Annotated in this window: 50 protein-coding genes and 2 pseudogenes (1 of these 52 cut by a window edge); 33 read left to right on the forward strand and 19 right to left on the reverse strand. The window is 38.1% G+C overall.

Annotated features, from left to right (window positions below; genetic code table 11):
• Positions 1–231, forward strand: partial view of an anaerobic C4-dicarboxylate transporter family protein gene (locus tag PVK62_RS03335; RefSeq protein ID WP_274443269.1) — the end only. The gene continues 1,083 nt to the left of window position 1, outside the view; 231 of the gene's 1,314 nt are visible here — the last part of the coding sequence; the start codon falls outside the window, past its left edge; its stop codon occupies positions 229–231.
• 241 nt (positions 232–472) lie between these two features.
• Here the strand turns inward: PVK62_RS03335 and PVK62_RS03340 are convergent, their stop codons facing one another.
• Together PVK62_RS03340 and PVK62_RS03345 are read right to left on the reverse strand one after the other, a co-directional pair.
• Positions 473–2,479 (reverse strand): methyl-accepting chemotaxis protein, encoded by a 2,007-nt coding sequence (locus tag PVK62_RS03340; protein ID WP_274449337.1) that lies wholly within the window; start codon positions 2,477–2,479, stop codon positions 473–475.
• A 657-nt stretch (positions 2,480–3,136) separates the two neighbouring features.
• Positions 3,137–4,783 (reverse strand): methyl-accepting chemotaxis protein, encoded by a 1,647-nt coding sequence (locus PVK62_RS03345; RefSeq protein WP_274449340.1) that lies wholly within the window; start codon positions 4,781–4,783, stop codon positions 3,137–3,139.
• A gap of 288 nt (positions 4,784–5,071) precedes the next feature.
• Between PVK62_RS03345 and PVK62_RS03350 the strand changes: the two genes are divergently transcribed.
• From PVK62_RS03350 to PVK62_RS03360, 3 genes are all read left to right on the forward strand, one after another.
• Positions 5,072–6,172, forward strand: coding sequence for a transporter substrate-binding domain-containing protein (locus PVK62_RS03350; protein ID WP_274444646.1), 1,101 nt, complete (start codon positions 5,072–5,074; stop codon positions 6,170–6,172).
• Positions 6,173–6,375: 203 nt separating this feature from the next.
• Complete coding sequence (locus tag PVK62_RS03355; RefSeq protein WP_274444643.1) at positions 6,376–7,311, forward strand: LysR family transcriptional regulator; 936 nt, start codon at positions 6,376–6,378, stop codon at positions 7,309–7,311.
• 286 nt (positions 7,312–7,597) lie between these two features.
• Positions 7,598–8,803, forward strand: coding sequence for a NupC/NupG family nucleoside CNT transporter (locus PVK62_RS03360; protein ID WP_274444642.1), 1,206 nt, complete (start codon positions 7,598–7,600; stop codon positions 8,801–8,803).
• A gap of 71 nt (positions 8,804–8,874) precedes the next feature.
• Here PVK62_RS03360 and PVK62_RS03365 read toward each other — a convergent pair whose 3' ends face one another.
• From PVK62_RS03365 to PVK62_RS03385, 5 genes are all read right to left on the reverse strand, one after another.
• Positions 8,875–9,780 (reverse strand): glucosaminidase domain-containing protein, encoded by a 906-nt coding sequence (locus PVK62_RS03365; RefSeq protein ID WP_274444641.1) that lies wholly within the window; start codon positions 9,778–9,780, stop codon positions 8,875–8,877.
• Between the two features lie 92 nt (positions 9,781–9,872).
• Positions 9,873–10,370: a peptidylprolyl isomerase gene (locus PVK62_RS03370; RefSeq protein WP_274444640.1), complete on the reverse strand. Its 498-nt coding sequence runs from the start codon at positions 10,368–10,370 to the stop codon at positions 9,873–9,875.
• A 50-nt stretch (positions 10,371–10,420) separates the two neighbouring features.
• Positions 10,421–11,272: a class A beta-lactamase gene (bla, locus tag PVK62_RS03375; RefSeq protein WP_274444639.1), complete on the reverse strand. Its 852-nt coding sequence runs from the start codon at positions 11,270–11,272 to the stop codon at positions 10,421–10,423.
• Positions 11,273–11,307: 35 nt separating this feature from the next.
• A complete protein-coding gene (locus PVK62_RS03380; RefSeq protein WP_274444638.1) occupies positions 11,308–12,225 on the reverse strand; it encodes a 1-aminocyclopropane-1-carboxylate deaminase/D-cysteine desulfhydrase in 918 nt (305 codons plus the stop codon).
• Positions 12,226–12,311: 86 nt separating this feature from the next.
• The gene (locus PVK62_RS03385; protein ID WP_274444636.1) at positions 12,312–12,656 is read right to left on the reverse strand and encodes a YajD family HNH nuclease; all 345 of its coding nucleotides are present in this window, start codon (positions 12,654–12,656) and stop codon (positions 12,312–12,314) included.
• 71 nt (positions 12,657–12,727) lie between these two features.
• On the opposite strand from PVK62_RS03385, the gene PVK62_RS03390 reads away from it, so the two are divergent.
• The 7 genes and pseudogenes from PVK62_RS03390 to PVK62_RS03420 all read left to right on the forward strand — a co-directional run bounded on the left by PVK62_RS03390 (position 12,728) and on the right by PVK62_RS03420 (position 17,531).
• Entirely contained in the window at positions 12,728–13,195 is a 468-nt protein-coding gene (locus PVK62_RS03390; RefSeq protein WP_274444634.1) for a methyltransferase family protein, read from the forward strand.
• Between the two features lie 138 nt (positions 13,196–13,333).
• A pseudogene (locus tag PVK62_RS03395) lies at positions 13,334–13,534 on the forward strand (outer membrane lipoprotein-sorting protein); the annotation flags it as partial.
• Positions 13,535–13,720: 186 nt separating this feature from the next.
• Positions 13,721–14,614: a DnaJ C-terminal domain-containing protein gene (locus PVK62_RS03400; RefSeq protein ID WP_274444633.1), complete on the forward strand. Its 894-nt coding sequence runs from the start codon at positions 13,721–13,723 to the stop codon at positions 14,612–14,614.
• Positions 14,615–14,679: 65 nt separating this feature from the next.
• The gene (locus tag PVK62_RS03405; protein ID WP_274444632.1) at positions 14,680–14,940 is read left to right on the forward strand and encodes a hypothetical protein; all 261 of its coding nucleotides are present in this window, start codon (positions 14,680–14,682) and stop codon (positions 14,938–14,940) included.
• 220 nt (positions 14,941–15,160) lie between these two features.
• Complete coding sequence (murQ, locus tag PVK62_RS03410) at positions 15,161–16,060, forward strand: N-acetylmuramic acid 6-phosphate etherase (protein ID WP_274444630.1); 900 nt, start codon at positions 15,161–15,163, stop codon at positions 16,058–16,060.
• 106 nt (positions 16,061–16,166) lie between these two features.
• Positions 16,167–16,706, forward strand: a complete 540-nt coding sequence (locus PVK62_RS03415; RefSeq protein WP_274444629.1) for a YaeQ family protein — start codon at positions 16,167–16,169, stop codon at positions 16,704–16,706.
• 111 nt (positions 16,707–16,817) lie between these two features.
• Positions 16,818–17,531, forward strand: a complete 714-nt coding sequence (locus PVK62_RS03420; protein ID WP_443111756.1) for a sulfite exporter TauE/SafE family protein — start codon at positions 16,818–16,820, stop codon at positions 17,529–17,531.
• Between the two features lie 119 nt (positions 17,532–17,650).
• On the opposite strand, the gene PVK62_RS03425 is transcribed toward PVK62_RS03420, so the two are convergent.
• A complete protein-coding gene (locus tag PVK62_RS03425; protein WP_274444627.1) occupies positions 17,651–19,603 on the reverse strand; it encodes a BCCT family transporter in 1,953 nt (650 codons plus the stop codon).
• A gap of 438 nt (positions 19,604–20,041) precedes the next feature.
• On the opposite strand from PVK62_RS03425, the gene PVK62_RS03430 reads away from it, so the two are divergent.
• Positions 20,042–22,084: a prolyl oligopeptidase family serine peptidase gene (locus tag PVK62_RS03430; protein ID WP_274444625.1), complete on the forward strand. Its 2,043-nt coding sequence runs from the start codon at positions 20,042–20,044 to the stop codon at positions 22,082–22,084.
• 354 nt (positions 22,085–22,438) lie between these two features.
• Positions 22,439–24,442 (forward strand): sensor domain-containing phosphodiesterase, encoded by a 2,004-nt coding sequence (locus PVK62_RS03435; protein ID WP_274449338.1) that lies wholly within the window; start codon positions 22,439–22,441, stop codon positions 24,440–24,442.
• Positions 24,443–24,583: 141 nt separating this feature from the next.
• On the opposite strand, the gene PVK62_RS03440 is transcribed toward PVK62_RS03435, so the two are convergent.
• Complete coding sequence (locus PVK62_RS03440; RefSeq protein ID WP_274444622.1) at positions 24,584–26,071, reverse strand: oligopeptide:H+ symporter; 1,488 nt, start codon at positions 26,069–26,071, stop codon at positions 24,584–24,586.
• A gap of 331 nt (positions 26,072–26,402) precedes the next feature.
• Between PVK62_RS03440 and PVK62_RS03445 the strand changes: the two genes are divergently transcribed.
• Both PVK62_RS03445 and PVK62_RS03450 read left to right on the forward strand, forming a co-directional pair.
• Positions 26,403–26,600, forward strand: coding sequence for a hypothetical protein (locus PVK62_RS03445; protein WP_274444652.1), 198 nt, complete (start codon positions 26,403–26,405; stop codon positions 26,598–26,600).
• Positions 26,601–26,859: 259 nt separating this feature from the next.
• Positions 26,860–29,130, forward strand: a complete 2,271-nt coding sequence (locus PVK62_RS03450) for a DUF2971 domain-containing protein (RefSeq protein WP_274444620.1) — start codon at positions 26,860–26,862, stop codon at positions 29,128–29,130.
• Positions 29,131–29,333: 203 nt separating this feature from the next.
• On the opposite strand, the gene PVK62_RS03455 is transcribed toward PVK62_RS03450, so the two are convergent.
• Entirely contained in the window at positions 29,334–30,311 is a 978-nt protein-coding gene (locus PVK62_RS03455) for a phosphotransferase (protein ID WP_274444619.1), read from the reverse strand.
• Between the two features lie 34 nt (positions 30,312–30,345).
• Positions 30,346–30,804, reverse strand: a complete 459-nt coding sequence (locus PVK62_RS03460) for an RNA methyltransferase (RefSeq protein ID WP_060990765.1) — start codon at positions 30,802–30,804, stop codon at positions 30,346–30,348.
• 94 nt (positions 30,805–30,898) lie between these two features.
• Between PVK62_RS03460 and PVK62_RS03465 the strand changes: the two genes are divergently transcribed.
• Together PVK62_RS03465 and PVK62_RS03470 are read left to right on the forward strand one after the other, a co-directional pair.
• Positions 30,899–31,372, forward strand: a complete 474-nt coding sequence (locus PVK62_RS03465) for a LabA-like NYN domain-containing protein (RefSeq protein WP_274444617.1) — start codon at positions 30,899–30,901, stop codon at positions 31,370–31,372.
• 162 nt (positions 31,373–31,534) lie between these two features.
• Positions 31,535–32,917, forward strand: a complete 1,383-nt coding sequence (locus PVK62_RS03470; RefSeq protein WP_274444649.1) for an alpha-amylase family protein — start codon at positions 31,535–31,537, stop codon at positions 32,915–32,917.
• Positions 32,918–33,038: 121 nt separating this feature from the next.
• On the opposite strand, the gene PVK62_RS03475 is transcribed toward PVK62_RS03470, so the two are convergent.
• Complete coding sequence (locus tag PVK62_RS03475; protein WP_274444615.1) at positions 33,039–34,040, reverse strand: OmpA family protein; 1,002 nt, start codon at positions 34,038–34,040, stop codon at positions 33,039–33,041.
• Between the two features lie 146 nt (positions 34,041–34,186).
• Positions 34,187–36,178: a methyl-accepting chemotaxis protein gene (locus tag PVK62_RS03480; RefSeq protein WP_274444614.1), complete on the reverse strand. Its 1,992-nt coding sequence runs from the start codon at positions 36,176–36,178 to the stop codon at positions 34,187–34,189.
• Positions 36,179–36,470: 292 nt separating this feature from the next.
• Here PVK62_RS03480 and hinT point away from each other — a divergent pair, with 292 nt between their 5' ends.
• From hinT to PVK62_RS03505, 5 genes are all read left to right on the forward strand, one after another.
• On the forward strand, positions 36,471–36,821 hold the full coding sequence (hinT, locus tag PVK62_RS03485; protein ID WP_274444613.1) for a purine nucleoside phosphoramidase: 351 nt from the start codon (positions 36,471–36,473) through the stop codon (positions 36,819–36,821).
• 71 nt (positions 36,822–36,892) lie between these two features.
• On the forward strand, positions 36,893–38,290 hold the full coding sequence (locus tag PVK62_RS03490) for a COG3014 family protein (protein WP_274444612.1): 1,398 nt from the start codon (positions 36,893–36,895) through the stop codon (positions 38,288–38,290).
• Positions 38,290–38,679 carry a YcfL family protein gene (locus tag PVK62_RS03495; RefSeq protein WP_274444611.1) on the forward strand — a complete coding sequence of 130 codons (390 nt, stop codon included), beginning with the start codon at positions 38,290–38,292 and terminating at the stop codon, positions 38,677–38,679. Before PVK62_RS03490 ends, PVK62_RS03495 begins: the two co-directional genes overlap by 1 nt.
• 45 nt (positions 38,680–38,724) lie before the next feature.
• Positions 38,725–39,315, forward strand: coding sequence for a penicillin-binding protein activator LpoB (gene lpoB / locus PVK62_RS03500; RefSeq protein ID WP_274444610.1), 591 nt, complete (start codon positions 38,725–38,727; stop codon positions 39,313–39,315).
• 153 nt (positions 39,316–39,468) lie between these two features.
• Complete coding sequence (locus PVK62_RS03505) at positions 39,469–39,807, forward strand: YggL family protein (protein WP_045101861.1); 339 nt, start codon at positions 39,469–39,471, stop codon at positions 39,805–39,807.
• 84 nt (positions 39,808–39,891) lie between these two features.
• Here the strand turns inward: PVK62_RS03505 and PVK62_RS03510 are convergent, their stop codons facing one another.
• Positions 39,892–40,635 carry a class I SAM-dependent DNA methyltransferase gene (locus tag PVK62_RS03510; RefSeq protein ID WP_274444608.1) on the reverse strand — a complete coding sequence of 248 codons (744 nt, stop codon included), beginning with the start codon at positions 40,633–40,635 and terminating at the stop codon, positions 39,892–39,894.
• Positions 40,636–40,916: 281 nt separating this feature from the next.
• Here PVK62_RS03510 and PVK62_RS03515 point away from each other — a divergent pair, with 281 nt between their 5' ends.
• From PVK62_RS03515 to PVK62_RS03535, 5 genes are all read left to right on the forward strand, one after another.
• Positions 40,917–41,747, forward strand: a complete 831-nt coding sequence (locus PVK62_RS03515) for a phosphotransferase (protein WP_274444606.1) — start codon at positions 40,917–40,919, stop codon at positions 41,745–41,747.
• Positions 41,748–41,881: 134 nt separating this feature from the next.
• The gene (gene ycfP / locus PVK62_RS03520) at positions 41,882–42,433 is read left to right on the forward strand and encodes an alpha/beta hydrolase YcfP (RefSeq protein WP_274444605.1); all 552 of its coding nucleotides are present in this window, start codon (positions 41,882–41,884) and stop codon (positions 42,431–42,433) included.
• A gap of 461 nt (positions 42,434–42,894) precedes the next feature.
• A complete protein-coding gene (locus PVK62_RS03525; RefSeq protein ID WP_274444604.1) occupies positions 42,895–44,184 on the forward strand; it encodes an NAD(P)/FAD-dependent oxidoreductase in 1,290 nt (429 codons plus the stop codon).
• Positions 44,185–44,357: 173 nt separating this feature from the next.
• Complete coding sequence (locus tag PVK62_RS03530) at positions 44,358–45,662, forward strand: DEAD/DEAH box helicase (RefSeq protein WP_274444603.1); 1,305 nt, start codon at positions 44,358–44,360, stop codon at positions 45,660–45,662.
• Positions 45,663–45,671: 9 nt separating this feature from the next.
• The gene (locus tag PVK62_RS03535) at positions 45,672–46,121 is read left to right on the forward strand and encodes an exoribonuclease R (protein WP_274444602.1); all 450 of its coding nucleotides are present in this window, start codon (positions 45,672–45,674) and stop codon (positions 46,119–46,121) included.
• Between the two features lie 145 nt (positions 46,122–46,266).
• Here the strand turns inward: PVK62_RS03535 and PVK62_RS03540 are convergent, their stop codons facing one another.
• From PVK62_RS03540 to PVK62_RS03550, 3 genes are all read right to left on the reverse strand, one after another.
• On the reverse strand, positions 46,267–47,733 hold the full coding sequence (locus tag PVK62_RS03540) for a carbon starvation CstA family protein (protein WP_274444601.1): 1,467 nt from the start codon (positions 47,731–47,733) through the stop codon (positions 46,267–46,269).
• Between the two features lie 179 nt (positions 47,734–47,912).
• Positions 47,913–48,629: a two-component system response regulator BtsR gene (gene btsR, locus PVK62_RS03545; RefSeq protein ID WP_274444600.1), complete on the reverse strand. Its 717-nt coding sequence runs from the start codon at positions 48,627–48,629 to the stop codon at positions 47,913–47,915.
• Positions 48,622–50,304, reverse strand: coding sequence for a sensor histidine kinase (locus tag PVK62_RS03550; RefSeq protein WP_274444599.1), 1,683 nt, complete (start codon positions 50,302–50,304; stop codon positions 48,622–48,624). The genes btsR and PVK62_RS03550 overlap by 8 nt, the downstream gene beginning before the upstream one ends.
• Before the next feature lie 241 nt (positions 50,305–50,545).
• Between PVK62_RS03550 and PVK62_RS03555 the strand changes: the two genes are divergently transcribed.
• Positions 50,546–51,136: an acetate uptake transporter gene (locus PVK62_RS03555; protein ID WP_274444598.1), complete on the forward strand. Its 591-nt coding sequence runs from the start codon at positions 50,546–50,548 to the stop codon at positions 51,134–51,136.
• A 78-nt stretch (positions 51,137–51,214) separates the two neighbouring features.
• On the opposite strand, the gene PVK62_RS03560 is transcribed toward PVK62_RS03555, so the two are convergent.
• Positions 51,215–51,376: a heat-shock protein HtpX gene (locus tag PVK62_RS03560; RefSeq protein ID WP_274444596.1), complete on the reverse strand. Its 162-nt coding sequence runs from the start codon at positions 51,374–51,376 to the stop codon at positions 51,215–51,217.
• A gap of 308 nt (positions 51,377–51,684) precedes the next feature.
• On the opposite strand from PVK62_RS03560, the gene htpX reads away from it, so the two are divergent.
• Both htpX and PVK62_RS03570 read left to right on the forward strand, forming a co-directional pair.
• Positions 51,685–52,560: a protease HtpX gene (htpX, locus tag PVK62_RS03565; protein ID WP_274444595.1), complete on the forward strand. Its 876-nt coding sequence runs from the start codon at positions 51,685–51,687 to the stop codon at positions 52,558–52,560.
• A 141-nt stretch (positions 52,561–52,701) separates the two neighbouring features.
• Positions 52,702–53,175 (forward strand): DUF1456 family protein, encoded by a 474-nt coding sequence (locus PVK62_RS03570; RefSeq protein ID WP_274444593.1) that lies wholly within the window; start codon positions 52,702–52,704, stop codon positions 53,173–53,175.
• A gap of 159 nt (positions 53,176–53,334) precedes the next feature.
• Here the strand turns inward: PVK62_RS03570 and PVK62_RS03575 are convergent, their stop codons facing one another.
• Positions 53,335–53,859, reverse strand: a complete 525-nt coding sequence (locus PVK62_RS03575; protein WP_274444591.1) for a hypothetical protein — start codon at positions 53,857–53,859, stop codon at positions 53,335–53,337.
• Positions 53,860–54,228: 369 nt separating this feature from the next.
• Here PVK62_RS03575 and PVK62_RS03580 point away from each other — a divergent pair, with 369 nt between their 5' ends.
• The 3 genes and pseudogenes from PVK62_RS03580 (at position 54,229) to PVK62_RS03590 (ending at position 57,608) form a co-directional block, all read left to right on the forward strand.
• Positions 54,229–55,629 (forward strand): amidohydrolase, encoded by a 1,401-nt coding sequence (locus PVK62_RS03580; protein ID WP_274444590.1) that lies wholly within the window; start codon positions 54,229–54,231, stop codon positions 55,627–55,629.
• Between the two features lie 105 nt (positions 55,630–55,734).
• Positions 55,735–55,986: pseudogene (locus tag PVK62_RS03585) on the forward strand (IS1 family transposase); the annotation flags it as partial.
• A 299-nt stretch (positions 55,987–56,285) separates the two neighbouring features.
• Entirely contained in the window at positions 56,286–57,608 is a 1,323-nt protein-coding gene (locus PVK62_RS03590; RefSeq protein ID WP_274449339.1) for a methyl-accepting chemotaxis protein, read from the forward strand.
• Positions 57,609–57,671 lie beyond the last annotated feature (63 nt).

The raw sequence follows: 57,671 nt of genomic DNA on the forward strand, positions 1-57,671 counted from the left end.
GGTATTACGTTAGGTCTTCCACCTGAAGTGATTATCGCGACGTTTGTTGCTGTAAATGGTTATTTCTTCATTCCTAACTACGGCCCAATCATTGCGTCAATTGACTTTGACCGTACCGGTACGACTAAGATTGGTAAATATATCTTTAACCATAGCTTTATGATCCCTGGGTTATTAAGCATGGTATTTAGTATTATTTTCGGTTTCATCTTCGCAAGTATGGTTTTATAACTAGTACGTAAATGAGCATCGAATAAAAGAAAAGCGATCAGTATATACTGGTCGCTTTTTTTTATATTAGGAATTTTATCTCAAAATGAATCATTACTTGGAGGTGTGAAAGTACGAGTGGTTATGTAAAAGAGTATTAATCAGAATGTGTATTTATCGGTTGCCGAGTCAAATACTGAAAGAGAGTAATGCCGAACATTAATTATATATGAACGGCATTAGAGTAAGTATAGAATTAATATTAGTTCAGTTTAAATAATGAAATCTCTGATTTTTGTTGCTCAGCTAATATCGCTAATTCTTGGCTTACCTGCTGTGTCTGGTGAATTGAGGATACGTTCTCATTAACTAAATCAAAAGTCCGAGTTGTATTTTTTGCTATGTCCTCTGTGACAGAATATTGCTCTTGAGATGCGGTAGCAACTAACGTATTAATATCTGAAATTGCTTGAACTGAGTTGGCGATATCATTAAACGATATCTTTACATCTTCAGATAAAATAACTGATTTTTGAATGAGTGCTACATTCTCTATCATATTGTTATTCGCTTTCTCAGACTGAGTTTGAAGTTTAGAAATAATATCTTGTATGTGATTAGTTGATTGTTGTGTTTTTGCCGCTAAGTTACGAACTTCATCGGCGACAACAGCAAAACCACGACCATGCTCACCAGCGCGAGCCGCCTCAATTGCAGCATTTAACGCAAGAAGATTGGTTTGGTCGGAGATAGAGCTAATTACACTTGTAACTTCACCAATATCGATGGCATTTGTTTTGAGATCTTCAATCATTGTAGCTGTCTGTTGGACTGAGATATTAATACTTTCAGTTAATAGAATTGATTCTTCTAAATGTTTTTTTCCAATCTCGACATTGTTTATTGCTGACTGAGCTTGCCCTTCAGCTTGTGTCGCATTTAATGTAACTTCTTTAGATGTACTTGATAGTTCACTAATAGCCGTTGAAATTTCTTCGATTTGAGCTAATTCATGCTGTGAGTTTTCAGCAGTCACACCCATCACGACATTTGATTCTTCAGCACTTGTTGCCAATTGTGTACTACCTACATCCATTTTCTGTAATATAGAATGAAATTCATCCAGCATTTCATTTAAATATTTAGTGCTTACACCAAGTTCATCTTCAGATAAAACGTCTGCTCTAATGGTTAAATCTTTCTTTTTAGAAACTAATTCTACAATTTTTGACAATTGTAAAGCTTGAGTTATTAATAGTTTTGAAATAAATACAGACGAAATAATAGTAATAGTTAAAATAGATAAGATAATAAAGGCAGTTGAATAAATAGAATTATTAACATTATTATTTAAATTGGTGATTACGGTATTTATATCAATAACTAATTCATCTTCATATTGTTTAAATGCATTAATTCTATTGGTTGATGCTTGATACCAATCTGTAGCCGAGACAGTATAGTTTCCTTCTGTGTAGCGATTGTTTACCATTTCTTTAATGTTAGACACCTTTTGAGATACAGAGCTAGAAAGAAGAGTATTCAATCTTTTTACCTGTTGGTTACTCGCATACTCTTCAAATGTTGAAAGGTGTGTGTTTTGAGTTGCATCAAGAGTGACGAATGTTCTATATAATGATAAAGCAACAGGCCCTGAGCTCGATAAAATATTATTTAAACTCGCACGTTCTTTTCCTGCAGCCTCTTTAATCTCTAAAAATAACGAATAATTTCTTAAATAAGGAGTTAATGTTTTTTCAGTTGAGTTTTTGACTATCGCATTACTTAACGATAAAAATAATGTATTGATATCTGTGTAATATTTAGCAGCGTTAGTCGCCGAGATACTAAATGAATCAACATTATTTCGATTCATATTAAGTTTTTCTAATTGTGAGAAAATACTTAACATATCATTGTAAATATCAGGGTGTAATTGTTTTGATGTTATCGATTTATCTTTCAGTGACGGTAAGTATTTTTTCAATACAGCATCTGTTTTATTTCGTTGAGCTAACATTTCTTCTTTAAAATTAGCGCCTTTTGAACTAACAAAACCAGCGGTTGATCCGCGTTCTTTCTGAAGCTCATGAACAATGAGACTACCTTCAATTGATATTTCAGTCATTGAACTAATGTTTTGCAGTTCTGAGCGAAGAGAGATTGTAGTATTGAGTGCATTAAGAGAAAAAAATAACATTCCTACGATAGGGAGTGTGATAATAAATAGAATTTTTTGTTTAAATGTTAAATTTCTAATTGGGTTCATAATGTTGTCTATGCAAGTTTACTTATTAAATTTAATCCAAAGTCAAGCTATTTATTGTATCTTGACCGTGAAGTTCATTATTTTTTGTAGATTATTAAATTTGAGATGATTTTATAGTATTGTGATTAGATAATATCTACTACTTTTGGGTATAAACTTATATGAAAAAGTAATAAGAATAATTTACTTTAATAATATTAGTGATTGAATTGTTGGATTTAATGCGCGCTGTGTTAATGGCGCCTAATTGCGAATTAAGATCGCTTATGTTTAATTTTGGTTGAATGTGAATAAATAAATCAAATTGTGGGGCGATGTAGTGTCGTCATGAAATAAGAAGTTCAAAAATCCGCAAAATGAAAGGGTAGTGCCTCGTTTACCTTATTTCAGGTTCAGCAATAGCGAACACGTAACTACAGGCTACATGCTAATGTTCTTTAGGTTTAATAAGCTTTGTGGTTTTAGTGTTAGATGTGAGGCTTCTCGTTACTGCTGCATATATAGTGCTCGCGGTAATGGCGGTATCAATGTTAAGTGATTTTGGTTCAGTGGCGTGGGTAGGACAAACAAATTAATTTTTGTGAGTGAAAGAAGAAGCCCTTAGAAATTAGATCCTAAGGGTTTTTTATAGTTTATCGTAGACGAATGGTAACTAAGTTAAATTTTAAAAAATGCGAGTTCTTCTTTTTGTGATACAGCAAGCTGAGACAGTTCTTTCGCTGCCTGCTGAGTTTGATTTATCGCCGTTACATTCTGATTAACAAGATCAAATGTATTGGTTGTATTTAATGCAATTCGTTCTGTTAGTGTAAATTGTTCTTGAGAAGTGCTTGCCACTAACGTGTTCATCTTCGATATAGATTGAACAGAATTCTCAATGTAGCTGAAAGATGATTTCACATTTTCAGATAAAGCAACAGACTCTTGAATAAGCTCTACATTACTTATCATGTTGTCGTTTGCTTTTTCAGATTGAGCTTGCAGTTGAGCAATAATTTCTTGAATACTTTGTGTCGATTCTTGTGTTTTAGAGGCTAGATTTCGAACTTCATCAGCAACCACAGCAAAACCACGACCATATTCACCAGCGCGAGCAGCTTCAATTGCCGCATTTAATGCTAATAAATTGGTTTGATCTGAGATCGTACTAATAACTGCGGTTACTTCACCAATGTCCATCGCATTGGTTTTTAGTTCGGCAATCATACTTGCCGTTAGCTGTACTGACTCATTGATTTTTTGAGTTAAATGAATTGATTCATCTAGCGTTTGGTTACCTTGAGATACACTATCTATGGCTCTATTAACTTCCTCTTCGGCATGAACCGCGTTCGATGTAACTTCTTTTGATGTTGTAGATAACTCACTTATTGCGTGTGAAATTTCTTCAACTTGTGCTAATTCATGTTGAGCATTATTCGCCGTGTTTTGCATAACTTCAGTTAGTTGCTTTGATGACGTTGCAACGTGGGTTGAAATATCACTGCTGTTTCGTATAGCGGCACCGACTTTTTCATTAAGAATGATTAATGAATGATAAATACCAACAGCATCTGATGCGTTTTTAAAACGTTGAGAAAGATTACCTTCAGAGATTTTCTTAATCATCTCTGATAATTCCCAAGGCTCACCGCCTAAAGATGAGCGGAAACTACGTTCAATCATTAAGCCAATAAATAAAGACATTGCTAGAGCAAATGTACTTAGTAATAGCATTAATTGCTGGAAACCTCCGGCGACATTTCTAGCCTCAGGCGTTAGAATTTGATTACGCGCTTCTTGATAATCGATAAATTCATTAATGGATTTTAACCATTGAATGAAAGCAGGACGAGCGTCATCTAAAATAGTATTAGTCATAACAGAGCCTGATTTTTTATCGTTAATAATACGATCAACCAAAGGCAGTGTTTGTTTTTGAATTTTTTCAATCTGAGCTAAGATATTTTGCTCTTGTGCGGAAAAGACAATCCCTTGAGAATGCATTTGGTTCATTTTTATTTCAGATTGATGATAGAACTCTTTTAATCGATTAATTTCTTGTTCTAATTTAGAAATCTCTTGAGGAGTTCTTGCGATAGCAATGTCTCTAATCGCAATAGCTCGGTCATGTACACTCCCTCTATAATCGATCGCGTAACGTTGCTTTACTGAGTTCACGTCTGTCATTTCAGTTAGAGTATGGTCGATAACATTTACTTTTTGTATGCCTAGTACCGTTAATAGCAGCATTAGAAATAGGGTTATACCAAAGCCAATAATGAGTCTAGTTCTGATGGTTAATTTTGATAAACTATTCAAAATTTGTTCTCCTTTTAATGATGAATCTATAGAGGGAAACTATTATTGCTCGTTTTCATAGTGAATAATAGCGTTGAACTTACCTTGAAGGTAAATTTAACAGGGACAGTGTACCTTATGATTATTTTTAATCTATCACATCTGAATAATATTAATTTTTAATATTAATTGTTATTTTTCTATACACTATTTATTGTCTTAATTATTCGAAATATACATTATTTACTGCTACCTTTTAAGTAAGATAATCAATTCAGTAGGATGTTTTTGACGTATAAATGGGAGAGTGCTATGTATGATGAGCAAAGGATTTTCCGTCATTATATTATGTCAATGGCTATCTTTATGGCAGCAATGTTTGTAGGGATAGAGAAAAGTAGAGCGAATACCGAACTTAAAGTCGGAACCTATCACTGTCCCCCCTTTATTTTCCATGCCAAAGGTCAAGAGTTTGATGGTCTTAGTATGGTGTTATGGGAACGAATTGCAGACATAATGGGCGTGACGTATACATTACAAAATTACGAATTAGACGATTTATTACTCGCGTCAGAAAAAGGCGATATTGACGTGGGTGTTTCTTGTATTTCGATTACGCCAGATCGTGAAGAGCATGTCGATTTCTCTCATTCATTTTATGAAACACACCTTGCTATAGCAGTAAAAAACCGCAGTTACCTAGATACGTTTATTAGCATAATTACCAATAAAACCTTATGGAAAGCACTTAGTATTTTTTTCTTTGTAGCGATCAGTGTCGGCGCTTTTTATTATGTTCTTGAACGTAAAAATAATGACAAACTTTACTCTATGCCAACCAAGCGGGGTCGGTTAGCCGAAGCTTTGATCCTTGGTGTGCTATTTATCACTAAAGGGCCTTTCAACTACTTTGAATTTAAAACCTTATCTGCACGAATAATGACGGTATTAATTGCTATGTTTTCGACCGTTTTTATTGCCAGCATTACGGCTATTTTAACCAGCTCACTCACATTAGAGCTGCTAAGATTTGATGTGAAAAATGTGAATGACTTATCCAAGCTAAGAGCAGGAGCGAAGCAAGCTACGACAGCATCATTATTATTGGCAGACCACGGCATTGCTCATGAAAATTATCAAACAATGGATGAGTTATTATTGGCATTAGAAAAGGAGCAAGTCGATGCTATTGTCGCGGATGACGCCGTATTACGGTACATGATAAAACAAGGTAAAAATAAGCAATTATTTAACGAACTCGTTGTGCTTCCTTATCAGTTAGAAAAACAAAATTATGGCTTAGTGTTAATTGAAAATAGTGAGTACGAAGAAGAGATCAATCGGGCTTTATTACAAATTCGTGAAACAACAGAGTGGCATCAGATCTTGTTAGAATATTTTACAGAAAAGTGATTAAGGTTAATGGTTCTTATATTTCAAATATAGTCACTGAGCGCTGATAAAGCCATGCGTGTGCTTGCCCAGCGTTTTGTCATTTATGATGATTGGCCTTATCTCATTTTTAATGCCGTATTTTTGCTATCATTTATTTTAACTACTCAAGTAAGTGTTATTATCCGCCGCCCATATTCCCTTTGAAACAAAGGACAAGAGAGATGCATGATCGTGCCAGCCAAATGGTGATATTTTACGCCCTAGCCAAAGCGGGTAGTTTTACTGCTGCCGCAAAACAAATGGGTGTGTCTACCTCTCATGTAAGTAAGCAACTGGGAGTATTAGAGGCGAACTTGAATGTGAAATTAGTTCAAAGAACGACACGTTCGCTCATTCTTACGGATGCAGGGCAACAGTTTTATCTATACTGCGAAAAAATGCACAGTGCAATGACCGAAGCCAGTGCCATCATGGATAATGAACGTGATGAGGTTGCGGGTATTTTGCGGTTAGGGCTATCTCAGTCTTTTGGCACCATGCATATTATCCCTGCGATTGATAAGTTACGTCAGCAATATCCTGAACTACAAGTGGAAGTTCGTTTGTTTGATCACAGGGCAGATATGCTTAAAGAGGGATTGGATTTATGGGTGACAAACTTTGAAGACTTGCCTGAGGGGTATGTTGCTCAACGTTTAGCGGATTCGCACTTTGTATTGGCAGCATCGCCTGATTATTTAATAGATAAAGCCGTGCCTCATCATCCTCAAGATCTCACTGAGCACAATTGCTTAACGTATCAGAGCCGTCATCGTGATTACAGCAATTGGGATTTCAGTAAAGGTAATGAAGAGCTGTGTGTCAAAGTGTCTGGAAACTATCGTGTTGACTTAGCAGAAGCGGTAAGGGACGCGGCTATTTCAGGGTGGGGAGTTGCCTATTTAGCCAGTTATTTATTAACCAATGAGTTTAATGATGGCAAATTGATTCAGCTCTTACCTGACTGGAAAGCGAGTCAAAAAATGCCAATTTATGCGGTTTACCCAAGTCGTAAACACTTGCCAAGAAAGATAAGTGCTGCCATTGATTTCTTACGTCAGCATATTGGTCAACAGCCATATTGGGATAAAGCGTTAATGAAATGGGTTAAGTTATAATCAAAGCATTATATGGTCGATATTGTCATTGATTAAATTAAATACAACGCAATGATGTCTTTTTAATCAATGAGTTAAATTTATTATCAGCCTTGAAATAAATATATTTTCCGTATGGAAACAATACTCTTTCCATACACTGCTCTTATTTTATAAATCAATAAGTTAAGCGTTTCTATAAAGTGTGATCTAAATCTCATTAACAGGGTGTTAGCAACCCCGACTTGCACGCAAACCTTTGCGTATTAGAATGCCTGCTCTATTTTCGATAGCACAGGTTTCTATCATGACATCGCTATTTGGTATTTTTGCCATTTTATTATTTGCTTATTTATGTTCGACAGATCGCCGTAATATTCCTTTAAGAACGGTCTCTTTGGCGTTTGGCTTACAAATCTTATTTGCTCTGTTGGTACTTTACGTACCTGCTGGTAAAGAGGTTTTAAATTCAGTAACTGCTGGCGTTTCCGGCGTGATTGATTATGGCCAACAAGGAATTGCGTTTCTGTTTGGTGGATTAGCGACAGGAAAAGTAGGCTTTGTATTTGCGATTAATGTGCTTGGTATTATTATTTTCTTCTCAGCACTTATTTCTGCGCTTTATCATCTTGGTATCATGCCTAGAGTGATTAATTTTATTGGTGGTGGCTTACAGCGTTTATTAGGTACAGGACGCGCAGAATCACTTGCTGCGACGGCCAACATCTTTGTGAGCATGGTAGAAGCCCCTCTTGTTGTAAAACCTTATTTAAAGCACATGAGTGATTCTCAGTTCTTTGCTGTAATGACCTGTGGTTTAGCCTCAGTGGCTGGCGGTACTATGGTAGGCTACGCCTCTCTTGGGGTGGATCTTAACTTCCTTATATCAGCAGCATTTATGTCAGCACCAGCGGGCTTATTAATGGCAAAAATGATGGTTCCACCGGGTGATGAAGCCAATAATGATGATGAAATTACCTCGGTAGAAATCGATCACGCGACAAACGTATTTGAAGCATTAGCGGATGGTGCAATGTCTGGTTTACGTATTGCAGTAGCAGTAGGTACGACGTTACTGGCGTTCGTGAGTGTCATTGCATTATTAAACGGTTTATTAGGCCACGTCGGTGATGTCTTTGGTTTAAAATTAAGCTTTGAATTGATCCTTGGTTATCTATTTGCACCAGTGGCTTTCTTGCTTGGTGTGCCATGGAATGAAGCGATCCTTGCGGGGTCATTGATTGGAAATAAGATCGTAGTAAATGAGTTTGTTGCCTTCATTCAATTAATGGAAGTGAAAGACCAACTAAGCCCACACTCTGTTGCGATTGTTACCTTTGCTTTGTGTGGTTTTGCCAATATCTCAACCATGGCGATCTTGATTGGTGGTTTAGGGAGTTTGGTTCCTGAGCGTCGTCCATTCATTGCCAAAATGGGTTTCAGAGCGATTACTGCTGGTGTATTAGCAAACTTGATGAGTGCAGCGATTGCCGGTGTGATTTTGTCACTTTAAGTTAATTGCTCAATTTCAAATAAAGAAAAGGTTGCGATCAAAAAGTCGCAACCTTTATTTTTTTCTAGATCCTAGTCCTCAAATCTCACTCGAATCGGCGTTGAGCTATCAAATGTAACCTGATCAAAACTATCTAATTTATGATGCTTAATTAGAGATTGTAAATTCTCAACATAAGCGTCGCCACGAGTAGAATAGTGAGATAAAGACTCGACTAATTTATAGCCTGATAATTTTCCCTCTGCACTTAGCTTTTGGCGTAAAGTCCAAAGATCTTTATAAGCAGAGGTAGTATTTAAGTTGTACATGTAACGCGCAGTTCCTGCGAACAGGTTATCAAATGCAGCTACTTTTACATGTCCACCAGGGGTACTTAAATACTTTCCGCCCTTAGAAGACAAGTGCTCTCCATATAACCCATTTCCTTTAACTGCAAAATAACTGGTTCCCCAACCACTTTCATCAATTCCTTGGGCCAGAACCATACCAACAGGAATAATATCTAGGCGTAAAAGTAGCTCATCAATGCTGTTTGATTTAATGCCATAAGATAGCATTAACTCATTTAGCCATACCGTTTCTTCTTTTGTCCATTTACTTTTAGGCTGCTTTGATAGCGCGATTACGTCATTTCTAACCGCACTTATGCGTTTATTCACCTCAATAATGGTAGGCAGTAATAAACGAATAAATCCTGAAATCTTCTCTTGGACAGGCAGTGAATGTAGATCGCTTGGTAGGTTTTCAACAAAGAACGTCGGGATTTGATCTATTTTACTAACATTAGCCAATTGATACTGATGCTGTTTAAACTCTTTGATAAGCGATTGAGCTGAGTTAAGTGTAGTGATTTTAATCTCAGGGTAGGGGGTGATGAGCTTCTCTGGTGAAATAGGAAGATCAGCAGCAAACGTGCTAGAGGATGCAATGAAAAGCAAAGAAGCAGAGATATGTTTTAACTTTTTAGATAAAGACATAAATAGAGTTCCATTGTTAATATTAATAGGATCGAAAACGGTGCTAAACCAGCACCGTTATTCGTGTTTATATTGAGATAACAAAGCCCCTGTTATTCTTCAATAATCGTCACTTTCTCGATCACAATACTCTCTTTTGGAACATCGTCAAATTCACCGATAGATTTAGTTTTAATTTTTGCAATTTTCTTAACCACATCCATACCAATCGTCACTTCACCAAATACCGCATAACCCCAACCAGCATTCGTGGTGGCAGTGTGATCAAGAAAAGTGTTGTTAGCTATGTTAATAAAGAACTCACTGGTGGCAGAGTGAGGGGCATCAGTGCGCGCCATAGCGATAGTACCGTTTAAGTTTTTCAAACCACGGTTCGCTTCATTAACAATAGGGGCACGCATCTCTTTTTCTTGCATATCAGCCGTGAAACCACCGCCTTGGATCATAAACCCTTTGATAACACGGTGAAAAATAGTGCCTTCGTAAAAACCATCTTGGCAATATTTTAAGAAGTTTTTTGAGCTTACCGGCGCTTTTTCTTTGTGTAGCTCAATGTGTATATCGCCGAAATTGGTAGTAAAAATAATCATACAGTTAACGTCTATTTAAAAAGTAATTGGGAAAGATTATACGTAGTTTCTTAGTTTATGTTGAATTCTTTGAATATCGCATTGCCTACTTCCACAATCACTTGATTACGTGAAGCCATGTCTAAATTCGTTTGAGTTAGATAAATCGACATAATAATAGGCGCACGCTTTTCATTCCATAGAACAGCAGTGATACCACGAGATCCAAACCCACCCGCACCAGAGCGATCCGCAATTGACCAGTTTCTTGGAAGAATCGAACGTAATAATGGATCTGAAACTTTATTATTTACCATCCAATTTTTTAATGTTTTCTCGTCTTTTGGAGTCAGGGTTTGACCAAATAACAGCTCATTAAGTGTGTTTGTCATCGCATTTGGAGTCGTTGTATCCCTTACATCTCCCTCTTGTGCTTCATTCAATTCCGGCTCAATACGATCTAATCGAGTAATTTTGTCGCCAATTAAGCGTAAGAAAAGCGTGAGAGAAGTTGGAGATCCTGTTTGGGCTAATACAATATTGGCCGCAGTATTGTCACTCATCAGCATAGTCGCTTCGCATGCGCTCTCTGTACTAATGGTTTCACCGATGAACTTTTCAGTGATGGGAGACCATGGAATGAGAGATTCTTGAGTCACTCGTGTTAGTGCTTCTTTATCTAAAAGGCCGTTGCTTGAGTTATACAGCATTTGAGCACAAAGCAGAGTTTTAAAGGTACTCATCATTGGAAAGCGTTGGTCGCCTTTATAACTCCACGTAGTATTTGTTGCGGTATCTAGAACTGAAATACCGATAGTACTAGAGCTTGATAGTTCAATGGCTTCAACCGTTTCTAATGTAGAAGAAGCAAATACAGAGTGAGAGAGTAACGTTAAGCAAAAAAGCAGTGTGTTATGTTTCATTATGACTCCTAAAGGATATATTTTATAAAGATAGCTTAATCAAATTTTCGTTGGTAACGAGGCAGCATACTTTCATTGCCTAATAAACCACCTTGATGGATATAAACTAATGTTTGATTGAGGTTATTTGGAATCCAATCATTCAAGCAGCGCCACATTAAGGGGTCGTATAGTAGCTCAAATTCAACGTCAGTTTGTAAGAGGAGTGTTTTCCACATTTCGTAATCATGACGGTATAACTTTCCAAAATGGTGTTTTTTCGTTGGTGTTAAAATCTCAGGATGTTCGGTTTCACCAAGCTCTAAAAATTGCTCGCTAAGGTAGGCATCTCCACCAACACAGGCACAAGTAATTACCTTTATATCGTGGGCTTCTAAATGTTTATGAAGAAACAGTGCCGTTGTTCCTGTACCAGAAGGTAAAGCCACGGTTAGAGAGGCTAATCTCTGTTCTTTCTTCCATTGAATAAGCTCTGCTGCCAATTGCTTTACGCCGCTTTCAGCCAAACCACAACGGCCGCCTTCAGGCACAAATAATTCATGCTCGCTTGGCTGCCTAACTTGTTGAATGTAATCTAAGATCCCTAGCGTGCTGCCGTTATCTAGTTGGGCGTTATCTGTCTCATTTAACGCGATAATATTTGCGCCAAGATCCAATGCTGCACGGTAATTTCCCTTTGGATTTTCTTGTAAAAAAGAGGGAACATGGTCAACGTAAAAATCTAACTGCCAGCCTTTTAATTGTGCCAGTGCTGCTAATGAATAAAGAGAGTTTGCCTGTGGTGAACCATAACCAATGATCGTAGTAATATTAGGAAAATCACCATCTAATAAGCCCATAAATTTGCGAGCTTTATTACCAGAAAATTGAGGATGAAGTTTATCATCGCGCTTCAAATAGAAATCGACACCATTAAATTGATGCTGAGTTACGGGGCTATTTTGGATTTTCATGATGAGGCTTGGTATCAGTAAGGGAAAGGGGGAGTAATGACCTTTCTGATATTTGAAAGGTCATCTGACAAATAAATGAGTATAAATTACTTCTTCATCATCGCTTTTAAATCAGCAAACGGGTTGTGTGTCGCTGTTTGGTGATCGTCTTGCCCCGCTTTAATTGCAGAGCCATACTGGTCATGCTCTGTGTATTTTGAATGCTCATGATCGTGACAGAAAAGGCACAAAAGTTCCCAGTTACTGCCGTCATTTGGATTATTCGTATGATCGTGATCTTTATGGTGAACCGTTAACTCACGTAAGTTTGAATAGACAAATTCACGCGCACAATTACCACAAACCCAAGGGTACAGTTTTAATGCTTTTTCACGGTAACCCACTTCTTGACGGGCATAAGTGGCACTAGAGCCATAAAAATCAGATGACATATAAATCTCGACTGCTAAAGTTAATACAATAATTATATGGAAAGAATATACCACGTTTTTAAGGAGAATAAATGCTATCAAAATTAGAACTGAGAATTCCTCCGCCGTTAGTCATGCTGCTATTTACGGCGGCAGTATTTGGTTTTGATAAAATACTGCCGTTTGATCTGTTTTATTTACCTTGGCTAACTTATGTGCTTGTTATTAGTTTAATCGCACTTGGTGGGGGCGTGTCGTTATGGGGTGTAAAAGAGTTTAGAGACGCTAAAACTACAGTAAATCCATTAAAACCAGAAAACAGCTCATCGCTTGTGAATACGGGTATTTATCAATACACACGTAACCCTATGTACCTCGGTCTCTTGCTTATTTTACTCAGTTCAGTGGTTTATACCCAACACCCACTTGGTTTGGTGAGTGCGCTTAGCTTTGTTGCGTATATCAACCGTTTTCAAATCGAACCAGAAGAAAAAATCTTGGTTACACTTTTTGGTGACGAGTTTATTGACTACATAAATCAAGTTAAACGCTGGTTTTAATTTGTCATAAATGCAATGAAGCGAACCTGACATTTCTATGGCAGAGATTTGAATAATTTCGTCTTAGAGGTCACGAAAAATCAAGCTGAAATATCTTATTATGTGTTTATAAATTAAGCATCATGGCTGGGGTGTGATATGAAACATAAAATAAAATTATTGATTAAAATAGTCCTGTTTTTTGCGTTTTTCGGCGTAGTAGGTCATGTATTTGCAGCAGATGAGTTAAGTGCAAATGCAATAGTCGAAAAATCAGATGCTCAAATGCGTGGGAATTCACGTTATACAGAATCAACCATGAACATTATACGTCCTGATTGGACACGCAGCATGAGCATGTCTTAGAGGGGTTATGGTATTTGACGATGGACAACTGAAAGAAGATAAACAACAATAACTGCCCATTTTGTGAGATAGATCTTGACCTTAATCTGATAGGACATAAACTCCGTTGATTAGATTTATTTAAGAAGGCATAAGCGATTCCGTTTTATGTCTGTTTCTATTCATTGACGAGGTTAAGTCATGTCTAAACGTGATTATTATGAAGTCCTTGGTGTCTCCAAAAGCAGCACAGAAAAAGAGATCAAAAAAGCATACAAACGTCTTGCGATGAAATATCACCCAGATAAGAATCCGGATGATGCGCAAGCGGCAGACAAATTTAAAGAGATAAAAGAAGCCTACGAAATTCTAACTGATGCCGATAAACGCGGTCAGTATGATGATTATGGTCATTCAGCATTCCAAAATGGTGGCGGTGGTTTTGGCGGTGGTCATAGCCAAGGCTTCAGCGGTTTCGAAGATATTTTTGGTGGCGCATTTGGCGGCCGTTCGCGTGGTGGTTTTGGCGGCGGCGGCGGATTTGAAGATATGTTTTCTCAGCATCGTCAACCGCGTGCGCAAAAAGGGCAAGACCGTCAATTTAACCTAACGGTTGAATTTGCAGAGGCGATTAACGGCTGTGAGCAAGTTATTGAATTACCAGTCAATGGCGTAAACAAAAAAATCAACGTTAAAGTACCAGCAGGTATTGAAGATGGTGAGAAAATTCGTTTTGTTGGCAAAGGCGAAGCAGGCGCATACGGCGGCCCAGCGGGTGACTTATTAATTCAGATTAATACGCGTCCGCACACACACTTAAAACGTGAAGGTAATGATTTAATTTGCCCAGTAACGACCAACTTTGCGACAGCTGCATTGGGTGGTGAAGTTGAGATCCAAACCCTAGAAAGTCGCTTTAAATTAAAAGTACCAGCAGGAACTCAAAGCGGCCGTAAATTCCGCATGAAAGAAAAAGGCGTGAAGAGCCGTAAAGGAGCGACGGGTGATCTAATGGTGGTTATTACTGTGGCGACACCGACGAATCTGACTGAAGAGCAGAAAGAACTGTTAATAAAGTTCAGGGAACTGTCGTAACCTGATTAATATTAAACAGACATGATACTTATCTAGAATAGGTATCACTAAGGGGGCATGAACTAATGAAGAAAATATTCACACGGTTCGTGCCTTTTTTATTGCCTATTAGCTTATCGAGCCAGGCTCAAATTCCCGGTTTAGCCCCAGAAAAAAGTTGGGATTTAAACGGCTATGTTAAGTACATGGCAACCAGCACCATCTTTAATTCTAGCGAGACTATTTTTGATAACATCGTTCATCAACGTTTTAATTTTGAATTCCGATTTAATGATCAATTACGCGTGAATTTGGGTATGCGTAATCGCCTACTCATTGGCCGATGATTGGCAATTAATTGCTGTTGTACAATATTTTGATGGATAGAGCGATAGCGTGTTTGGAGAAAATCCAAGTACCTTGCTATATGCTCAAATCCAATGGAGCTTTTAACGATGGTGATGCATCTATTTTGGACATTTAGAATAATCTTGGCTGTGATTTTTTTATTCTTTATGATAGCAACCATTGGAATTGAGAATTTATCTTTTGGAAGAAAACCTAATTATGAAAATTGATCTAACTACCTTAGTAACAGAAAGTCGCAATCAAGCCAGTGAAAATATTGATGTGTTGTCAACGGTTGAAATGCTGACAGTGATTAACCAAGAAGATCAAAAAGTCGCTTTAGCTGTTGAAGCTATCCTTCCTCAAATCGCAGAAGTGGTCGATGCTATTGCAATCGCATTTCAATCGGGTGGACGCTTAATCTATACCGGTGCAGGCACATCTGGTCGTTTAGGTATTTTAGATGCAAGTGAATGTCCTCCTACTTATGGTTCTAACCCTGATTTAGTGGTTGGTCTAATTGCTGGTGGTCATAGAGCGATTCTAAAAGCAGTAGAAAACGCAGAAGATAATCGTGAATTAGGCGCTTTAGATTTACAAGGTCTCGGCCTGAATGAGAAAGACGTATTAGTAGGTATCGCAGCGAGTGGTCGTACACCTTACGTTCTTGGTGCAATGGAATACGCGAAATCAGTTGGGGCGACAGTTGCAACATTAAGCTGTAATCCAAATAGCCCAATGACTGACTTGGCAGACATTAACATGACGCCAGTAGTGGGCCCTGAAGTTGTGACTGGTTCATCTCGTATGAAAGCTGGAACGGCTCAAAAATTGGTTTTAAATATGTTAACGACAGGGGCGATGATCCGTACCGGTAAAGTATTTGGCAACTTAATGGTTGACGTAGAAGCAACCAACGCAAAATTAGTACAACGCCAAAAGAATATTGTAATAGAAGCGACAGGCTGCCCAGAAACAGAAGCAGCTGAGGCGTTATCTCAATGTAATAATCACTGTAAAACAGCCATTTTAATGGTTTTGTCTGGGTTAGATGCAAAAAGCGCGAAAGCAAAGTTAGCAAAACATAATGGCTTTATTCGCAATGCACTTTTAGACTAATAATCGCTAAGGCCTCACAGGTAGCACAGTGAGGTCTTTTTTATGCCTAGCTAACCAACAAGAATAGCGTACAATGCTCCCAATTCTCAAATAGTTAGGAAAGCCAGTGGCTATCAAACCAACCATCTACAAATTTCGTGTCGCATTAACAGACATGAATCGTGATCATTATGATTCAGTAAGCTTAACCATCGCTCAGCATCCATCAGAAAGTGAAGAGCGTATGATGGCTCGTGTATTGGCATTTTGTTTGAATGCAGAAGAGCGTCTAACGTTTACGAAAGGATTATCTGCGATTGATGAGCCTGATATTTGGGTACGTGAATACGACGATACGATCTCTCTTTGGATTGATGCTGGTGAACCTGATCCTGAGCGTATGAAAAAAGCATCGCGTCAGTCAAAAGTGACTAAAGTGTACAGCTTCAATTCAAAATCTGAAGTGTGGTGGAAACAGAACGAAAGTAAATACAAACAATATCCTGTTGATGTGGTTCGTTTTGATTCTGAGCAAATCCACTCATTTTCTGCATTATTAGAAAGAACGATGGAAATGTCAGTGATGATCACGGGTGATTCTGCGTTTATCTCAGCAGCGAAAGGCGATTGTGAAGTGACGTGGGAAACTCTGCAATCGGTTGAATAATAATGAAAGGGCAAAGAGTGTAATACTGCTATTTCCTTTCTAGAATCTAGTTCATAATGCCTTCTGTTTTATATTAATAATCAGAAGGCATTTTTTATGGAACTACCATTGATGGATCTTAGTTTACTCTTTGCAATGATCTTGATTTTTATGGGTTCATTTGTGCAAAGCGCCATTGGTTTTGGCTTAGCCATTGTTACTGCGCCACTATTATTTTTAATCTCTCCAAACTATGTACCTGCACCCATCGTGATTGTTGGCTTATTTTTATCCATCATTAATGCCTATAAATACAAAGCAAATGTCTCTTTTCGTGGCTTAGGCTATGCTTTTTTGGGCCGAATTCCAGGCTCTATATGTGGTGGTTTATTACTTTATTATGTAGATGCAAAACTGCTGTCACTTTGGATTGGTGTTGTCGTACTACTTGCCGTTGTTATTAGTTTATTGCCGTTTCGTATTGAGCCGAATAATTCAAGAATGACGATTGCGGGTTTTTTCTCTGGCCTATTTGGTACTAGTTCAGGCATTGGTGGCCCTCCAATGGCGCTGCTATTACAACATCAAGAGGCGAATTTAATTCGTGCTAACTTATCCGCTTTCTTTGTGGTGAGCAGCGTTATTTCATTGGCGGTTCAAGTACCTGCTGGGTACATGAGCTTGAGTCATTTATATCTAACTTTACCGTTATTGCCAGCGTCATACATTGGCTACTTAGTCGCGATGAAAGTCGTGGATAAAATAGATAAAGAGACGATCAGAAAAGTGTCTTTGGTGATGTGTTCAATATCGGGTGTGGCAGCGATTGTGTTAGGAATGAGATAGCGGTTTTATACATTAATGAAAAGAGAAAAGAGAAAAGAGAAAAGAGAAAAGAGAAAAGAGATAAAGAGAAAAGGGTTAATGCCTGCATATACAATGCAGACATTAACCACAAAGGTAGATTAGCTTGGCGAGTTCAATCTTGTTTTAATCGCCAGTTTTGCATCTTCATTTGCTTGTTGTGCTTCGTCTTCGACTTTTTGACGCATAAGGTCATCAAAGACAACACGCGCTTCTTGAGCAAGCTCAGACGCCGCTAGCTTCGCATCTTTAGCGTTCATTGAATCATCCGTTAGTTGACGTAATTTCTCAATGATCTCATCTGGAGCATCGCCTAAATCAACGCTTGATTCACCACGTGCTAATGCTTCTTTACGTAACTGCTTTTTCAGCATCCAGATTGCGTCGTTTGCTTCACGCTCAAGATCGGCTGCTTCAATTGCGTTATCACGTAGTTGCTCAAAGCGAGCCAATGCTTGGCCTTCTTTACTCCAAGGATCAACATCTGGTAAGTCAGAAATGTTGATAACAGGATCTACGTAATCATCTTGGTGTGATAAGTCTAGCATTGCCGCTTTAACACCAGAGATCATTAGCATTACAGCGATAACTAATAATGGTAAACCACCAACAATTGCTGCTGTTTGTAATGTAGCCAAACCACCCATAAACAGTAATGCTGATGGCATAAATGATAGAGTGAAAGCCCAGAACAGACGGTTCCAACGCATTGGATCTTCAGTCACGTTAGTTTGTACTACTGACGCTAAAATATAAGAGATAGAGTCAAACGTTGTCGCGGTGAAAATCACACATAACAAGGTAAACAAAGCAATAACGAAAGTACTAAACGGCAGTGTTTCTAAAGTAGCGAAGATGGCACGAGTCGCCCCCTCGGAATTTAGAATACCTACCACATCTAACTCCCCAGATAACTGCAGAGATAAACCGTAGTTACCTAGAATGATGAAGTACATTGAACAGCCCAGAGAGCCGAAGAAAATCGCACCAGAAACCATTTGCTTAATCGTTCTACCGCGTGAAATACGAGCTACGAATAGACCCATACTTGGTGCAAATACTAGCCACCACGCCCAGTAGAAAATAGTCCAATCTTGTGGGAAGTGAGTATCTGCAAAAGGACCCATACCACCAAAAGGTTCAGCCCAAGTCGCCATCACAAAGAAGTTAGACAGCATACGACCGATTGAATCTAGACCTGTTTCTAACATGAAGATGGTTGGACCACAAACCAATACAAACAGCAATAAACCTAATGCACCCCAGAAATTAATGTTACTTAAAATCTTAATGCCTTTGTCCATGCCCATGTACGATGAGTAAGCAAAGATAGCGGTACAAACCATAAGTACTGCAATTTGGCTGCCAGTTGATGCTGGAATACCAAATAGGTAGCTAATACCTTCATTAATCAGTGGTGCTGCTAAGCCTAAGGTTGTAGCCGCGCCGCCTAATAAACCGAAGATAAACAGTACATCAATGACTTTACCTAACTTACCAAAGCTGTTTGCTTCACCAATAACAGGCATAAGAGCAGCAGAGACTTTTAGTACAGGTTGTTTACGCACATAGAAGAAGTAAGCGATTGGAATTGCAGGGATCATATAGATACACCAAGCAATTGGACCCCAGTGGAACAGGCCATAAGTCGCAGCCCAACGAATTGCTTCTTCACTGCCAGCTTCTAGTTGAAACGGTGGGTTTTGGAAGTAGTATGCCCATTCAATAGTACCCCAGTACAAAATACTTGCACCGATGCCACCACAAAATAGCATTGCCGCCCAAGACGCTAATGCAAATTCAGGTTTTTCATCTGGGTCACCCAGTTTGATCTGACCGATATCAGAAAAAACGATATAGATCATGAAGAAAAATGCGGCCAAACCTAGAGCTAAATAAGCAAAGCCTAGTTTGTCGGTCATAAATGTTTTAGCAACGGCAATCCACGCAGCCCCTTCTTCTGGAAATACCAGTAAAGGAATTACAACAGCACAAAGCAAAAATATTGCGCCGAAAAAAGTGGGTTTATCGATAAGCTCGAAGTGTTTTTTCATTTTTATTATCCGCAATAAATACAGAGTCAATTATTAAGTACGCACACTAACAACTCCCCCATACTGAGGGGACCAGACGGGTTTAACTTAAAATTAATTGAGTCTAAATAGTATATGCGGACGGCTTTTTTGAGTAATGTAGCGCTCAACAATTGTCCAAATCAAGATAGATATGGATTTTTGTTAAAATAGTGCTAATTCTTCAATATGTCGACAAACTTTTTTCTTCATTTGACAAAAAGTGTGACGCATGTCTCATAATATATCATTGCCCAAAACACGCTGACGAATAAACGCGCTAATGGGTTAAATATCTCTATAAATAGAACCGTAATGCTTGAAGTATCAATAACTAGGCTTAGACAATCAAAAAGTTGCATTCCTATTTTTAATGAGCGTATTCTACAAACAGACAATTAATTATAAATAGGATGCATCATGATCTATCCTTTCACAAAACAAGACTCAACACTTGACCACTATTTTTCTCATGCAATCGCTGATCCGTATCGTTGGTTAGAAGATGATAGAAGCGAAGAAACAGAAGCATGGGTAAATAAACAAAATGAAGTCACCTTTGATTATCTTACTCATGTCGATTTTCGTGATGATATTCGCGCTTTAATCGCAAAAGGTCAGGATTACCAAAAAACATCACAGCCATTCAAGCGTGGTGATTACACTTACTTCTACCAAAATGATGGCTTACAAAATCAAAGTGTCTTATATCGCTCAAAAGAAGGCGGAGAGATAGACGTCTTTCTTGACCCAAACACTTTTAGTGAAGAGGGAACCACCTCTTTAGGTTCGGTTAGTTTTTCAAAAGACACCTCATTAGTTGCCTATTCAATATCAGAAGCGGGCAGTGATTGGCGCAAAATATTCGTATTAAATACAGAAACTAAAGAGCAGATTGAAGCACCAATTGTCGATGCTAAATTTACCGACATCTCATGGTTAGGTTCAAAAGGCTTTTATTACTCAAGTTATGATAAGCCCGAGGGCAGCGAATTATCCGCCAGAACCGAGCAGCATAAGCTCTACTTTCATGAGATAGGCAAACCACAAACTGACGATGTTGTGGTGTTTGGTGCCACAGAAGAAGAGAAGCACCGCTATGTGAGTGGCTATACCACAGAAGACGATGCATATTTGGTTATATCAGCCGCGACCTCGACCTCTGGAAATAAACTTTATCTTGAGCGTTTAAGTTGCGAGAACCCCACTCGAATCACCGTAGTAGATCATACTGATTCAGATACTTACGTAATTGAAAATAATGACTCGCTCTTATTAATGTACACCAACCTAAATGCACCAAACGGTAAGATTGTTTCTTATAATGCAGTCACATCTGATTGGTTAGATGTTATTCCAGAGCAGCCCCAACCGTTAGATATTAGCGTTGGTGGAGGAACCTTATTTGCAACGTATATGGTTGATGTTCTTAGCCAAGTAAAGCAATACGATTTTTCAGGTAATTTATTACGAGAAATTGCGCTACCGGGCGAAGGGCAAGTGACAGGATTTTCAGGCAAAAGAGAGCAAACGGATCTGTTTTTCACTTTTACTAATTATGTTACGCCACCAACGATTTATCAATTTGATGTCAAAACAGGCTATACCGAATTATATTTAGCTTCAGCATCGCCTTTTGATTCTGAGAAGTTTGAGTCAAAGCAAGTGTTCTATACCTCAAAAGATGGCACTCAAGTTCCAATGCTTATCTCTTATCGAAAAGGCATTGAGCTTGATGGCACCAATCCAACCATTCTTTATGGCTACGGTGGCTTTAACGTCAGTCTAACACCAAGCTTTAGTGGCGTAATGGCCAGTTGGTTAGAGCTAGGTGGAGTGTATGCTATCCCCAATATTCGTGGTGGCGGAGAGTATGGAAAAGCGTGGCATAACGCAGGGACTCAACAGCAAAAGCAAAATGTCTTTGATGATTTTATTTCCGCTGCGGAATATTTAATCGATATGGGTTATACCGACTCGTCACATTTGGCAATTCGTGGTGGCTCAAATGGGGGGTTATTGGTTGGCGCGTGTATGACTCAACGTCCTGAACTATTTAAAGTCGCGCTGCCAGCGGTTGGTGTATTAGATATGCTTCGCTACCATACGTTTACCTCTGGTGAGGGCTGGGCGTACGACTTTGGCACATCAGCACAAAGTGAAGAGATGTTTGAGTATTTACGAAACTACTCGCCAGTGCATAACGTGAAAGAGGGCATAGAATATCCTGCGACATTAGTAACCACCGCTGATCATGATGATCGTGTTGTTCCTGCGCACTCTTATAAGTTCATTGCCGAGCTACAAGCCAAGCAATCAGGAGATAACCCTGTATTAATTCGCATTGATGTAAACGCAGGTCATGGCGCAGGTATGCCAATTTCAAAATCAATGGATTTAATGGCGGATGTGTATGCGTTTACGCTGAATAATATGCAGGTGAATCCGTTTAAGTCATTTTAGTTGTAAGCTAAGAATACAATACATAGAGTGATGATAAAAAGCAGAATGGGCATTACGCGTCATTCTGTTTTTGTATATTAACGTAGCACTGAGGGTTTAGAAGCAGATAATTACTTAAATTCGTAATTATATAATACGCTTACTTACAAAGATCGCTTATCATAGGTACATGACTACATTTTGGATGGAACTGTGAAGCAATCAAATATCTGGACATTCCCAACGACAATAATTTTCTCATTTAATATATTTTTTGCAATTTTAATAAGCTATTTTTGTTCATCATTTTTTTCAATTGAATTTGAAAATTATCAGGTCATCTCATTTGTTGTTGCAACCATGGTTGTTTGTTTTATGAGATATGACTGGAAGGCTGCGCCTGCTATATTCGCGGCATTGAGCAGTTATTACCTTTACAGTGGGCGAGATCTCTCAACGTCACTAATTTTAGCAGTAACGATCCCTTTAGTTCCCTATTTAATTATTGCTATTTTTAACCAGTTTAGAAAGGGTAATCGTTCTATTTCATCTTTACTGTCCATTTACTTTTTCTTGTTTGGATTATTATTTCCACTGTTAAATTCGGCTGCATTTGTAGCTATCAGCTATGTAACGGAAAAACAACATATCTCAGTGGAATTCTTAGCATACTCTATGTTGGGAAGTGCGGTTACATTATTGACCTTAGTACCATTTTTAATACTTTGTGTCGAACTTGTTCGTAATCACTCTAGTAAAAATCACATCAAATTTGATAGAGAAATTCGCTCGTCAAAACCTAGTGATATTAGCTTTAAACTATGGCTAGCGTTAAGCTTGATACCTTTGTTGTGTGGTTTTGTTTTTGCTAATGATATTGAGCTTACCTTTATCTGCCTGATTGTATTTATGATTATAGGAACAGGGATCGGGAAGCACGGCCTGTTATTACCACTTGTAATTAGTACGTTAACGTCATTGGCGATTAATTTTGTCAATATAGATAGAGTTAATAGTCAGCAACTGCTTGATAGTAACTTCTATGGTTTTCAACTTATCATGCTGATTATAATTATGCTGAGTTATCGTCTTGCTTACTATGTGCTACGTAATCATGAAATAATGCAGGAGAAAATCAGCTCAGAGCGCCTTGATCCCTACACAGGTTTATTTAACATTACGCAACTGAAAGACGACATTAAAAATAAAGATAAAGTCGTACTCATATATCTTAATTTAACACCAACACTGTCAAAAATTAGTGACATTGGGCACGAGGGTCAGACGTTATTAATTCAGCAGTTACAGAAACAGTTGAATAATTTTGGCTACATAGAACGCTGCTATAGGCCTCCTTTTTCTTTAGGTATTCTAGGTTTTTGCCAGCAGAGCGATGCGACTCAAGATAAATTCAAGAAAATGACTGACTATTTAGATAGTTTTCAGTTTTATAGAGGCAACACCTCTATTGGCCTCGTTGATCCTACGCTTCATTTCATTAACGTTACCAATGAGATGAGCATTGAACATGTTATTTCACATCTATGTGATCAGCCTTGTTTGATTGATACCCCGTTAAATTGGGTAGAAGCCCCTTTGCTTGAAGAACAAGTTAGTAATTTGAGTTATATTCAAAATATATTTAAAAATAACTTGTTTGAACTTAATTGTCAGCCTTACTGTAACCTTACTGACAAGAACTCAAAACAGCATAGCTTTGAAGTTCTTGTACGAGTTAAGCTAAACGATGGGGATGTTCTGCATCCATCAGAGTTTTTTCCTCTTATCGGGCAGTTTGGTTTGGAAACTCGTCTTGATCAATGGGTTGTTTATAACACCTTCAAACTACTTAATGAAAAAGTGGGTGACTGGGAGATAATTTCTAAGTGTGCGATTAATTTGACAGCGAAATCTTTGGGTAATCCATCATTGGCAAAGAACCTATTAGCAATGGCGAGTAAGTTCCACATTCCCTTAAATAAGATCTGCTTTGAAATCACAGAGTCGTCAGCACTACAAAATGAGCAGCAAGCGATAGATACGATCAGTACACTACGAAAAGCAGGCGCTAAAATCGCCTTGGATGATTTTGGTACAGGTTATGCGAGCTTCTCTTATTTACGTAGGCTTCCTTTAGATATTCTGAAAATTGACGGTGAATTTATACGAGATTTACCAAGCAATGAAATCGATAGATTGATTGTGAGTTCAATCAGCTCAGTGGCGAAGGAGCTCGCACTTGAGACCGTTGCAGAATTTGTTGAAACCTCAGTGCATATGGATATTTTAGAGGAACTTGATATCACTTATGCTCAGGGATATGGGATAGCGAAGCCAAGACCCTTAGTTGACTTCTTGTCTCAAATTAATGGCCAATAAGGTGATAATAGACACCTGTTTTAAGGCGTATTTGAGAATCTTGACTAAGGACTAACAAACCTAATTATAGGGATAATAAAAAGCAGAATGAGGATTAAAATTCATTCTGCTTTTTTTGTCAGTTAACTTAGCTAAAAATGCTTATGCTTGTTCAACCAATTCAGCGTTTTTTGGTTGTGAGCTTGTCATCATCTTATTTAATTTAGGTGCGGTGATCGCCATTACGATAGCAACCGCTAGAGTAACAAAACCGATATTTTGGAACAGTTCAGTATAGACAGGCAGAGTATCTAGAGGATCGGTAAGATGCTCAGGAGTTGCACTGAATGTTGCAATGTAACCACCAATGATGAATGAAGCAGCTTGAGTTAAGAACCATGCCCCCATCGTAAAGCCCATTAAACGTTGCGGAACCAAACTCGCCACCATCGCAAGGCCAAGACCACTGATCATCAACTCGCCTAAACTTTGGAATAGGTACACCAATACCATCCACCAAACAGAAACCATACCAGCTTGGTCTGCAAACCAATTACCAGCCGCAGCTACTGATAAGAAACCAAAAGCACACATAAACATGCCAACAGTAAATTTACCTGGCATAGATAAGTCTTTGTTTTGGTTTCCATAGTAAGTGTATAGGTAAGCCAATATAGGGCTACAGAAAATCACCCAGAACGGATTTAATGCTTGTAGACTAACAGGGTTAATATCAATACCAAACAACTCAGAGTGGACGTTATTAATGGCAAAAAAGTTAAGTGATGTTGGCATCTGAGCATATAACACATAGAAAATAATCGCTTGCAGCATAAGAATGAAAGCCACAATCATTTTGTTGCGTTGTTCACCTGTCTCTTTAAAGGTTTCTTTTAAGAAGAAGCCAACCACACCAACACCGATTAGAGCGAGTGCTAAGTTCGCCATCATGATGTTTTGCAATAGCCATGCACACACAAGGGTCGATGCAATCGTACCAATTAAAACGATAAGCGCTTTGGTTTTGTTGAGAGGCAGATCATCAGGTTCAGAGCCAATTCCTTGCACTGTACTGCGCAATGAAAAGTAGCTAAATAAACTAGCGATAAGACCCAAACCACAGATGATAAATGCGTATTCATAGCCATAATTATTAGCGATAACAGGGCTTAGAGAAAGCGAAACTAAAGAGCCAATGTTGATTGACATATAATAAAGGGTAAATGCGCCATCTAAGCGTGAATCGCCTTTCTCATAACACTTAGCCAGTAGACTTGATGGGTTTGCTTTGAATAAGCCATTACCAACCGCGATAGCCCCCAGAGCCAAATAGATAAAGTTAGGATTTAAAATTGAAAATCCCATTAAAAAATAGCCGAGAGCAAGAACGACAGCACCAAAAACCATGGTGCGCTTTGTACCTAGAACATAATCACCGACGTAGCCACCGACAGAGACAAGACCATAAACTAAAGCAGCAAATGCACCAAAGGTAACAAAAGAGTCTTGCATGCTAAAACCAAGCTTATCTACGAAGTAGACGGCGAGGATCCCTTGAAGTCCGTAGTAACCAAATCGCTCCCATAGTTCAATGAAAAATATCATCTTAAATGGCTTTGGTTGGTTTAATATATTCATTTTATTTCCCATATTAGTTATATCACCTAGCTTTTTGTAATTGTGGCGGCATTAAAAACCAATTTGAAAAATTAAAACGTGATATCTGTTTGTTTTGACATTTCTCTCTGTGACTCATGTCACATTAGATTAAATACTCTAATTATTAACCATTAGGGAAGCTGAATTGAGCAAGAAAGTTAAGTGGTAATTAGGTTGGTAAGTTACTGAAAGGTTAATGCCTAGTGTTGGTTGTGTGATTTTGTTCTGTTTTGATGTGATGAAGTGAATTAGATTTGCTAATCAATAATGGATGTTTTCTAACGCGCATAAAGATAGAGTTCTTGATGTATAAGGCCTTGGTATGTTCGTAGCGCGTATCTCTATCGTTATTAATGGCATGACAACAGGTAGTACTGAATCTATTCAAGCACTGGAATCCATCACCATTATTGCAACAATGCCATTCACCATTATTCTGTTGCTTGGCAGTGGAAGTCTACTTAAAGCTCTATTGACGGAAGTTGATAAACCAAAGGCAGTAACCAAGCGAGTTAGCTAATTAGGTTAGCTTGTGGCTAGATTAAGAGCTAAAGTAAAAGTTAGATTTGCAATAAAACTCTCTGGTACTTTGTGCTGGGGAGTTTTTTTATGTAAAACTAGGAGATAATTTTCGTGAATGAATCACTAGGAATAGTGAAGGAAGTCATTTTGTTTCATGATACGTATATGCATATCGTTAATCTATTATAAACCCAGTGACTTCACTTTAGATTACCTTCATAATCTTGATCGTAGTTAACGTTAACTAAATGGATTATATGACTAATATTGACGAAAAGACGATCATCGAATGGATCAAAAAACAAGAATTTTCAAAACTAACATTTTTAGACGAATGTTGGCGATCTCATCAAAATGAATGGTATCTAGGGTTTTATTACTTTATCCAGTATTTAAAGCAAGAAAATTTAGATGATGTGTTTTCTGAAATATCCTCACGACACGAGAATGACTCTTCTGCTTATTGCTACCTTGGAGATACAGCGCATAAGATATATAGTTTCATCAATGAAAGTCACATAGCATCTAGTTTCTATAGGCATGCTATAAAACTTGATCCAAACAATGCCTATGCTCATTCGGGGCTATTCATTACAGATAACGATAAGGATTCGTGTATCAATTCATTGACGCTTGATTATGGTAACGAGCAATTTGAACTTTTAGCTAACACGATCCATAACCTAAGTCACCACCGCAATCTTTTTTCACACTTCTCCCATGAAGACTGGCTATTGATCAAATCTGTTATTCAGGATGAGAGAGTGACGTGCGAGAAAGATATGCTTATTTTTGTTCTTTTCTATCTTGAAGAAGTTGAAGATTGTTTAGCCTTGATGGAAATGATGAGTACTGTAAGTGTTGAAATTATTGAGGAATATTTCAATCGAGGCTTAATCAATAAGGAGTTTGCGTTGGCAAAGCTTTATTATTGGGAGATTGATAAATTTTTAGGCAATGACAAAAAAGGCATATATCAAGGATATGTTACGGAATCATTGAAAGGTAAACCAAACCCTACGAGGGGAGTGTTAATACAAAAAGCATTTCAAGCTGCCGAATATGAAGATGTGCTTACTTATCATGAAGAGGCACCTAAAGACGATATTCATTACCGAACTGATGTTAATGGGCGCCTGTATTACTTATTAGCACTGTCGTTTTTAAAGAAGTCCCCGAACAAGCAAGCCTTAGAGCTTATTAATGAAAGGGCAGATGGCTTGCGAGATGAATCTAAAACCTTATATCAAGCCGTTAGATGCAAACATAAGATTGATAGATTAGAGCAACTATTTTTAGAAAAAAAGCACGTAGACAGCAGTATTGATGGGTGGGCAATATACCAACAAGTGAAGGAAGCATTTGATTCTGATCTAATCAAGCATTCTATCTTTGAGCATTTAAGAAATGACCTAGAGTCAGTAAAGACTAAATGGAATAATGCATACTACGAAGCACAGCTAGTCAATATGAAAGTCAAATTGTCAAATAGTGATATGAATGGCGATGATTTTCTCCGTTTGTACAACTTAGGTATAGAGTGCAATGAATTTGATTTCGTAATTGAAAGTGTCACTGAGTTTCACACCAACAACCAACCGACAATGGCATCATACAATTGTCTAGGCGTCTGCCATGAGCGGAAAAATGAACTGAATCGTGCTTTTGAATACTACAAGCTTGCCTTAGAGTTAATGTATGTATCGAAAGACTACGATTACATTATTATTGGTAATTATGTTAGTTGTATAGAAAGACTTCCCGAAATAGAAATCACAAAAGAGGAGTATGAAGAGCTACGCTTAAGGTTCAATATCGATCTAGTTAATCAGTTCAAGTGGCATACGTTTACAGCTAAAACAGGTCGATTGTTTAAATACTCACCTTTTAATATTAATAGTATTGATGCACTTACAAATCAGTACTTCTATCTGGCGTCAAAAAAACAGTTAAATGACCCAATTGAACTACCAAAATTGAGCAAATTTAATTCAAATAGCCTTATAGATTCAAACTATCGTATCTGTTCTCTTTCTAATAATAATAATTCTATGTTGATGTGGTCTCACTATGCACAAGAACATAAAGGTATAATGGTCGAGTATCAGTTTTATGGAGAGTTTCCTTGTGGGGTCGGTATAGAGCAAGTCAGCTACTCTGATGATTTTAAAAGAAAAATAGAAGAAGACTCATATATTTTTAATCAACATCTTCTAACTAAAAATGAAGATTGGTCTTACGAAAGCGAAGTTAGAATATTCGCTAGTGGTAAGGATAAGGTGTGCTTTGATAGTTTTGACTATCCAAATACTGATCGTAGCAAAATCAATGCTCAAATTTGCAGTATCACATTAGGGTGCGATTTCCCTGATGATAAGAGAAAACTGGTCGAAAATATAGTGACCTTAATCAACGGAAACAAAAAAAATCACGAACCTCCAGTGATTTTAAGACAGGCCTACATTTCAGAAGATAACATATTTGCATTGAAGTATAAGGAGATACATTCGCCAACAATGGGGGTTTGATACACAAAAAACAAACCAAGCATCCCACTAATCAGAAATAGCATAATCAGCGCGAGTTTAACGCTTGCGCTTCAAAATAGGCATCTACAATGCCTGTAGTTATTCATTATTTACTAATATTCGGTTGTGTAAAAATGATTTATGTCCAAAAATAAGTTAGCCACTAAACCCACACAAAAAAATCGCTCCGATGCGACCTTTCCCTACAAAACCCTCAACGCTCTTTCTTTAAGCCCCTCAGTATACCCATTAATCTTCCAATGCTCTGGGCTCCAGCCTTTTACAAAGCGTTGAAAATCAGCCCAAGCAACGCTGAAAAATGGTCGCCACTCTTGCTCAATATCGTTACTTGCCTTGGTGTGACCTAAACGCAATAGGGCGGTGTTAAGCTGAGTAAAGTAATGATCCAGCAACTCAGTTTCAAGCTCTGCGCATTGCTCTGGCATAATCACACTGCTAATAAATAAAATCACATCTTTCATGCCGCAACCTTTTCCTATGTATTGGAAATCAACCGCAGCGACGTGTTTACCATCTTCAGAAAAACAGAAGTTTGCTAACTTAGCATCACCATGTACCAAGGTTTGATAGCGGCTATTTTTAAGGGTTTCATCAATCTTAACGGCCGCGTGTTTTAATGGTAAATCCGTTAAGGCTTCAAGCTCATCAGGGCGGGTATCTAAATGCCAATAGGTGCCAGTTTGCCATAAGCCAATAGGCTCAACATTAAGGTGGGCGGCATGAAAGTTTGCCAGCCACGTTAAGCAGGCTTTGGTTTCATTTATCGAGGTGCTGGTTTGTAATGGTCCCGTTTTTACGATTGGAAAACCACAGGTCGCTAAATCTTCCAATACCAAGATTAGCTCGTTATTACGCTGCTCTACGTATAAACAGCGCGGCACAGGGCAATGAGCAGAAACTGCATTGGCGTAATCTTGATACCAATTGAGCTCTACTTGGTATGAGTCGAGTTTACGTTGGTGTGATAAATCCGTATTCCAACCTCTAGGGTGAACTTTAGGCTTGGGTAGGGTGATTTGTTTAATGATAATAGAAGAGGTCGGGGCATGGGTTAAATGCAAACGCACCAATTCCCCATAGCCGCCCCACAAGGTTTGTAGGGTATCGGTTTGGGTAATTGATGCGTTTTCGAAACCCGAAATACGTGATAAATCAAACATGTCGAGTTCCTTTATTCATCTAGCTTAACGTAGATTATTTATGGTTGGAGAAGTTTTCGCCTTTTGCCATGCGATCATACATGATCACGTTAACAGCAGCAGCTAAGTTCATGCAGCCATTGGTAGGCACATAAATCGTCTCACGACAGAAATCGGTGATCTCTTTTTTCAATGTACCGTCTTCTGGGCCAAAAATGTAAAACGCACGTGGTGGGTGCTTGTAATCTGGCAGCGGTTTTGCGCCTTCAATAAGATCGACAGCAACAGGCACGCAATCTAAAGGAATGATGTCTTTTAGATCTTCAACGCCGATCAATGGCACGTTAAGATGCTGGCTTTTTGTATCCGTACAAAACTGTTTAGCGATATCGTAACGTCTGCCCGTGTAGAATACCGAGTTTACGCCATAGCAGCCTGCCGCTCGCATTACTGAGCCTACGTTTTCAGGTGTTTTTGGGTTTACCAATCCAATACAAGAGTAGCCTTTAGTCATTTTACCGTCTTTCCAATACAAAATTTGCGCGAAGTATACCTAAATTAAAGGGATTCATATAGACTCATTGGATAATTTCCTAGGAAGGCGAAATATGAAAACCGTTGCGATTCTTGTTGATGTACAAAATATTTATTACACCACGCGTGATGTTTACCAGCGTCATTTTGATTACAACGCATTATGGGCAAAAGTGACTGATGGCCGTAAAGTGGTTGGGGCTAATGCGTATGCGATTGCGCGCAGTGATGATAAGCAGAAGCAATTTCATAATATCCTTCGTGGTATTGGTTTTGATGTGAAGCTTAAGCCTTTTATTCAGCGTCGTGATGGGTCAGCAAAAGGCGATTGGGATGTAGGTATTGCTCTTGATGCAATAGAGATGGCGGAGCAGGCGGATATTGTGGTGATATTGTCTGGCGATGGGGATTTTGACTTACTCGTTAAGCGAATTCAGTCACGTTTTAATAAAGAAGTTGAAGTGTATGGCGTGCAAAATTTGACCGCTAATTCCCTTATAGAAGCCGCTGACCGTTTTATTCCAATAGAAGATAACTTGTTATTATAGAGTGAGTTATCATTAGTATCCTTTACGGTATCGTTATAGAGTACTGCTTATCTTTCTCTTCTACGCCTAAGATCTCCTACCGGATTTTATCGATTAAGGGAGGAGGGAAGGGAAATGGGAACTTTTTATAATTGAATGATGTTATGTAATGGATGAAATATGATGAACCAACAAACACAATGCCATTCAGCTGAAGTGCCAGCGATGAGTAATGTCATTCTGCATGCTTTCGATTGGCGCTATGAACACATCACAGAGCAAGCTGAATTGATTGCTCGTTTGGGTTATCGCTCTGTACTCGTCTCTCCTGCAATGAAATCATTAAGCTTGCCATCTGGCACCCAGTGGTGGCAGCGATACCAACCACAAGATTATCGCCTTATTGATAATCCTCTTGGCAATACGCTTGATTTTACACGCATGGTTGAACGCTTAACTGAGTTTAATATTTGGGTTTATGTGGATGTGGTGTTCAATCACATGGCCAATGAATCAGACATTCGAGCTGATTTAGAATACCCAAATCAATGGGACAGAGAGGATTACGCTCGTTACCCTGAGAAGTATGAAGCGTTAAAACTGTTTGGTGATTTATCTCAGCCGCTGTTTTCTGAAAATGACTTTGTAGAAGCTTTTGGTATTGAGAATTGGAACGATAAGTGGGAAGTGCAGAACGGCCGGATCTCTGGTGGGCCTCATGATCCGGGGTTACCAACGTTAGCGGATAATGATCATGTTATTGAGCAGCAACGTTCATACCTAAAGGCGTTAAAACAGACTGGTGTGAAAGGCTTTCGTATTGATGCCGCCAAGCACATGAGTTTAGAGCACCTTAGCAAAGTGTGGGATGATGAGATCACTCATGATATTCATATTTTTGGAGAGATCATTACCGATGGTGGTGCCACTAAAGAAGAGTACGAAACCTTTTTAAACCCATATCTACAAGAAACCAAGTTAGGCGCTTATGATTTCCCATTGTTTAATACGTTGTATCAAGCATTAGAAAAAAATGGCTCTCTAACCAGTTTAATTGACCCATACATTTATGGGATGGCAATGTCTCCACTACGAGCGATTACCTTTGCGACCACTCATGATATACCAAATAACCAAGTGTTTAAGTCTTTGGTGATGAGTGAGGCAAATGAGTGGCTTGCTTATGCGTATTTGTTCGGGCGTGATGGCGGCATTCCTCTGATCTATTCTGAGTTCGATGTCAGTGGCATCAAAAACAGCGCAGGTGAAGCACGATGGAAAGAGGAGTGGTGCTCTGATCGCATGGCAACACTGATGGCTTTTCATCATGATATGTATCGAGAATCACAGAGGCATGTAGTAGCCAGTGATGATCACTTGGTCTTTGAGAGAGGAGTGAGTGGTATCGTAGCGATAAATAAATCGGGTCATAACATTGAAGTGAATATGCGAGTAAGATCGGATGTCGTGTGGCTAGAAAGAACGTCACACACTTATTATGCTCCTCAACAGGGCAACCTTCGATTCTTTATTCCTGCAAACTCTTATCTGTTGTTTTCACGCTAATTATTACCAGAATTGAAGTTATAAGAGACAGGCATAAAAAGGTGGATAATGTATCCACCTTTTTGTTATCTGCAATAATAAAATGTGAACGAAAATTGGAGCAGATATAGGGTATTGAGTATTAATATTCAAAAGTAGGGATATTAATATCTACTCGACGGTTTTCACTTCTTCCTTGAGCTGTTTTGTTGGTTGCGATTGGGTTTGATTCTCCTTCACCGCTTGCGTTTATTTGCTCTTCTTTTACCCCTTGCTCTTGTAAATATTTAGAGACAGAATTTGCTCGGTCTTCTGATATTTTTTGGTTGTAAGCTTCTGAGCCAGATGAATCGGTATGGCCAACAATGTTTACACTTGCCTGTGGGTGTGCAACTAAAATAGCTGCGATTGAATTAAGTTCAGCATGGCTTTCTGGTGCGAGTTCAGAACCATTATTTTTAAATAAGTTTTGATGTGATTTAGATTGTTCTTGCTTGATAGCAACTGGCTCCATTGGTTTTTCTTCCATAGGCTCAGCCATTTGCTTTTCTGGCACGACTTCAACTTCTTCCTCTTCTTCTATTGAGGTCGCTTTTGAGGCGTTTCCAAAGGTATAGGTAAGACCAATGGAGATAAAGTGGGATGATAAATCATAGATGTAGCTATCATCGATGTCGTCAAAGTATTGGTATTCGAGACGTAAGGCTAAACTCTCGTTAAGTGACATTTCGCTCCCTAAACCAGCAGTAAACACAGTGTCATTTGCTTGGCTGTAATCCATGTAAGCAGCACCGGCTTTGAGGAATACATCGATAGTGTCTGTTGCTGAGAAAGTATAACGAGGCGCTAATGATAGAGCGGTAAGACGACTATCAACGTATTTTGTTGTGCCGTTATAAGAATGACTAGATTCAAACTCGCCAATAGAATCAAATCCAAGTTCTAGGCCCCATCGTTCTGTAAAGTGGTAACCTCCGTATGCACCAAAGCCAAATGCATCATCGTCACATGGGCCAGAAGAAGCACACGCATCATCAATGAGGCCAAGACCTAATTTACCACCGACGTATGCTTCGGCGAGTAAGGGGGAAGAGAACCCTATAGAGGTGAGAGTTATCGCTGCAAGTAAAGATGATTTTTTCATATTTCTTTCCTTCTAGTTCAAAACACACATTTAGCATCGTATGTTTAAATAGTAGAACAGGAAAAGCATCTTTGTCGGTTTTAGTTTGTTTTTTATATGATCCCATTTTTTAGTTGAGGGAAAAGCGTTCCCTCAACGTATGTTAATTACACTTTAAATCGATGCACGATATCGCTTTGTTGGTGTGCTAATTCATTCAGTGTTGAGCTGACATTGGCAATATCATTCATTGCAGTTTGGTTATGTTCAGCAATGTGGCTAATGTCTTCAAGACTGCGTGCAATTTCAGTCGTGGTTGCACTTTGTTCGTTAGCGGCTTGAGAAATGTGATTACTCATGTGGCTTATCTCATCAATCAAGCTTTGGGTCATCACCATTGCATTGTTTGCTTCGTTGGTTTGAATTACGCTTTGCTGCATATCTACCACACAGCTTTCAATCACGGTAGTTGTGGTTTTAGAGCTTGATTGAAGATTGGCAATCATGACTTCAATTTCAGAGGTCGATTTGGCTGTACGTTGGGCAAGAATACGAACTTCATCGGCGACTACGGCAAAGCCGCGACCTTGTTCTCCTGCGCGTGCTGCTTCAATCGCGGCGTTTAGTGCAAGTAGGTTAGTTTGCTCTGCAATGTTATTAATCACATCCAGAATAGAACCAATTTCACCGCTGACTTTTTGTAAATTACCCACGGCTTGTACCGATTCATCAAGGCGGCTTGATAGCTGCTCAATAGTTTGTAAGTTACTTTGCATTATGTGTTGACCATGCTCTGAAGCGGCTTCTACTTCTTGTACTTTAAGTAGGGAGCTTTCTGAGCTTGAGGCAACTTCAACTACCGAGTGCTCCATCTGAGTCATCGCTGCGGCGACACTCGTGGTTTGTTCGCGTTGATTTAGCAGTTGTTGTTTTGCTCTTTCAGCCGTTGAGCTGTTGTTTTGAGCAACCTCGGTTAATTCATCAGATGCACCACTGAGTTGCAGTAATACTTTTTGTAGATTATCAGCCAGTGTATTGATGTGACGAGAAACACGGCTAAATTCTGTATTGTTTTTGGTTTCAATTCGTTGAGTCATGTCACCTGAAGTTAACGACTCTAAAATCGTAAGCATCTTTTTTAATGGTGTTCTTACTGATGAGGCTAAGTGGAAGCCAATAAAGGTAGCTAACAGTGAGACGACAACACCAAGTATCAGTGCTTTATAAACACTCTGTTGATAAATGTCCTCAGCAACTTGCAGTGATTGTTGTAGGCCTTGATTTGCTAATTCATTAAATGAGGTTAATACAATCAGCGCACTATCGATTTGGTTAGCCAGATTTGAAATATTACGATAAAGGGTATCTGTTGCGTCTAAATAGGCAAAGTGCGTATTAAGAATGCCTTCTTTTTTACCAACCTCAAGACTGAATTGGTTCACAGGATCATCAAAGGTTTCTTTTAATTGAGGCAGTTGATTTATCAAGCCACGATAAGCGTAATTTAGATGAGTAACGGCTTTTTTATTTTGGTTCACCGCTTTTTTTACAAATTCAATGTCGTTACTTGCTAATGCATCAGAAGTGATCGACTCTGCATCTTCTAGTTTAACAAAGTAGCTCTTTGCCATCATTTTAACGGCAATGCTCTCTTGATCGTTAACATACTCTTTCATGCGAACACTTAATTCAGTGTACAGACGCTGGAAGGTACGGATTGATTTTTGTTTTTCATCTTCAGCAAGTAATAACGCTTGGTAGTTATCCATCGCGACTTTTGCTTCAGTGAAATAAGCCTGTTGAATACTGGATAACTCTGTTCTCTGCTGTTTTCCGGTATTTTTTTGTTCGGCAACATTAACTAAACGCTGAAAAGTGGTATTAAAAGTCTCTTCAGCAGCAATAAATTGTTGTTTTGATTGCTGCATTTGAGCAGGGTCGCGTGTAGTTAAAAAGTCTTTAAATGATTTGTCAGCTGCTAAGAGGGACACACTGGTTTCATTTGATATGCTAACTAATGGTAAAGAATCGGAAGATACAGATTTCATTTGGTTGTGGATATTACTCGTGCCGTTTAGCATGAGGACAACCGTCGTTATAAACAGAATAACAATAAGTGAAAATCCTGCATACATTCGACGTATAACGGAATTGTTCATGTTTCATCTCTCTTTTTTTGTTAACGCAAGACTAAAGTTGTGTTTGTAGGGAAGTCTTAATAATGTGATCATATAGCATTAATAGTATGGAGAATGAACGTTATATGCTGTGACTAATCTATAACATTAATAATATTGATAGAGATATCACTCTCATTTATTAAATATGATTTTTGTCGTCACGTGAGTAATTTGTCGTTAACTTCATCGTCAAGTTATTGTTTTCGAGAAATTTGTGACGCATACTAGAGCTAATAATAAATAAAAAACTGTGTTCTATTGGAGAAGCTTCATGGCTGAAGAAACGATTTTTAGTAAAATTATTCGCAAAGAGATCCCTGCGGATGTGATTTATCAAGATGATTTAGTTACGGCGTTTCGTGATATTAACCCACGAGCACCAAGCCACGTTTTAATCATTCCAAACAAATTGATCCCAACCACGAATGATATAGAGGCTGAGGATGAGTTAGTGATGGGGCGCTTATTTACGGTTGCTAAGAAAATAGCAAAAGAAGAAGGCATTGCTGATGAAGGTTATCGCTTGATCGTTAACTGTAATCCGCATGGTGGCCAAGAGGTTTACCATATTCATATGCACCTTGTGGGCGGTCGTCCATTAGGTCCAATGCTGTTAAGTTAATAGTTCTTTATAATAAGGCTCCTATGTTTTTGGGGCCTTAATTTTTTCAACTAAAGAGTTAGTCTATTTAAATGACATCATTATTTAAAAAATCCACCATTCTCTCTTTTGCCCTAATGCTTTCAGGGTGTGCCAACCTGTCTGTTGGAAATCTATTTAGCCATTACACGGCTCAAACTGACGAAACCTATCAATTAGTTAAAAATGGTGAGGCTAAGATTGCCTACAGCGAAGAAGCCCCTGAAGTAGGAGGCCCCATTTTAGATAATTTAGAACGTGGTCGTATTGCTTTATTGAGTGAGCAATATGCATCTAGCCAGTCTGATTTTGAAATTGCAGAGCAAGAAGTAAGAGTTCAAAGTGACCAAGCTGTCATCTCTGTATCAGATTCTGCGAACCAAGTTGGTTCATTAGTGACTAACGATAACTTGATCGATTATAAACCTGCAGATTATGAGTTGGGTTATTTGCACCTTTACCTTTCATTGAATTATTTAAAAAATAATGATTTAGAAGGGGCGTTGATTGAAGTTAGAAAAGCAAACTATATTCAAGAACAAGCGAAGCGAGATAGAGAAAAGGATCTACGTTCAGCAGAAAAAGACGCTAAGAAGCAGGGTGTAGATGCTAATGTTGGTGCAATTTTAGCTAATTATCCTGATGTAGGTAATAAGCTGGCTGCAGTTCAAAATGGCTATCTTTTCTACTATTCTGGCTTGTTGTTTGAGACTAATCGAAATTATAGTGATGCTTATATTGATTATAAGCGAGCACTTGCGGTTGCTCCGAATAATAAAACAGTGATTGAATCTGTACAACGTCTTGCTCGTCGACTTGGAATGCGTAATGACATTAAAATGTTAGAGAAGCAGTATGGTGCGTATCAAGCTCCTAATCGCTCTGATAGTCGTGTGATTATCATTGATGAGCAAGGAATCGTCCCTCAGCTATCTGACTGGCGATTACGTTTACCAATGTGGGACAGTCAGGGTAATTTTGTTCAGTATAATTTATCGTTACCTTACTATAAGCAAGTGAAACGTGAAGTCTTCTCTCCACTTAAAGTGAACACGCAAAGTGTCGCGACTGATCGTTTGTCTGACGTTACATTGATGGCGCGTAATGATCTTAATGAGCGGATGCCTGCCATGGTTATTCGCCAAGCGCTGCGAGTAGTAGCAAAAGATGAATTGCGAAAAACATCACGAAATACCAAAGAAGAAGAATTAGCGAATGCTGTACTAACTATTTTTAATACACTGACAGAGCAGCCTGATACGCGTAGTTGGCAAACATTACCATCACTAATTAGCGTAACCAGCTTGAATGTTGTTGCGGGTGAAAATAAAATTCAATACCTAGGGAATGAACTAGACTTTACAGTAAAGGAAGGACATACCGTTATAGTTTGGGTTTCAAGGCAAGGAAACTCGGTCACATGGTGGCATAAACAATTAGGAGAAATATAATGAAAAAATGGCTTATCGTATTCTTGTTACCATTGGCATTAGCAGCGTGCAGTTCAAGTCAAACCGCTGGTATTAGCGTAGACAGCAGTACTCAGAAAGTGTTATTTGGTGATAATGTACTTGGACATCGTTTATCGGTTGAACAGATAAGTACTCAAGACAACAATGGCCTGGTTCGAGGTGTTGTGTCAGTTACAAGTAAATTCTCAGGGGATCAACAACTTCAATACCGTTTTTATTGGTATGATGCTCAAGGGCTAGAAGTGAATGGTTCTGATTCACCTTGGCGTACTTTTATTGTTCGTGGTTTAGATACAATGAGCATTCAAGGTGTGGCACTAAAACCTGAAGCAACGCAATTCCGTGTTCAAATTCGTACATTAGAATAACCTTCTATAATTTAAAATAGAAACCACTTACTAGGGGAAAATAAAATGAAAAAAAGTGTTGTTGCATTATTAGGCTTGGCTGTATTACTCGGTGGTTGTTCTAATAAAGTAAGTTACGGTGATGCTCAAGCGGTTGAAACAACAACAGTAGATTTTGGCTCAACGGATCTACAAAAGATTGCGGCTGAAATGACAGAAAGCATGCTGTCTTCTGGCGCCGTTGCTCAAATTACTCAAGGTAATCGTCCAATCGTTTTTGTTGAGAGCATCAAGAATAAAACAAGCGAGCACATTGATACGGAATCAGTAACCGATTCAATCAGTACTAAACTGCTTAATTCTGGTAAGTTCCGTTTTGTAGATATGGATCGTGTAGAAGCGGTACGTTCGCAACTTAACTTCCAAAACAATGATGAGCTAGTAAACCAAAATACAGCAATTCAATTTGGTAAAATGGTCGGCGCTCAATACATGCTTTATGGCAACCTTTCTAGCATCGTAAAAAATGCAGGTAGCGACAAAGACGTTTACTACAAAATGACAATGCGTTTAATGGATTTAGAAACAGGCCTAATCGAATGGGCTGATGAAACAGAGATCCGTAAGCAGCAAGAGAAAAGCTTATTAGGTTGGTAATTCCTCAACTCTAATTTGATGAGATGAAAGCCAGAGCGGGAAACTGCTCTGGCTTTTTTTATATGAAAACGTATTAATTTCTTTCAATCAAAGCTTGGGAAAAGTGGTGGAAAGGAGTATAAAGGTGTTAGATAAATCAAAGAGAGAAATGCTATGAAACTGAATAAGTTAGAAAGTAAAAATCGTCGTATTCGTAAAAAGTTATACTTAGGTGAGTTTGCGATACTTGGTTTTGAAGTAAGCTGTACTACTGAATTTAAAGACTTTGACCAATATGATGTATTCGTAGATGACTTCATTGATTACATCAACAGCATTGAGCTATGTTTTGGTGGTGGTGGCCTAGAGCTATTTGAAGGCTTTATCTGTTCAACTGAGCGTTACCGTTCAGCAACAGCAGAAGAGCAGCTTCTAGTGGCTAACTGGTTAGACAGCCGTCCTGAAGTGAAAAAAGTAGAGATCAGCGAACTAGTTGATGCTAACTACCTATAATTTTGATTGTCGATAAATCAGAATGAAAAAATCCGCCTTTGTTGGCGGATTTTTTGTTTTTGACCTTTAAACTCTAGGTATGGATTATTTCTTCACACAAACTACGATAGCATTGCCTGAACCATCATTTAATGGCGTGATTTTTTCATAATCATGTTCAAACATATGAACCTCAAAGTAAGGTTCTAACAGTGTTTTCAGTTGCTCAAAATCAACCGCAACCATTGGGTGCTTGTCATCCCAAGCTTCGGTTACACCATCTGTTGTCTTTTCTATCTTTAGCAATAAGTGTTGTTGCTCACCTTCTCCGCAATAGTTCCAACCTGATTGGAAGCTAAATTGGCTGCCTTCATGCTCTGCTGGATGTTTTACAAATGAGCGATTGTCGATCTTGTTTCTTGCTACAGAGTTAAAGCAAAAAACACCTTCAGGTTTTAAGGCCGCATGAGCACTGGCAATGCATTCTGATAGTTTTTCAATATTCGCATTGTAGTGAATCGAGTAGAGAAAACAGGTGATTAAATCCAGAGGTTCTTCAACCTTGAAATTACTCATATCATGCAAAATAAACTCAGCGTCAGGGTTACGCTGTTTTGCAATATCAAGCATAGGTTGGTTTATGTCTAACCCTTTTGCTTGATATCCATAATTAATAAAGTGTTTAACATGTGGGCCTGTACCACACGCTAAATCGAGATAATCTCTTCCTTGATTACCAAAGATTTGATGCATACGACGAACAAAGTTACTTTGCTCTTGATAATCGATATCAGCACACATTAAATCGTAATAGCCAGATAAATCAGTATATAAAGCGTTAGAGGACATTATAGTCTATCCAAAATAACACCAGTCTACTTTAAGTGTTTGATTAACCGCTTATTTGGAAAGGTATGTAGTAAGTACGTCTGATGAGGAACTGTATAATAGTTCCCCTTAAAGAGACGCGTAGGGCGCGGATAATAATCCAATTTCTTAGGTTTGAATAGAGAAAACTATTAAGATTTTGAAATCAATTTTTAATGCAAATTCGAGACAGAATAAAAGCACTTGGTTAATTGTGATAAACTTTTATAAGTTTATGTTATTACGAGATTTATGGGGTAGATATGGATATTAATTTTGATGGCTTTGGGTTAAATACTGACAAAGTATCGTTACTGTCTGGCGGATTAACTAATGCCTGTTTAAAAGTCGAAGCGAAAGAGGGAACTTTTGTTTGGCGTCCGGTATCTGAACAAGCCAAAGTACTTGGGGCAAATAGAGACAAAGAACAAGTCATATTAACAGCATTGCAAGCAGTGTCTTTTGCCCCGAATGTTTACGGCTCAAATGATGAGGGTCTATTGGTTGAATGGTTTAAGGGTGATGTGATTGAGCTGGATAAAGCCAAAGACGTTGCCGTTGAACTATTGGTATCCGTTCATCAACTTGCTTTGGATAGGTTTAACGATGAGTTTAAAAATGATGTGATGAGCATAAAATCACGTATTTTGAGTTATTGGTCATCATTAGAACCGGAAAACCAGACAAGTGAAATGCACGCTTATGTTGATTATTTCTCTCAAGAAGATGAACGGCCGTTGTTTGAACCTTGCTTATGTCACTTCGATATTGGTGCTTATAATATTATTGTCAAAGAGCAAGGGTATGGCTTAATTGATTGGGAATACGCTTCTATCGGAGATCCTAGTCAAGATTTAGCAACCATGATCATCGCGAATCAATTTGATGCTGATGAGGTTATTCATCGCTATTGTATGCAAAGAGGTCTTGATGAAAATGAATGGCTATATTCGGTAAAATACTGGACACCTTGGGTCTGCTTTATGGGGGCATTATGGTTTTTGTTAGGTCACCAATTACTCAAAGACGATTGCTATCAAGAGTTAGCTGAACGAGAAATGAGTAAGTTAAAGCAATTAATGCCATTAATTTAAAAATAAACCCGCAATTATCTAGGTTAGATCACTGTTCTCAGTTTTGCTCAGGTTAATGGCTTTAAAACCATAATTTTCATGGTAGATTAAATTGACTTATATGGACTAATTCTTATTCAGGAACAGGGGGAAACATGATTATTTATCTTCACGGCTTCGACTCAACAAGCCCAGGTAATCATGAGAAAGTGGTACAACTTCAATTTATCGATGAAGATGTTCGTTTCATTAATTACAGCACTCTGCATCCTAAGCATGATATGCAGCACTTATTGAAAGAAGTACATAAGGTTATTGAGCAAGCGGGCGATCCAAACCCAATTATTTGTGGTGTAGGCCTTGGTGGCTTTTGGGCTGAACGTATTGGCTTCTTATGCGGTATTCGTCAGGTTATTTTTAATCCTAACTTGCATCCAGAAGTGAATATGGAAGGACGTATTTACCGACCTGAAGAGTATGCTGACATTGCGACCAAGTGCGTAGATAAATTCCGTCAAAAGAATAAAGAGCATTGTTTATGTATTTTATCTAAGAGCGATGAGATTCGTGATAACTCAGATAGTGCAACGGAGCTTGAACCTTATTACCAAATTATTTGGGACGAGAATGAAACGCATAAGTTCAAGAAAATCTCTCAGCACTTACAAGTAATGAAAGCATTTAAAGAGGCTGAAACCTTAATTTAATGTCTGCTTTGTAAATGCTATTTAAGTATAAGAACGACAGGCAACATAATAAAAACCTCACATTAGCGTGAGGTTTTTTTGATCTGAACCAAGGAAATCATTTTCTGTTACAAAATAGTATAATTTCCTCATTTGTTTTACACCTCAAAATAAATCTTATGTATAACATCTATATCTGCTTGATAACATCCGAAATGCGGATATATAATACTCATACCAATTCCAGTAATTATCTAATCATTATTAAGCGATTTTCCTGCGTAATAAATAGATCATCTAATTAATTACATTGGTATAAAAACAAAAAAGAAGCATAAATTGCTCAAGTTAGCGTAACGTGAACGCTGTTTCCTCAAGACTCTGATTTTTGTACTGCTTAGTTAGCAAACAAAGAGAGCACACATTTTTTAATCTGAGTAGATCAGGTTGATGCCGTTTTTATTTTTTAGAGGAAGATTGCAATGACTAAGATTGTTATTGTTGGTGGTGGAGCTGGTGGTTTAGAGCTTGCTACTAAATTTGGTCGTACATTAGGTCGTAAAGGTCGCGCAGAAGTTACTTTGGTTGATCGTAAAGCAAGCCATTTATGGAAACCATTGCTTCATGAAGTAGCAACTGGCTCTTTAGATGAAGGTGTTGATGCAATCAGTTACCGTGCTCATGCAAGAAATCATTTTTTTGATTTTCAAATGGGTAGTTTATGCGATATCAATCGTGAACGTAAATTCATCACATTGGCTGAAATTAAAGACGAGCATGATGAAGTACTTATTCCGACAAGAGAAATTGAGTATGACTATTTAATTCTTGCGATTGGTTCGATATCGAATGATTTCAATACGCCAGGGGTTCGTGACAACTGTATCTTCCTAGACAGTCCTGAGCAAGCTCACCGTTTCCGTACTGAAATGAATAACCAGTTCTTAAAACTTCATATGCACCCAACACAAAAAACAGTTGATATAGCGATTGTTGGTGCAGGTGCGACAGGTGTTGAGCTTTCTGCTGAACTTCATAATGCGGTTAAAGAGCTGCGTTTATATGGTTTTGGTGATTTAGATTCTGCAAAATTAAACGTAAACCTAGTTGAAGCGGGTGAGCGTATTCTTCCTGCATTACCACCGCGTATTTCTGCAGCAGCACACAGTGAGCTAACTAAACTGGGTGTAAATGTAAGAACGACAACAATGGTAACAAAGGCAGATTCTGAAGGTTTGCATACCAAAGATGGCGAACTTATTCCTGCTCAGATCATGGTATGGGCTGCGGGCATCAAGGCACCAGATTTCATGAAAGACATTGCAGGGTTAGAAACTAACCGTATTAATCAGCTTGTTGTTAAACCAACGCTACAAACGACGCGTGATGACGACATTTTCGTTATTGGTGATTTAGCCTCATGTGAAAAAGCAGATGGTGGTTTTGTTCCTCCTCGTGCTCAAGCTGCTCACCAAATGGCAAGTCATGCGTTTAAAAACATTGTGGCTAAAATGACAGACCGTGACATGAAACCATACGTATATAAAGATCATGGTTCTTTAGTTTCACTAAGTAACTTCTCAACGGTTGGTAGCTTGATGGGGAATTTAACCAAAGGCTCTATGATGGTTGAAGGGCGTATTGCTCGTATTGTGTACATTTCACTGTATCGTATGCACCAGATTGCATTGCATGGCGTGTTTAAAACAACCTTAATTATGTTGGTTGGCCGTATTAACCGAGTACTTCGTCCAAACTTAAAACTTCACTAATCGGGTCGTTTTAAAACGAAATAGATAAAAAGGCAGAAATACTTCAGTGTTTCTGCCTTTTTTTATGATGGGATAACAAAAAATGTGCGCTAACTCACCGTAAATCATCTATAATGCGCGGCTAAATTATAGATCATTGAATACATAGACTGTTCGCTTAAGGAATCCACTTTATGTCATTTTCATCTCAAGGTTTTTCACCTGAAGTCGTAAAAGCATTAACTGAATGTGGTTATCAGAAATTAACCCCAATCCAGCAAAAAGCCATTCCTTTGGCACGTAAAGGTCATGATATTCTTGCGAATGCTCAAACCGGTACTGGTAAAACGGCGGCATTTGCATTGCCTGTTATTCAGCAATTGCTTGATTCTAAAAAACGAGCAACTCGTCGCTCAGCACGTGCATTAATTTTAGCGCCAACGCGTGAGCTTGCAGAGCAGATCGCCGGTAATATCGCTGATTACACAAAATACACCTCGTTATCAGTAACGGCGGTATTTGGTGGTAAAAAAATGTCTTCTCAAGAGAGAGCATTAGATCCTGGTGTTGATATCTTGGTTGCGACTCCTGGTCGTCTGCAAGAGCACATCGAAGAGGGTAATGTCTCTATCGCTAATCTTGAATTTTTAGTGTTTGATGAAGCTGACCGCATGTTAGATATGGGCTTTGTGAACGCTATCCGTAATATCATGATGGAAGTGAACTCTGCACCACAAATCATGCTGTTCTCGGCAACGTCTTCTGCACAGATGAACAAGTTAGCGAGCGATATTCTACGTCGTCCAAAACGTGTTTCTGTTGACCGTGAAAATATGACCGCATCGACGATTGCTCACGTTGTTTATCCTGTCGATGAAGAGCGTAAAACCGAATTATTATCAGAATTGATTGGCCGTAAAAACTGGCAACAAGTTCTGGTATTTGTAAACTACAAAGAGACAGCAAATAACATCGTTAAAGAGCTTAAGCTTGATGGTATCAAAGCGGTTATTTGTCATGGTGATAAAGCACAAAGTGCTCGTCGTCGTGCATTAGAAGAGTTTAAAGAAGGTAAAGCACGCGTAATGGTTGCAACCGATGTTGCTGCTCGTGGTCTTGATATTGCTGACTTACCACACGTAATTAACTACGATATGCCTTTCTTAGCAGAAGATTATGTTCACCGTATTGGTCGTACTGGTCGTGCTGGTAAAAAAGGTCATGCGGTTTCATTTGTTAGCCGTGAAGAAGAACTAACGGTTGTTCAAGTTGAAACACTAATTCAGCAACGTATTCATCGTGTAGTTCAAGCGGGTTACGAGCCTAAGAGCCGTGATGCTTACATTGAAAAAGTGAATACTAAAGCAGGATTTAGAGATCGTAAAGGTCGTACAAATAACGCGACTAATGTGAATCAAGATCAGTCTTCTGCAGAACGTCGTATGCGTTTGAAAAATGTAATTCAAAAGAAAGCTGGTATTACTAAGCTTAAAAAGTAGGAGAGTAAAATGGAACGTGATTATACTTTCTCTTGTTTAGTAACAATGCCGCGTCATGATCTTGAAGAGTTCAGTCATCGTGTGATTAGTCGTATGGTGCCTGAAGAGACAATAAAAGAGATCTTTACGTTTGAACAAGAAGAAATCGCAGATCCAGATCGTATGCAAACGGCTCAATTAGATGCCATGCTTCGTCTTACTGCTGTCGCTCTTGGTGAAGTGACTCATGCATTTTCAGAGTCTGAAAACTCACAACAAAATAGCTTACGTATGATGCGTCTTGTTTTATGGCATGCTTATGCAATGTTATTTAATTTAGAAGAAGCGGTATCGTTAGAAGAGCACTGTGAATTGGTTGAGAAAATTTTAGCCAAACCACCAACAGATGCATTAAATTGGTTGCCAATTTTATCTAAATTGCTTGGTGATTACGCCGCTATTGCTGCGAAACAGAAGTAACGCTGTTAATAAAGCAATAAATTAAATTATAAAAGCGCCAGTGGTTATTATCACTGGCGCTTTTTTATATGAGCATTAAAAAACCGAATCACAATAAGTGATCCGGTTTAAATCTAACGTTATAGGGGGAGGTTATAACATTAGTTTACGATTGTAGACTTTCTTCTTCTGAATCAATCTCACCTTTGCCTTTTGACTTCACAATAATCAAACCAGCAATTACAAACGCTGAAACCACACCTACAATGGTAGATAGTGTCATCGGTAAGCCAAAACCAAGTTGACTGTTATTTAAGATGAATGTGATACATACGCTTGTCATGAATACAGCAGGTACTGTTGCAACCCAATGTAGCTTGTTATGACGAAGTAGGTAAGCAGAAGCGGTCCATAGCATCATTACCGCCGTTGTTTGGTTAGCAAAACCGAAGTAACGCCAGATTATGCCAAAGTCTACTTGAGTTAAAATACCACCAAGCACGAACAGTGGAAGCGCCATTAGTAAACGGTTACGTAGTGTTTTTTGTTCCATGTTGAAATATTCAGCAAGGATTAAACGACTTGAACGGAATGCAGTATCACCAGAGGTAATTGGTAGAATAACTACACCTAAGAACGCTAGGATGCCACCAAATGTACCTAAAAGACCAAATGATGATGCGTAAACTACGTTACCAGGACCACCGTCTGCAACCGCGGCTTGAAGTGCTTCAATACCATCAAAGAAAGACAGAGCGATAGCACACCAGATCAGAGCGATAATACCTTCACCAATCATTGCGCCGTAGAATACAAAGCGACCATTCTTTTCATTTTCCATACAACGCGCCATTAGCGGTGATTGCGTTGCGTGGAAACCAGAGATAGCACCACAAGCAATGGTGATAAATAGTGCAGGCCATAATGGCAAGTCGTTCGGGTTCATGTTGGTAAACATTTCACTTGGTTCGTAGCCACCAAGTACAGAATGATCACTTGATAGTGCGATGGCAGAAATTAAGCCAACAGACATGAAGATTAGTAGAGCACCAAATAGCGGATAGAAGCGTCCGATGATTTTATCAACAGGTACAATTGTCGCTAAGATGTAGTAACCAAAAATGATAACAACCATCGCCGTCATTGTGATGCCTAAATTAAATTGGTCATTCATTAGGTTAGTTAGCATGCTTGCAGGGGCTGATACAAATACCACACCAACAAGAAGCAATAGAACAATTGCGAACACGTTCATGAAGTGTTTTGCACCATTGCCTAGGTACTTGCCTGTAATAGTAGGAACAGAGGCGCCACCATTACGGACAGATAGCATTCCTGAGAAATAATCGTGTACTGCACCTGCAAAAATACAACCAAGTACGATCCATAACATAGCTGCAGGGCCGTAAAGGGCACCCATGATTGGGCCAAAAATTGGGCCGACGCCTGCAATATTAAGAAGTTGAACTAGGTAGACTTTTGGTGTCGACATTGGAACAAAATCTACGCCATCTGTTTTTGTGTGAGCGGGCGTTTTTCTGTCTTCTTTAATGCCAAATACTTTTTCAATAAACGCACCATAGATGAAGTAACCACCGATAAGCGCTGCAACACAGGTTAGAAACCAAACCATAATTTATTCCTTGTTTGAATTACGAGTTAAATAGATAAATTAATATGCTGGTTATCATACTGATGGGCGTAAAGAGTTCACGCCCAAAAAAAGTGAGTGGTTAAGATAAGAGGCTCAGTGGTTTTATATTATGGTAAGCGGTTTTGAGCCAGATTAAGTGGCTGCATGAAAAGCGGTAATTAGCATTGAATTCCTAGTCGCTCTTTAATTTCTTTAAGATACCGACGACTGACTTGAGCAGTATGACCACTTTGAGTAATGATCTCACTGGTGCCATTATCATGCAGTTTAATCTCACGAATAAAATGAGGGTTAATTAAAAACTGTCGATGGCAGCGGATAAGCGGGGTCTTTTCTTCAAGGACTTTTAATGTCAATTGGGTGCAGGCTTTCTCTGATTTGGTTACAAGCTCAACGCCTGCGGCTTGAATACTGGCAACCTCAATCTCTTTAGACGGTAAAAGAAGAATACGGTTATGCCCAGAGCAGGGGATTAACTCAATTTCAGGCGTAATAATAGGCGTGAGGTCGAGTTTGGTATCTGCTGCCAATAATCGTTTTACGGTTTTTTTAAGGCGGCAAGGCTCTATCGGTTTGAGTAGATAATCAAAGGCATTATCTTCAAAGGCTTTTACAGCAAACTCATCATAAGCGGTAACAAAAACGATATTTGGCATGGTCTCAGGGTCAAGCATGCTAATTAAGTCCATCCCTGTGAGCTTTGGCATTTGGATATCAAGAAAGACCACATCAGGCTTTAGTTGATTTATCTGCTTTAATCCATCAATTGCGTTACCACACTCGGCAATAATATCAATGTGACCAATTTCATATAATTGGTCAATTAACTCTTCACGAGCAAACAGTTCGTCATCAATCACAATGGCTTTAAGCATGATTTATCGTCTCTAGTGGTAAGTGAATAGTGGCTTTGGTTTGTTTGTTTTCAATGCAAGATAGCGTTAATCCAAACGCATCACCAAATTGATTTTTCAAGCGTTTATCAACAATGGTTGTGCCTAAGCCATCGCTGCTAGTCTGTTCTACGTACAGCCCTGCATTATCGATGACCTCAAGAATGACTTGATGGTGGGATAGATAACCTTTAATTTTTATTTCGCCATTTTCAAACATATTCGACGTGCCATGTTTGATGGCGTTCTCAACTAAGGGTTGCAAGGTGAATGTGGGTAATTTCAGATCGTACAGTTTTTCGTCAATATTTACATCGACGGTCAGTCTGTCTGCAAATCGTGCTAGCTCAATCTCTAAATAGGATTGTACATGATGTAATTCTTCTTTTAAGGTCACTTGCTCAAAGTTCTGTTTTAAATTTCGACGGAAAAATTGTGATAAATGCTGAATTAATTCACGAGCTCGATTGGGATCTCGTCGAATAACAGCACTTATGGTATTTAACGCATTAAACAGAAAATGAGGATTGACCTGAGCTTGTAATAAACGCAATTCAGCTTGGGTTAATAACGTTTGTTGCTGTAAATATCGCCCGGCTAAAATTTGGTTAGAGAGTAATTTTGCAATGCCTTCGCCTAATGTTAGGTTGATATAGGAAAATAGTTTCAGTTTTGGCTCATACAGCTTAATAGTACCAATAACCTCATTATTTACCCCAATAAGAGGAATAACCAGTGCTGAACCGAGTTTACATTTTTCATTAATCGAGCATTGGTATGGGTATTCGTCACCATCAATGTACATTACTTTACTTTGTTTTATGGCTTTTCGAGTGTAGTCAGATGCAATAGGAGTACCTGGTAAATGGTGATCATCTCCAATACCAATAAAAGCTAATATTTTCTCCTTATCAGTAATAGATACCGCACCAACCCCAGTCTCTTCATAGATGATGTTTGCTATTTTCTCACTGTTTTCTTGGTTGAAGCCTTTGCTTAATATGCCGACGGAGCGCTGAGCAATATTAAGCGCTTTATTAGAAAATGCAGCTGAGTACTTTTCATAAATCGTTTTTCTATCTTGGATAATACTCATGAACATGGCTGCGCCAACTGAATTGGCTACGACCATAGGTAAAATGATAGAGGAGACAAGTGCATAAGCTTGATCAAATGGTTTGGCAACGATTAGAATGATGGCCATTTGTAATAGCTCTGCAATAAAGGCAATCATTAAAACGGTTCTTGGTTTAAATAATTGTTCTATTTGATTTTTACGAACAAAGTATAAATGAAACAACCCGCCAAGAAGTCCCTCTGCTGTTGTTGAAATCGCACAGGCTAAATCGGTAAATCCTCCCATAGAGTATCGATGTAAACCACCGGTTAGACCAACAAAAAAACCAACTAAAGGCCCTCCTAGTACTCCCCCCATTACAGCACCAATTGCTCTTGTATTAGCAATGGCATCTTGAATAGCAAGGCCAAAATAAGTACCTAAAATACAGAAGCCAGAAAAGATGATGTAGCAAAGAAAACGGTGGCTCCAACGACCTGAAATAGTCGTAATAGGAAGAAACAGAGGAGTCTTACTTAATAAATAAGCAAGAACAAGGTAAACACTCAATTGTTGTAACAGGGAAAACACCAATTCCATCAAGATTCTCAACTAATATGCCGGATCTTAAGTGTAATCATAATTAGGAATCCTGTCTAAATAGAAGAGGGGAAATAGAGTGAATTGAGTTATAAAAAGTGATAATGATGGCCTAAATTTAACAATGAAATAAATGAAATATAAGATTTCATAAATGATACTTGTGATCTCTGCTGCTCGTAAATAGAATGCCCACCCTAAACATTTTTTTAACTATTACACTTTTTTTTGAGGCATCGACATGTCGAACAAACTTGCAAATCCTGCACCATTAGGCTTAATGGCTTTTGGTATGACAACTGTGCTACTAAACCTACATAATATAGGTTTATTTCCTTTAAATACTGCGATCTTATCGATGGGTATTTTTTACGGTGGTCTTGCGCAAGTAATTGCAGGCATCATGGAGTATAAAAAGGGTAATACATTTGGTACTACAGCATTTACTTCTTACGGTTTCTTCTGGTTATCTCTTGTTGGCTTAATTCTTATGCCAGAAATGGGCCTAGGACAAGCAACGTCTGCAGCATTCATGGGTTGTTATCTTGCAATGTGGGGTGTACTAACATTCTTCTTATTCTTAGGTACGTTCAACTACCCACGCGCTAAGCAAGTTGTATTCGCTAGCTTAACTATCTTGTTCGCATTACTTTCAGCTCGTGACTTCACCGGTAGCGTATTAATCGGTCACATCGCAGGTTATGTTGGTCTATTCTGTGGTCTAAGTGCAATGTATTTCTCTATGGCTCAAGTAATTAATGGTGAATACGGTCGTACTGTATTACCTGTTGGTGAAATGAAAGCGAAAGAAACAGCAGCAGTTACTGCATAAATTTCTACTTATAAAATAGAAAAAGGCAGCTTACTATTTAGTTAGTAAGCTGCCTTTTTTGTATGTGCCATATTTAAATTAGCGATATAAACTCATTAATATCTCTTGGGTATCTGCAACCTGACTTTCGATATTAGTTTGAGCCTCAATTCCTAATTGCTCTTTTGCTTCTTCTTTTGATAGCCCTAGGTGACAGCAAAGCATATCAATAGCCATTAAATAAGTCTGTTGTTCAGCCATGTTCAATCCTTGATATTCATAATCATAATTTTTTCTGGATCCACAAAGTAAAATGAATTGCATTTTTTAACAATACGACCAAAGTCTAATGGCGGCTTTCTCACTAGAATTAGAATGAAGTTAAATGGAAAAGAATAGAAAGGTGAATAGATAAAAGAAAGTGTATCAAAGTACGTCAAACCCTTGTATTTATAGAAAATGACACTATCTTATGACTATACCTATTAAGCGTGCTAGATACGTTTGGTTCCAACTCGAAATAAAAATATAAATGAGTTGAATTAATTATTAACTGGAGAGAAAGATAAATGAAGCGTATGGCGCTGTTTTTAGCAACAAACTTGGCTGTGATGATTGTATTCAGTATTGTTCTGAATATTGTTTATGCGGTTACCGGTATTCAACAAGGTAGCCTTTCTGGTTTACTTGTTATGGCTGTATTGTTCGGTTTTGGTGGTTCGTTAGTTTCTCTAATGATGTCAAAATCAATGGCATTACGTTCTGTGGGTGGTGAAGTTATTGAACAACCTCGTAATGAAACTGAGCATTGGTTAATACAAACGGTCGCTCGTCAAGCACAGCAAGTTGGTATCGGCATGCCAACGGTTGCAATTTACGACTCGCCTGATATGAATGCTTTTGCTACTGGTGCTAAGCGTGATGATTCATTGGTTGCAGTATCAACAGGCTTACTTCACAGCATGACTCGTGATGAAGCTGAAGCGGTATTGGCTCATGAAGTAAGTCACATTGCTAATGGCGATATGATTACGATGACGTTAATGCAAGGTGTCGTGAATACTTTCGTGATTTTCTTATCTCGTATGATTGCAAATGCAGTGAGTGGTTTTACGTCAAACGATGAAGAAGGTGAGGGCGAAGGTGGTAGTTTCATGACGTATTTCATCGTTTCTACTATTCTTGAAATTGCGTTTGGTTTCTTAGCAAGCTTCTTAACGATGTGGTTTAGTCGTCATCGTGAGTTCCATGCCGATGCCGGAGCTGCACAGTTAGTTGGTAAAGAGAAAATGATCGCGGCATTAGAGCGTTTACGTATGGGACAAGAGTCTCAACTAGAAGGTTCTATGATGGCTTTTGGTATTAACGGTAAGCATACATTAATGGAATTACTAATGAGCCATCCGCCATTAGATAAACGTATTAATGCATTACGCCAAATGTAATTTAGTAAGATCATAAGATATTTAATAAGCCCGAGGTAAATCTCGGGTTTTTTCTGTCTTGAGATCACATAAATCTTTTACCTATGCGCATTAAGAGTTATAGTCTGCCTCTAATTTGAATTAAGACATTTAGGATCTACCTTGACTAATAACGACGTTCTACGACGCATTCGCTATACTTTTGATTTTGACGATACAAAAATGATCGCACTGTTTGCTGCTGCTGATCTGAAAGTAACTCGTGAAGAAGTATGTAACTGGTTAAAAGCGGATGACGATAAAGACTATAAAAGTTGTCAGGATGTTCAATTAGCAACATTTCTAAATGGTTTAATCAATGATCGTCGTGGTAAGCGTGAAGGCGAACAACCAAAGCCTGAAGAAAAACTAACGAACAATATCATTCTTAAAAAACTACAAATTGCTTTAAACTTAAAAGCAGATGAGGTTTTAGATCTTATGAAGTTAGTTAACTTCCGTCTAAGCAAGCACGAATTAAGCGCTTTCTTCCGCAAGCCAGATCATAAACACTACCGTATTTGTAAAGACCAAGTTCTACGTAACTTTTTACAAGGCGTTCAACAAGATCTACGTGGTGAAGCAGAAAGCGAATAAGCTTTTTTCTTTAGCATAATAAAAAACCACGACTATCATCTAATGAGTCGTGGTTTTTTATGTCTGTTGCGTATACCAATCGTAGTAAATAACTGCGTTATCTCTGGTCATTTACTTACTGTGATTGGTATTAATATCGTAAATCGCGCTGTTGTTAAATTAGAAACTCCATTGCATACTCATTACGATAATGCCAGGTAGGATAAAGCCAGCTTCTACACCAAAATAATCGGTGAAATTGTATTGCGCTGCATGGTAGATATAAGGTGCAAAACCAACCCCAAATTTCTCTTTTGAGGTTTTGTATATCCCGCCATTACCACAATCTTCAAAGGCATCGACAAAAAATTCCCCTGCGTATGAATACATCCCTTTAATAACAAGATTGCTATTCACACGATACCAGTCTTTTCTAACGCCAATAAGCATACAGCGATTCGCTTGACTGTTTAAAAAAGTGCCTAGCATGAAGCTGTAATCAGAATCTTTAGAAAACTTACGTTCAATAGAAAAGTATTGATTATTAAAGTATTGATGAGAGTCAGGATCGTAGGGAACTAAATGATAGAGGAATGACCCAGTGTTTACAGAGTAAAGGGATAGTTCACTCGGTTCCTCCTCCGCACTGATCTTAAATGGAAGTAATAAAATAAAAAATAAAAAAGATAAAAAGTAAGGCTTCATAACTCAAAGATGTAAAAAAAATGTAGGGGCATTATAAAGATATTTATCTTAAATAAATAGAGAGAGCTAGTTAGCTTGTTTATTATATTTACATTTTTTGGAACACTTATTAACGATTCACTTGTTGAGTGAATGTTTTTTCTTCGATGCCGTTATCAACCTTACCTTCCGACTTAGCAGCAAAATAGCAACAAGGGTATTATTTGCAATAATTATCCCCCCTGGCTGAATCTTTAAAAATATGACATTGGTCACTACTTTGAGAATAAGGTAGGGCTGTTTATTGATTATTCCCTTGATAAAAGGAATGTCACGTATATCATCCGATCCTGAAATCTAGCTATCTATCTTTCTTTAGTGAGTATATTTATGTATTTAAAAAAAACCTTAGTTGCCATTGCTATAGCAGCAACTAGTTTTTCTTCATTGGCTGTACAACAAGTCGATTTGCTGATCAAAGATGCAACATTGCTTACAATGAATGAATCTAAGCAAACGTTTGATAATGGTGTAATTGCCATCAAAGGTAATAAAATTGTTGCAGTTGGTGATCAAAGCATCGCAAAAAATTACACGGCCAAAACAGTGTTAGATGTGGATGGCGATATTGTTCTACCGGGTTTAATTAATACACATACTCACGCTTCAATGACTGTTTTTCGTTCATTAGGTGATGATGTTCCAGATCGTTTACACCGTTATATTTTTCCACTAGAGAAAAAATTAGTGTCACGCGATATGGTTCGCATTGGTGCTAATCTAGGTAACGTAGAGATGGTGAAGGGTGGGGTAACCACTTATGCGGATATGTATTATTTTGAAGATGAAGTTGCAAAGACGGTCGACAAAATTGGTATGCGAGCAATCTTAGGTGAGAGTGTTATTAAATTTCCGGTTGCTGATGCAGCAAATGCAGATGAAGGCATTCAATACGCATTAAACTTTATTGAAGAATATAAAGATCATCCTCGTATCACTCCTGCATTTGCTCCTCATGCACCATATACAAATACAACTGAGACGCTACAAAAAATTGCTAAGCTATCATTAGAGCTAGATGTTCCAGTTATGATCCATCTAGCCGAATCAGATCGCGAGGAGGACGTGATTGCTGAGCGTGCTAACGGAATGTCACCAGTAGAATATATGCATAGCATTGGTGCGCTTAATAAAAACCTGATTGGTGCGCATATGATTCTTATTGATGATAAAGACATTGAGTTAGTTAAAGAGTCTGATATGGGCGTTGCTCATAATATGAGTGCTAACATTAAATCGGCTAAAGGTGTCTCTCCAGCACTTAAAATGTACGATGAAGGTGTTCGTATTGGCTTAGGAACCGATGGTCCAATGTCAGGCAATACATTAAGTATTATTGATGAATTTAACCAAGTTGCTAAAGTTCATAAATTAGTAAATAAAGACCGCGCAGCTATGCCTCCAATCAAAGTTATTGATATGGCAACAATGGGCGCAGCTAAAGCGCTCCATATGGAAGATAAAATTGGTTCGATTGAAGTTGGTAAGCTTGCCGATATTATTGTTGTAGATACAAAGGCGCCAAATATGCTGCCAGTATATAACCCTTATTCTGCACTGGTTTATTCTGCAAATTCAGGCAATGTTCGTCATACTATTGTTGATGGTAATATCTTGATGAAAGATCGTGAAATGCTAACGGTTGATGAAGATAAAATTCGCCAAGAAGTGATCGAGTTTACAAAAATAGTGCGCAAGACCGTTATTGAAAGTGGTGAGGTTGTTCAATAGATACTGTTTAGTAGAACTCCCTTAACAGGGCAAGATCGTGAACGTTTTTCACCCAATTATTGACTAACGTTGACCTACAAGGTTGATATGGCAATGAATAGTTCTGGCGTTAGAGATACAGAAACATTTAATGAGCTGCAAAAGCTGCTGTCAACGTTCACTATCCTATTTTACTGTACCAATAACTATAGCGTGTACTCAGCGAATCTACCGTGAGTACACGCTATAGGAAATATATACACAGAGAATAAACCTGATGTACAAACTCGGCTCAAGCGATTAGTACGTAAAACAATAGGTTTTTCTAAAAGTGAAGAAATGCACGACAAGGTTATTGTAACGTTTATAGATCGTTAGTATTAGTTGTGTTCAACAGATTGGAGTCGAGACCGATTTTATAATGTTTTTATTGAAATTAGAGTCTTATTTAATATATGAAGAGGTGATGTAGCTAATATTGTTTATATCAAATGTAGACCTTTTTATATGAAAGAATAAAGAATAAAGAATAAAGAATAAAGAATAAAGAGTAAAGTATATTTTATATTTTATATTTTATATTTTATATTTTATATTTTATTTATTTAGTCATTTGAGTTGAGAGTTAAATATATAATAAGAGTTGATAATGACCTCGACAGTACTTAGTAATTTAGTTGGAAATAGTAAAAATGATAAAAATGATAAAAATTAAAAATATAACAATAAATGGATACATAAAAGTATCATGTATACTTTTATTTGTTGTTATTAGTGTTGTATCTTTTAGTGATATTGCATCGTTATTGGCGTGTTTAGTTATCCCATTGTTGTTTTTGTTGGGAGCTAGTCTTTTGAAAATAAATAAATTAATTAATGAAAAAATCAATTTTTATGAACAAATAATAGATGCATTTCAGCAGCCTATATCTGTAACTGATATGGATATGAAATGGACATTTCTGAATAAAGCAGCATTAGAACCATTGGGAGTAACAAGAACTGATGTACTCGGTTCTTTATGTTCAGATTGGGGTGCAAAAATATGTGGCACAAAAGATTGTGGAATAACATGTCTTCGAAATAATAAGCCTATAACACATTTTAATCAATGGGATAAAAATTTCAAAGTTGAAACTAATTTTTTAACTGGACTCAATGGCCAAAAGATAGGTCATATTGAAATAGTTCAAGATGTTACAGAAAAAGTGATATTGAAAAATATCTATGACGTTATTGAGATGGCGAGCAGTAATTTATTTTCAGGGGCGACTAATTTAAATGAAGCTTGCGAATTACTGACTGTTGGTTCAGTTCAACAAGCTTCCTCTATTACTGAAGTAAGTAGTACCCTAAATTGTTTTATAGAAGAAGTGGCGAATAATACCGAATTAGTATCAAAGGCGAATAAGCTTTCCTCAGACACTAAAAGTGTCGTATTTCAAGCCTCGAAAGAAATGCAGAACTTAGATGATTCAATGATGGAAATTAATGAATCAAGTAATAAGATAAGTGAAGTGATTAATATCATAGCTGATATAGCATCACAAACGAACTTATTGGCTCTTAATGCTTCTATTGAGGCCGCTCGAGCAGGGGGACAAGGGCGAGGTTTCGCTGTGGTAGCTGATGAAGTCAGGCAGCTTGCAGAAAGAAGTAGTCAAGCAGCTAAAGAATCTGCTTTATATATTCAAGAATCCAACGAAAGCATTAAAAAAGGCAATGATATTAGCCAAAAATGCAGAGTAGATTTGGCGCAGATAGCTAAACATATCTCTGATGTATCTATAATTATTGAAAATATAGACAAGGCCTCAATGCAGCAATTGGATGGATTAAATCAAGTGAATCAAGTTATGTTTGAGATAGATAGCGTAGTGAATTTAAATGCATCTTCTGTGGAAGAAACCTCCGTCGAGGCAAAAGAATTATCAAAACTAGGAAGTATACTAAAAACTCAAGTCGATAAAATTAAGACGATTGACGGATTATTTGAGTAATGGACTAAATTTCTAAATGAAATTGACATTATTTTAATATAAGCAGTGATTAAGTAAAACTAG

Origin of the sequence: Aliivibrio sp. S3MY1, from assembly GCF_028765575.1 — a bacterium.
GTDB lineage: Bacteria > Pseudomonadota > Gammaproteobacteria > Enterobacterales > Vibrionaceae > Aliivibrio.

What these genes read in the sequence shown, in the direction of transcription:
- PVK62_RS03340 (WP_274449337.1), bottom strand. Translation starts at nt 2,479, where the DNA reads ATGAACCCAATTAGAAATTTAACATTTAAACAAAAAATTCTATTTATT.
- PVK62_RS03350 (WP_274444646.1), top strand. Translation starts at nt 5,072, where the DNA reads ATGTATGATGAGCAAAGGATTTTCCGTCATTATATTATGTCAATGGCT.
- PVK62_RS03355 (WP_274444643.1), top strand. Translation starts at nt 6,376, where the DNA reads ATGCATGATCGTGCCAGCCAAATGGTGATATTTTACGCCCTAGCCAAA.
- PVK62_RS03360 (WP_274444642.1), top strand. Translation starts at nt 7,598, where the DNA reads ATGACATCGCTATTTGGTATTTTTGCCATTTTATTATTTGCTTATTTA.
- PVK62_RS03365 (WP_274444641.1), bottom strand. Translation starts at nt 9,780, where the DNA reads ATGTCTTTATCTAAAAAGTTAAAACATATCTCTGCTTCTTTGCTTTTC.
- PVK62_RS03370 (WP_274444640.1), bottom strand. Translation starts at nt 10,370, where the DNA reads ATGATTATTTTTACTACCAATTTCGGCGATATACACATTGAGCTACAC.
- bla (WP_274444639.1), bottom strand. Translation starts at nt 11,272, where the DNA reads ATGAAACATAACACACTGCTTTTTTGCTTAACGTTACTCTCTCACTCT.
- PVK62_RS03380 (WP_274444638.1), bottom strand. Translation starts at nt 12,225, where the DNA reads ATGAAAATCCAAAATAGCCCCGTAACTCAGCATCAATTTAATGGTGTC.
- PVK62_RS03385 (WP_274444636.1), bottom strand. Translation starts at nt 12,656, where the DNA reads ATGTCATCTGATTTTTATGGCTCTAGTGCCACTTATGCCCGTCAAGAA.
- PVK62_RS03390 (WP_274444634.1), top strand. Translation starts at nt 12,728, where the DNA reads ATGCTATCAAAATTAGAACTGAGAATTCCTCCGCCGTTAGTCATGCTG.
- PVK62_RS03400 (WP_274444633.1), top strand. Translation starts at nt 13,721, where the DNA reads ATGTCTAAACGTGATTATTATGAAGTCCTTGGTGTCTCCAAAAGCAGC.
- PVK62_RS03405 (WP_274444632.1), top strand. Translation starts at nt 14,680, where the DNA reads ATGAAGAAAATATTCACACGGTTCGTGCCTTTTTTATTGCCTATTAGC.
- murQ (WP_274444630.1), top strand. Translation starts at nt 15,161, where the DNA reads ATGAAAATTGATCTAACTACCTTAGTAACAGAAAGTCGCAATCAAGCC.
- PVK62_RS03420 (WP_443111756.1), top strand. Translation starts at nt 16,818, where the DNA reads ATGGATCTTAGTTTACTCTTTGCAATGATCTTGATTTTTATGGGTTCA.
- PVK62_RS03425 (WP_274444627.1), bottom strand. Translation starts at nt 19,603, where the DNA reads ATGAAAAAACACTTCGAGCTTATCGATAAACCCACTTTTTTCGGCGCA.
- PVK62_RS03430 (WP_274444625.1), top strand. Translation starts at nt 20,042, where the DNA reads ATGATCTATCCTTTCACAAAACAAGACTCAACACTTGACCACTATTTT.
- PVK62_RS03435 (WP_274449338.1), top strand. Translation starts at nt 22,439, where the DNA reads ATGAGATATGACTGGAAGGCTGCGCCTGCTATATTCGCGGCATTGAGC.
- PVK62_RS03440 (WP_274444622.1), bottom strand. Translation starts at nt 26,071, where the DNA reads ATGGGAAATAAAATGAATATATTAAACCAACCAAAGCCATTTAAGATG.
- PVK62_RS03445 (WP_274444652.1), top strand. Translation starts at nt 26,403, where the DNA reads ATGTTCGTAGCGCGTATCTCTATCGTTATTAATGGCATGACAACAGGT.
- PVK62_RS03450 (WP_274444620.1), top strand. Translation starts at nt 26,860, where the DNA reads ATGACTAATATTGACGAAAAGACGATCATCGAATGGATCAAAAAACAA.
- PVK62_RS03455 (WP_274444619.1), bottom strand. Translation starts at nt 30,311, where the DNA reads ATGTTTGATTTATCACGTATTTCGGGTTTCGAAAACGCATCAATTACC.
- PVK62_RS03460 (WP_060990765.1), bottom strand. Translation starts at nt 30,804, where the DNA reads ATGACTAAAGGCTACTCTTGTATTGGATTGGTAAACCCAAAAACACCT.
- PVK62_RS03465 (WP_274444617.1), top strand. Translation starts at nt 30,899, where the DNA reads ATGAAAACCGTTGCGATTCTTGTTGATGTACAAAATATTTATTACACC.
- PVK62_RS03470 (WP_274444649.1), top strand. Translation starts at nt 31,535, where the DNA reads ATGAACCAACAAACACAATGCCATTCAGCTGAAGTGCCAGCGATGAGT.
- PVK62_RS03475 (WP_274444615.1), bottom strand. Translation starts at nt 34,040, where the DNA reads ATGAAAAAATCATCTTTACTTGCAGCGATAACTCTCACCTCTATAGGG.
- PVK62_RS03480 (WP_274444614.1), bottom strand. Translation starts at nt 36,178, where the DNA reads ATGAACAATTCCGTTATACGTCGAATGTATGCAGGATTTTCACTTATT.
- hinT (WP_274444613.1), top strand. Translation starts at nt 36,471, where the DNA reads ATGGCTGAAGAAACGATTTTTAGTAAAATTATTCGCAAAGAGATCCCT.
- PVK62_RS03490 (WP_274444612.1), top strand. Translation starts at nt 36,893, where the DNA reads ATGACATCATTATTTAAAAAATCCACCATTCTCTCTTTTGCCCTAATG.
- PVK62_RS03495 (WP_274444611.1), top strand. Translation starts at nt 38,290, where the DNA reads ATGAAAAAATGGCTTATCGTATTCTTGTTACCATTGGCATTAGCAGCG.
- lpoB (WP_274444610.1), top strand. Translation starts at nt 38,725, where the DNA reads ATGAAAAAAAGTGTTGTTGCATTATTAGGCTTGGCTGTATTACTCGGT.
- PVK62_RS03505 (WP_045101861.1), top strand. Translation starts at nt 39,469, where the DNA reads ATGAAACTGAATAAGTTAGAAAGTAAAAATCGTCGTATTCGTAAAAAG.
- PVK62_RS03510 (WP_274444608.1), bottom strand. Translation starts at nt 40,635, where the DNA reads ATGTCCTCTAACGCTTTATATACTGATTTATCTGGCTATTACGATTTA.
- PVK62_RS03515 (WP_274444606.1), top strand. Translation starts at nt 40,917, where the DNA reads ATGGATATTAATTTTGATGGCTTTGGGTTAAATACTGACAAAGTATCG.
- ycfP (WP_274444605.1), top strand. Translation starts at nt 41,882, where the DNA reads ATGATTATTTATCTTCACGGCTTCGACTCAACAAGCCCAGGTAATCAT.
- PVK62_RS03525 (WP_274444604.1), top strand. Translation starts at nt 42,895, where the DNA reads ATGACTAAGATTGTTATTGTTGGTGGTGGAGCTGGTGGTTTAGAGCTT.
- PVK62_RS03530 (WP_274444603.1), top strand. Translation starts at nt 44,358, where the DNA reads ATGTCATTTTCATCTCAAGGTTTTTCACCTGAAGTCGTAAAAGCATTA.
- PVK62_RS03535 (WP_274444602.1), top strand. Translation starts at nt 45,672, where the DNA reads ATGGAACGTGATTATACTTTCTCTTGTTTAGTAACAATGCCGCGTCAT.
- PVK62_RS03540 (WP_274444601.1), bottom strand. Translation starts at nt 47,733, where the DNA reads ATGGTTTGGTTTCTAACCTGTGTTGCAGCGCTTATCGGTGGTTACTTC.
- btsR (WP_274444600.1), bottom strand. Translation starts at nt 48,629, where the DNA reads ATGCTTAAAGCCATTGTGATTGATGACGAACTGTTTGCTCGTGAAGAG.
- PVK62_RS03550 (WP_274444599.1), bottom strand. Translation starts at nt 50,304, where the DNA reads ATGGAATTGGTGTTTTCCCTGTTACAACAATTGAGTGTTTACCTTGTT.
- PVK62_RS03555 (WP_274444598.1), top strand. Translation starts at nt 50,546, where the DNA reads ATGTCGAACAAACTTGCAAATCCTGCACCATTAGGCTTAATGGCTTTT.
- PVK62_RS03560 (WP_274444596.1), bottom strand. Translation starts at nt 51,376, where the DNA reads ATGGCTGAACAACAGACTTATTTAATGGCTATTGATATGCTTTGCTGT.
- htpX (WP_274444595.1), top strand. Translation starts at nt 51,685, where the DNA reads ATGAAGCGTATGGCGCTGTTTTTAGCAACAAACTTGGCTGTGATGATT.
- PVK62_RS03575 (WP_274444591.1), bottom strand. Translation starts at nt 53,859, where the DNA reads ATGAAGCCTTACTTTTTATCTTTTTTATTTTTTATTTTATTACTTCCA.
- PVK62_RS03580 (WP_274444590.1), top strand. Translation starts at nt 54,229, where the DNA reads ATGTATTTAAAAAAAACCTTAGTTGCCATTGCTATAGCAGCAACTAGT.